This is a genomic window from Streptomyces sp. NPDC001663, from assembly GCF_042893105.1.
Lineage (GTDB): Bacteria > Actinomycetota > Actinomycetes > Streptomycetales > Streptomycetaceae > Streptomyces.
Genome location: NZ_JBIAUR010000030.1, coordinates 1 through 57,671, shown reverse-complemented (window position 1 = coordinate 57,671; position 57,671 = coordinate 1). Strand labels below are relative to the sequence as shown.

Annotated in this window: 44 protein-coding genes (1 of these 44 running past the window's edge); 27 read left to right on the top strand and 17 right to left on the bottom strand. The window is 70.2% G+C overall.

The window, feature by feature from the left end:
* Both ACFY1L_RS52985 and ACFY1L_RS52980 read right to left on the bottom strand, forming a co-directional pair.
* Positions 1 to 716: the 5' portion of a polysaccharide deacetylase family protein gene (locus ACFY1L_RS52985; RefSeq protein WP_388842757.1), read on the bottom strand. It extends 751 nt beyond the left edge of the window; only the first 716 of its 1,467 coding nucleotides appear in the window; it begins with the start codon at positions 714 to 716; its stop codon lies beyond the left edge, outside the window.
* A gap of 120 nt (positions 717 to 836) precedes the next feature.
* A complete protein-coding gene (locus ACFY1L_RS52980; RefSeq protein WP_388842756.1) occupies positions 837 to 1,835 on the bottom strand; it encodes a WD40 repeat domain-containing protein in 999 nt (332 codons plus the stop codon).
* Positions 1,836 to 1,969: 134 nt separating this feature from the next.
* On the opposite strand from ACFY1L_RS52980, the gene ACFY1L_RS52975 reads away from it, so the two are divergent.
* From ACFY1L_RS52975 to ACFY1L_RS52945, 7 genes are all read left to right on the top strand, one after another.
* A complete protein-coding gene (locus tag ACFY1L_RS52975; RefSeq protein WP_388842755.1) occupies positions 1,970 to 3,283 on the top strand; it encodes a hypothetical protein in 1,314 nt (437 codons plus the stop codon).
* A gap of 135 nt (positions 3,284 to 3,418) precedes the next feature.
* On the top strand, positions 3,419 to 4,396 hold the full coding sequence (locus ACFY1L_RS52970; protein ID WP_388842754.1) for an ABC transporter substrate-binding protein: 978 nt from the start codon (positions 3,419 to 3,421) through the stop codon (positions 4,394 to 4,396).
* Positions 4,393 to 5,214 (top strand): ABC transporter permease, encoded by an 822-nt coding sequence (locus tag ACFY1L_RS52965; RefSeq protein WP_388842753.1) that lies wholly within the window; start codon positions 4,393 to 4,395, stop codon positions 5,212 to 5,214. Before ACFY1L_RS52970 ends, ACFY1L_RS52965 begins: the two co-directional genes overlap by 4 nt.
* 4 nt (positions 5,215 to 5,218) lie before the next feature.
* Positions 5,219 to 6,010 (top strand): ABC transporter permease, encoded by a 792-nt coding sequence (locus tag ACFY1L_RS52960; RefSeq protein ID WP_388842752.1) that lies wholly within the window; start codon positions 5,219 to 5,221, stop codon positions 6,008 to 6,010.
* Positions 6,011 to 6,023: 13 nt separating this feature from the next.
* The gene (locus ACFY1L_RS52955; protein WP_388842751.1) at positions 6,024 to 6,857 is read left to right on the top strand and encodes an ABC transporter ATP-binding protein; all 834 of its coding nucleotides are present in this window, start codon (positions 6,024 to 6,026) and stop codon (positions 6,855 to 6,857) included.
* A gap of 101 nt (positions 6,858 to 6,958) precedes the next feature.
* A complete protein-coding gene (locus ACFY1L_RS52950) occupies positions 6,959 to 8,602 on the top strand; it encodes an IclR family transcriptional regulator C-terminal domain-containing protein (RefSeq protein ID WP_388842750.1) in 1,644 nt (547 codons plus the stop codon).
* A gap of 212 nt (positions 8,603 to 8,814) precedes the next feature.
* Entirely contained in the window at positions 8,815 to 9,867 is a 1,053-nt protein-coding gene (locus ACFY1L_RS52945) for an alpha/beta hydrolase fold domain-containing protein (RefSeq protein WP_388842749.1), read from the top strand.
* A gap of 148 nt (positions 9,868 to 10,015) precedes the next feature.
* Here the strand turns inward: ACFY1L_RS52945 and ACFY1L_RS52940 are convergent, their stop codons facing one another.
* From ACFY1L_RS52940 to ACFY1L_RS52915, 6 genes are all read right to left on the bottom strand, one after another.
* A complete protein-coding gene (locus ACFY1L_RS52940) occupies positions 10,016 to 12,271 on the bottom strand; it encodes an RICIN domain-containing protein (RefSeq protein ID WP_388842748.1) in 2,256 nt (751 codons plus the stop codon).
* Between the two features lie 296 nt (positions 12,272 to 12,567).
* On the bottom strand, positions 12,568 to 14,730 hold the full coding sequence (locus ACFY1L_RS52935; protein ID WP_388842747.1) for a beta-galactosidase: 2,163 nt from the start codon (positions 14,728 to 14,730) through the stop codon (positions 12,568 to 12,570).
* 29 nt (positions 14,731 to 14,759) lie between these two features.
* Entirely contained in the window at positions 14,760 to 15,698 is a 939-nt protein-coding gene (locus ACFY1L_RS52930) for a carbohydrate ABC transporter permease (RefSeq protein WP_388842746.1), read from the bottom strand.
* Positions 15,695 to 16,633 carry a carbohydrate ABC transporter permease gene (locus ACFY1L_RS52925; protein ID WP_388842745.1) on the bottom strand — a complete coding sequence of 313 codons (939 nt, stop codon included), beginning with the start codon at positions 16,631 to 16,633 and terminating at the stop codon, positions 15,695 to 15,697. Before ACFY1L_RS52925 ends, ACFY1L_RS52930 begins: the two co-directional genes overlap by 4 nt.
* 91 nt (positions 16,634 to 16,724) lie before the next feature.
* On the bottom strand, positions 16,725 to 18,110 hold the full coding sequence (locus tag ACFY1L_RS52920) for an ABC transporter substrate-binding protein (protein WP_388842744.1): 1,386 nt from the start codon (positions 18,108 to 18,110) through the stop codon (positions 16,725 to 16,727).
* Positions 18,111 to 18,466: 356 nt separating this feature from the next.
* Positions 18,467 to 19,561: a LacI family DNA-binding transcriptional regulator gene (locus ACFY1L_RS52915; RefSeq protein WP_388842743.1), complete on the bottom strand. Its 1,095-nt coding sequence runs from the start codon at positions 19,559 to 19,561 to the stop codon at positions 18,467 to 18,469.
* Positions 19,562 to 20,009: 448 nt separating this feature from the next.
* On the opposite strand from ACFY1L_RS52915, the gene ACFY1L_RS52910 reads away from it, so the two are divergent.
* The 4 genes from ACFY1L_RS52910 to araD all read left to right on the top strand — a co-directional run bounded on the left by ACFY1L_RS52910 (position 20,010) and on the right by araD (position 25,461).
* Positions 20,010 to 21,260 (top strand): FAD-binding protein, encoded by a 1,251-nt coding sequence (locus ACFY1L_RS52910; RefSeq protein ID WP_388842742.1) that lies wholly within the window; start codon positions 20,010 to 20,012, stop codon positions 21,258 to 21,260.
* Positions 21,261 to 21,488: 228 nt separating this feature from the next.
* Positions 21,489 to 23,174 (top strand): ribulokinase, encoded by a 1,686-nt coding sequence (gene araB / locus ACFY1L_RS52905; RefSeq protein WP_388842741.1) that lies wholly within the window; start codon positions 21,489 to 21,491, stop codon positions 23,172 to 23,174.
* Between the two features lie 15 nt (positions 23,175 to 23,189).
* On the top strand, positions 23,190 to 24,707 hold the full coding sequence (gene araA, locus ACFY1L_RS52900; protein WP_388842740.1) for an L-arabinose isomerase: 1,518 nt from the start codon (positions 23,190 to 23,192) through the stop codon (positions 24,705 to 24,707).
* A gap of 28 nt (positions 24,708 to 24,735) precedes the next feature.
* On the top strand, positions 24,736 to 25,461 hold the full coding sequence (gene araD, locus ACFY1L_RS52895; protein ID WP_388842739.1) for an L-ribulose-5-phosphate 4-epimerase AraD: 726 nt from the start codon (positions 24,736 to 24,738) through the stop codon (positions 25,459 to 25,461).
* A 126-nt stretch (positions 25,462 to 25,587) separates the two neighbouring features.
* On the opposite strand, the gene ACFY1L_RS52890 is transcribed toward araD, so the two are convergent.
* Positions 25,588 to 26,193, bottom strand: coding sequence for a TetR/AcrR family transcriptional regulator (locus ACFY1L_RS52890; RefSeq protein WP_388842738.1), 606 nt, complete (start codon positions 26,191 to 26,193; stop codon positions 25,588 to 25,590).
* A gap of 216 nt (positions 26,194 to 26,409) precedes the next feature.
* Entirely contained in the window at positions 26,410 to 27,147 is a 738-nt protein-coding gene (locus ACFY1L_RS52885) for a ribosome-inactivating family protein (protein WP_388842737.1), read from the bottom strand.
* A 296-nt stretch (positions 27,148 to 27,443) separates the two neighbouring features.
* On the opposite strand from ACFY1L_RS52885, the gene ACFY1L_RS52880 reads away from it, so the two are divergent.
* Entirely contained in the window at positions 27,444 to 28,232 is a 789-nt protein-coding gene (locus ACFY1L_RS52880) for an SDR family NAD(P)-dependent oxidoreductase (RefSeq protein ID WP_388842736.1), read from the top strand.
* A 400-nt stretch (positions 28,233 to 28,632) separates the two neighbouring features.
* Here the strand turns inward: ACFY1L_RS52880 and ACFY1L_RS52875 are convergent, their stop codons facing one another.
* The gene (locus tag ACFY1L_RS52875) at positions 28,633 to 30,522 is read right to left on the bottom strand and encodes a pectinesterase family protein (protein ID WP_388842735.1); all 1,890 of its coding nucleotides are present in this window, start codon (positions 30,520 to 30,522) and stop codon (positions 28,633 to 28,635) included.
* A gap of 417 nt (positions 30,523 to 30,939) precedes the next feature.
* On the opposite strand from ACFY1L_RS52875, the gene ACFY1L_RS52870 reads away from it, so the two are divergent.
* Entirely contained in the window at positions 30,940 to 33,204 is a 2,265-nt protein-coding gene (locus tag ACFY1L_RS52870) for an ATP-binding protein (RefSeq protein ID WP_388842734.1), read from the top strand.
* 154 nt (positions 33,205 to 33,358) lie between these two features.
* Here ACFY1L_RS52870 and ACFY1L_RS52865 read toward each other — a convergent pair whose 3' ends face one another.
* The gene (locus ACFY1L_RS52865; RefSeq protein WP_388842733.1) at positions 33,359 to 34,384 is read right to left on the bottom strand and encodes a carbon-nitrogen hydrolase family protein; all 1,026 of its coding nucleotides are present in this window, start codon (positions 34,382 to 34,384) and stop codon (positions 33,359 to 33,361) included.
* A gap of 434 nt (positions 34,385 to 34,818) precedes the next feature.
* On the opposite strand from ACFY1L_RS52865, the gene ACFY1L_RS52860 reads away from it, so the two are divergent.
* The 11 genes from ACFY1L_RS52860 to ACFY1L_RS52810 all read left to right on the top strand — a co-directional run bounded on the left by ACFY1L_RS52860 (position 34,819) and on the right by ACFY1L_RS52810 (position 46,718).
* On the top strand, positions 34,819 to 35,850 hold the full coding sequence (locus ACFY1L_RS52860; RefSeq protein WP_388842732.1) for a hypothetical protein: 1,032 nt from the start codon (positions 34,819 to 34,821) through the stop codon (positions 35,848 to 35,850).
* 33 nt (positions 35,851 to 35,883) lie between these two features.
* Positions 35,884 to 37,155 carry an FAD-dependent oxidoreductase gene (locus ACFY1L_RS52855; protein ID WP_388842731.1) on the top strand — a complete coding sequence of 424 codons (1,272 nt, stop codon included), beginning with the start codon at positions 35,884 to 35,886 and terminating at the stop codon, positions 37,153 to 37,155.
* A 123-nt stretch (positions 37,156 to 37,278) separates the two neighbouring features.
* Complete coding sequence (locus tag ACFY1L_RS52850) at positions 37,279 to 38,676, top strand: MFS transporter (protein ID WP_388842730.1); 1,398 nt, start codon at positions 37,279 to 37,281, stop codon at positions 38,674 to 38,676.
* Between the two features lie 59 nt (positions 38,677 to 38,735).
* Entirely contained in the window at positions 38,736 to 39,584 is an 849-nt protein-coding gene (locus ACFY1L_RS52845; RefSeq protein ID WP_388842729.1) for an FAD binding domain-containing protein, read from the top strand.
* Entirely contained in the window at positions 39,581 to 41,953 is a 2,373-nt protein-coding gene (locus ACFY1L_RS52840) for a xanthine dehydrogenase family protein molybdopterin-binding subunit (RefSeq protein ID WP_388842728.1), read from the top strand. Before ACFY1L_RS52845 ends, ACFY1L_RS52840 begins: the two co-directional genes overlap by 4 nt.
* Positions 41,950 to 42,489, top strand: a complete 540-nt coding sequence (locus ACFY1L_RS52835; RefSeq protein ID WP_388842727.1) for a (2Fe-2S)-binding protein — start codon at positions 41,950 to 41,952, stop codon at positions 42,487 to 42,489. The genes ACFY1L_RS52840 and ACFY1L_RS52835 overlap by 4 nt, the downstream gene beginning before the upstream one ends.
* Complete coding sequence (locus tag ACFY1L_RS52830; RefSeq protein ID WP_388842726.1) at positions 42,480 to 43,121, top strand: SRPBCC family protein; 642 nt, start codon at positions 42,480 to 42,482, stop codon at positions 43,119 to 43,121. Before ACFY1L_RS52835 ends, ACFY1L_RS52830 begins: the two co-directional genes overlap by 10 nt.
* Positions 43,118 to 43,798 carry an isochorismatase family protein gene (locus tag ACFY1L_RS52825; protein WP_388842725.1) on the top strand — a complete coding sequence of 227 codons (681 nt, stop codon included), beginning with the start codon at positions 43,118 to 43,120 and terminating at the stop codon, positions 43,796 to 43,798. The genes ACFY1L_RS52830 and ACFY1L_RS52825 overlap by 4 nt, the downstream gene beginning before the upstream one ends.
* An 11-nt stretch (positions 43,799 to 43,809) precedes the next feature.
* Positions 43,810 to 44,679 carry an alpha/beta fold hydrolase gene (locus ACFY1L_RS52820; RefSeq protein ID WP_388842724.1) on the top strand — a complete coding sequence of 290 codons (870 nt, stop codon included), beginning with the start codon at positions 43,810 to 43,812 and terminating at the stop codon, positions 44,677 to 44,679.
* Positions 44,680 to 44,752: 73 nt separating this feature from the next.
* Entirely contained in the window at positions 44,753 to 45,523 is a 771-nt protein-coding gene (locus ACFY1L_RS52815) for an Asp/Glu racemase (RefSeq protein ID WP_388842723.1), read from the top strand.
* A 7-nt stretch (positions 45,524 to 45,530) separates the two neighbouring features.
* Positions 45,531 to 46,718, top strand: a complete 1,188-nt coding sequence (locus ACFY1L_RS52810; protein ID WP_388842722.1) for an XdhC family protein — start codon at positions 45,531 to 45,533, stop codon at positions 46,716 to 46,718.
* Here the strand turns inward: ACFY1L_RS52810 and ACFY1L_RS52805 are convergent.
* The gene (locus tag ACFY1L_RS52805) at positions 46,677 to 47,912 is read right to left on the bottom strand and encodes a cytochrome P450 (RefSeq protein WP_388842721.1); all 1,236 of its coding nucleotides are present in this window, start codon (positions 47,910 to 47,912) and stop codon (positions 46,677 to 46,679) included. The two genes, ACFY1L_RS52810 and ACFY1L_RS52805, sit on opposite strands and share 42 nt — an antisense overlap.
* 276 nt (positions 47,913 to 48,188) lie before the next feature.
* Between ACFY1L_RS52805 and ACFY1L_RS52800 the strand changes: the two genes are divergently transcribed.
* Both ACFY1L_RS52800 and ACFY1L_RS52795 read left to right on the top strand, forming a co-directional pair.
* Positions 48,189 to 50,675: a SpoIIE family protein phosphatase gene (locus ACFY1L_RS52800; protein WP_388842720.1), complete on the top strand. Its 2,487-nt coding sequence runs from the start codon at positions 48,189 to 48,191 to the stop codon at positions 50,673 to 50,675.
* A 64-nt stretch (positions 50,676 to 50,739) separates the two neighbouring features.
* Positions 50,740 to 51,222 carry a MarR family winged helix-turn-helix transcriptional regulator gene (locus ACFY1L_RS52795; RefSeq protein ID WP_388842719.1) on the top strand — a complete coding sequence of 161 codons (483 nt, stop codon included), beginning with the start codon at positions 50,740 to 50,742 and terminating at the stop codon, positions 51,220 to 51,222.
* 10 nt (positions 51,223 to 51,232) lie between these two features.
* On the opposite strand, the gene ACFY1L_RS52790 is transcribed toward ACFY1L_RS52795, so the two are convergent.
* From ACFY1L_RS52790 to ACFY1L_RS52775, 4 genes are all read right to left on the bottom strand, one after another.
* Positions 51,233 to 51,523: a hypothetical protein gene (locus tag ACFY1L_RS52790; RefSeq protein ID WP_388842718.1), complete on the bottom strand. Its 291-nt coding sequence runs from the start codon at positions 51,521 to 51,523 to the stop codon at positions 51,233 to 51,235.
* A 401-nt stretch (positions 51,524 to 51,924) separates the two neighbouring features.
* Entirely contained in the window at positions 51,925 to 53,553 is a 1,629-nt protein-coding gene (locus ACFY1L_RS52785) for a phosphotransferase (RefSeq protein WP_388842717.1), read from the bottom strand.
* Positions 53,550 to 54,554, bottom strand: coding sequence for a C-terminal binding protein (locus ACFY1L_RS52780; protein ID WP_388842716.1), 1,005 nt, complete (start codon positions 54,552 to 54,554; stop codon positions 53,550 to 53,552). Before ACFY1L_RS52780 ends, ACFY1L_RS52785 begins: the two co-directional genes overlap by 4 nt.
* 340 nt (positions 54,555 to 54,894) lie before the next feature.
* Complete coding sequence (locus tag ACFY1L_RS52775) at positions 54,895 to 55,674, bottom strand: fumarylacetoacetate hydrolase family protein (protein ID WP_388842715.1); 780 nt, start codon at positions 55,672 to 55,674, stop codon at positions 54,895 to 54,897.
* Positions 55,675 to 55,858: 184 nt separating this feature from the next.
* Here ACFY1L_RS52775 and ACFY1L_RS52770 point away from each other — a divergent pair, with 184 nt between their 5' ends.
* Entirely contained in the window at positions 55,859 to 56,890 is a 1,032-nt protein-coding gene (locus ACFY1L_RS52770) for a LacI family DNA-binding transcriptional regulator (protein WP_388842714.1), read from the top strand.
* The last annotated feature ends 781 nt before the right edge of the window (positions 56,891 to 57,671 follow it).

Sequence of the window (57,671 nt, the reverse complement as noted above, 5' to 3'; positions counted from 1 at the left end):
ACGCCGACGGTGCCGCGGTCGAAGTCCACCCGCAGACCGCCGTCGGCGGTGAAGGCCATGTCGTCGAGGGAGGCGGTGCGGTTCTCCGTGTCGTCGAGGGAGGCCGGGTCGGCGCCCTCCTTCCCCTTGAGCTGCTTCTGCAGGGCGGCGACGAAGGCGTCCTGGGACCCGTCGGCTATCAGTGCGTACGCGGATTCGGCCGTCCCGTTCTTGCCGTCGTACCAGTAGGTCCGGGTGTCCAGGCCGTCTCCGGCCGCCGGGCGGTTGAGCGTGGTCAGCCGTACGCCCACCACGTCTCCGGACGCCACCAGGAACGAGTAGCTGATGTTCAGCTCTGCGCCGTTCGGGGACGCACCGGTGGAGTCGGCGCCGCATGTGACGGCCGAGCCGCCGTCGTCCCCGCGGAAGCCCGCGATCCGTGTCGCCACGTACTTCTTCATGGCGGCCGTCATCCCGCTCGCGCCCGGGACGTCCGGGTAGCTGGAGGCCCAGGGGCAGGATCGGTCGTCGCTGTTGTCGCTGACGATCCTGATGCCCTTGATCTTGGCCGGGTTCACGCTTCCGCCCGGGTCCGTGCCCTCGGCCGTGCCGCCGGTCGGCGTGGAGCCGGTCTTGGCAGGGGCCGAGTCGATGGATGACGTGTCGGTCGAGCACGAGGTCGTCAGGGCCAGGGAGCCCAGCAACGCAAGGACGGGGACGAGGGTGCTTTTGCGCATGGCGGACCTTATATCGAAGGGGTGGGGAGACAGGCTCGGCCTGGGGTCGGGCCCATCCTCACAAGTCAGTACGTTGTTCAGCGACGCTCTGTTGCCTCCTGAACAATCACGACCGGGCGGTCATCCTCCGCAGACGGGGCGGTACGGCGCGTCGGGGATGTAGGCGTGCCACTGGGCCTCGGTGAGACCGCCGATGGTCCGTCGGCAGACGAGGGCCACAGCCCGGTCCGGGTCGACGGGGTAGCTCTGCACCGGGGTGTGGGCGCCGGCCACGAACAGCGTCTCCCCGTCCGCGCTGAAGGCGATCGAGTCGATCCCGTCGTCCGGGGCGGGCAGCCGGGTGCCCAGTGGGCGCTGGGAGGCGGTGTCCCACAGCTGCACGGTGCCGTCCGCGCCCCCGACCGCGAGCGTGTCCCCGTCGGGAGAGAAGGAGAGCGCGCTCACCCCGCGCACGTCGTTCTGCGAGGTACCGGCGATCACACCCATCCGGTGGGCGAGGTCGCCGTCCCACAGCGTGATCCGGCCCGAGGAATCGCCCACCGCGAGCCGCTCGCCGTCGGGGCTGAAGGCCAGCGCGGTGACGTCCCGTCCCGCGGCGAGGGCACGGTCGGTCGCCCGGCCGGACTCCATGTCGAGGAACCGGTCCCGGGAGTCCACGAGCAGCCGCCGGTCCGGGCGTACGGCCATGGAGTCGCCGGTGACACCGGGCAGTGTGCGCGTGAGGCGCCCACGGCCGGTGTCCCACACCTCTGTCACGGGAGTGCCCCCCGTACGGCGCGCGGCCAGCAGGGTGCGGCCGTCCGCTCCCAGGGCGACGGGACCGGCCGGGTTGTCGGCGGAGCCGGACAGGGTGAAGGAGGAGAGCGCCTTGTGGGTCCGTACGTCCCACACGGTGAAGCGCTGGTCCGTGGAGCCGCTCGCGGGGTCGGTGTCGCCGACGACGAGGGCGCGGGCGTCCGGGCTGAAGGCCAGCAGGGGTGTCGGGTCGTATCCGCCGCTCAGCGCGCCGAGGGTCGCGTGGGCGAGGACCCCGCGCGTCTTGGTGGAGCGCAGTTCGAAGCGGTAGCCCCGGCCGGAGCGGGTCACCGTGGCCAGGGTGGCGCCGTCGGGGCTGAGCACTGCGCTACCTCGACGGCGACTCCTCCACGAGCACGACGAAGCTCCGCGTTCCCAAGGGCCCGTACCTGATCTCGGCTCATCTCACCCGTGACTCGGACCCCTCCGCGGAGGAGACCAATCTGGTCGCACCGCGCGTGACGGTGGACAGGGCCACCACGCTCACGCTGGACGCGCGCGCGGGCAAGCCGATGAAGCTCACGGCGCCCGACAGCCGAGCCCGACTGGTCGCCGGCGGGGTCCTCGTCGGAGCGCGCGGGGACGTACCCGCCCACGACTACGCCGAGTTCATGGGACTGGGCGACAACACGGACATGCGCCGCTCCTACTACGCCCAGGTCGGACCCTCCGTCCCGGCCGAGAGCTTCATCTCCCAGGCGGGCGGCCTCTGGCAGCGCGGCAACGGCGAGGTGTACAACCTCGTCACCACCCGCAAGGGCGGCTTCTTCACCGGCCTGACCCACACCTTCACCACCCGCGGTCTGGCCAAGGTCGTCACCCCGGTCGGCTCCAACGCCAAGGGCAGCACGGCGGCGCCGGGCTCCTCCTGGAGCACGCCCGGATGGCCCGGTCCCACCAGCGTCCTCATCGGCGCCCAGGCCGCCTACCGCACGGTACCCAACGGCTCCCTCACCCAATACATGTCCACCGAAGGCGGCTTGCGCTGGAACCTGAGCATGGCCGTCGGCACCGCCGACGACATGTTCCTGAGCCTGTTCTACTCGCCCGAGTCCCGCCGCTACGAGCCCGGCCGCACCTACCACGAGCCGTTCAACACCGCCGTCTTCGGTCCGGCCACCTCGAATTCCACCCGCCCCGGCGACGTGGGCGCCGTCCGCCAGGGTTCCGACTACCTGGTGTGCCTCCCGCTGCTCTCCGACGCGGCCGGTCATGGCAACAGCTCCGACGCCAAGACCCGCTTCCGCCTCACCTCGGGTGCCACCACCATCATCGACCTGGACCGCGAGTCGTGCTCGATCCCGCTGACCGGGCTGCTGCCGCGGAAGGCCGGGTACCGTCTCGCCGTCGACGCCTCCCGTCCGGCCGGGACCGTCACCGTCGGCAGCCGCGCCTCGGCGGTGTGGACCTTCACCTCGGCCCCCGCGGCCGACAACCGGGTCCAGCGCCTTCCCCTGTCCGTCGTCCGTTTCACCCCCAAGCTGAGCCTGACCGGCACGGCGAAGGCGGGCACCCGGATCACCGTACCGGTCAGGCTCCAGGGCCCGGCGGCGGCGAAGGGGGCGGTCAAATCCCTGAAGGTGCAGGTGTCGTACGACGGCGGGCGCACGTGGAAGACCGCCACGGTGCACACCGCGGCCGACGGCTCCCGACAGCTGACCCTCACTCACCCGGCGCGAGCCACCACGATCGGCTTCAAGGCCACGCTGGTGGACCGTGACGGCAACACGGTGTCGGAGACCCTGCCGACCGCGTACCGGACGGTGAACTGACCCATCGGCCAAGACCGACAAGGCGCCTGCGGCACGTCATCTATTGACGTGCCGCAGGCTCGGCCATAGCCTCCCGCTACCGTTCGCACCGCGGACGATATTTCGCAGAGCGCACACACTCTCTCAGGAGGGCCCATGCAACGACGCATGGTCGGGCTTGGCATTGCAGCGGTGATGGTCACGACAGTAGCCGGATGCGGATCCTCGTCCTCGGGGGCCGCGGGTTCGACGTCCTCGGGCGGAAACAAGACAGTGCAGGTCAAGGTGGGCGTCATTCCCATCGTGGACGTGGCACCGCTCTATCTGGGAGAGAAGAAGGGCTTCTTCAGCAGCCGTGGCATAGAACTGAAGACCGTGACCGCGCAGGGCGGGGCGGCGATCATCCCCGGTGTCGTGAGCGGCGAGTTCCAGTTCGGCTTCAGCAACGTCACCTCGCTGATGATCGCGCAGTCCAAGGGCGTGCCGATCAAGTCCGTGGTCAACGGAGTCGCCGCCACCGGCGTCGTCGGGAAGGACGTCACGGGAGTCGCGGTCAAGAAGGACAGCCCGGTCAAGTCCGCGAAGGACCTCGCCGGGAAGACGGTGGCCGTCAACACCCTCCAGAACATCGGCGACACCACGGTGCGCGAGTCGGTGCGCAAGGACGGCGGTGACCCCTCGAAGGTCAAGTTCGTCGAGCTGCCCTTCGACCAGATGCCGGCCGCGCTGGCGGGCGGCCGGGTCGACGCCGCCTGGATGGCGGAGCCGGCGCTGACCATCGCCAAGGGCCAGGGCGCCCGGGTCGTGGCGTCCCCGTTCACCGACACCGACCCGAAGCTCACCGTGGCGTCGTACTTCGCCTCCACCAAGCTGGTGAAGGAGAACCCCGCCCTGGTGAAGAAGTTCACCGAGGCGATGACCGAGTCCCTCACGTACGCGTCCGCGCACCCCGACGAGGCCCGCCGGATCCTCACCAGCTACACCAAGATCAGCGGAGACGCGCTGAAGAACCTGACGCTGCCCGCCTGGCCGGCGACGTACGACATGGCATCCCTGGAGAAGCTGGCCGGTCTCGGGGAGAAGGACGGCATCTTCGGCGACAAGAAGCCCGACCTGGACGCCCTGTTCTCATGAGCACGTCGCAAAGCGCCCCGGTGCTGACGAAGAGCGCCGGGCTCACCTGGGAGAAGGCCGCCACCCCGGTACGCGGGGCGGCCGGCCTGGTGGGGCTGGTGCTGCTGCTCCAGGTACTGCCCCACACCGGACTGGTCTCCGCCGCCTACCTCCCGCCCGCGTCGGAGATGGGCCGGGCCCTGTGGCACGTGCTCGGCGAGAACGCGTTCTGGACCGCGCTCGGCGACACCCTGACCGGCTGGGGCATCGGGCTGGCCATCGCCGTCGTCGCGGGTGTGGTGGCGGGCATCGCGATCGGCTCGGTGCCGCTGCTGCGGGCGGCCACCGCGTCGACCATCGAGTTCCTGCGACCCATCCCGTCGGTGGCGCTGATCCCGGTGGCCGTGCTGATGTACGGCACGGACCTGAGATCGAAACTGCTGCTGGTGGTCTACGCCTCCTTCTGGCAGGTACTGGTCCAGGTGCTGGCCGGCATGCAGGACGTCGACCCGGTCGCCGACGACACCGCCCGCAGCTACCGGCTCGGTACCTGGGGCCGGGTGCGCCATGTGATGTGGCCGACCGCGCTGCCGTACGTGATGACGGGGGTGCGGCTGGCCGCCACCGTGGCGCTGGTCCTGGCGATCACCGCCGAACTCGTCATCGGGGCGCCGGGTCTGGGCAACCAGATCGCCGTCGCCCAGACCTCCGGGGCGGTCTCCGACGTCTACGCCCTGGTCCTGATCACGGGGCTGCTGGGCATCGCGATCAACCTGGTGGCGCGGGCCGTCGAGCGGCGGGCGCTGCACTGGCACCAGTCCGTCCGCGGGGAGGGGTAGCGCAATGATCCGGACGACTCTCCTGGGCGTGGCCCGTCGCACTCTGCTGGTCCTGGGCCTGCCCCTGGTGCTGTTCGGGGTGTGGTGGTTCGCCAGTGCCGGCAGCACCGACTTCTACAATCCCCCGCTCGCCACCATCCTGGGCAGGTTCCCGGACGTCTGGACCGGTGAGCGGCTGGCCTCCGATGTCGTGCCCAGTCTGGTCCGGCTCGGGGCCGGCTACTTGCTGGCCGTCGCCGCCGGAGTCGGGCTGGGACTGCTGATCGGCGTGAGCCGCGTCGTGCGTGACGTCCTGGAGCCGGTGATGGAACTCTTCAGGGCCATCCCGCCACCGGTGCTGGTACCGATCATCATGCTCTTCGCGGGCATCGGCGACGGCATGAAGGTCATCGTCATCGTCAGCGGGTGCGTGTGGCCGATCCTGCTCAACACGGTCGAGGGTGTCCGCGCCGTCGACGAGGTGCTCAGCGACACCTGCCGCTCGTACGGCATAGGCGGTGTCTCCCGGCTGTGGCACCTGGTGCTGCGCTCGGCGAGCCCGCAGATCGTCACGGGCATGCGCCAGTCGCTGTCGATCGGGATCATCCTCATGGTCATCAGTGAGATGTTCGCCGCGAGCAACGGACTCGGGTTCGCCGTCGTGCAGTTCCAACGGTCCTTCGCCATCCCCGAGATGTGGAGCGGGGTCCTGCTGCTCGGCCTGCTCGGTTTCGTCCTGTCGCTGCTCTTCCGGTTCGCGGAGAACCGGTTCCTCGCCTGGTACCACGGCTTGCGCCGGGCTCAGCGCAATCCCTGACAAGGAGACGTCGATGCTCGACGTACGCAATCTTCAGAAGGTCTACACCGGACGCAACCGCAGCGTCGAGGCCCTGCGGAACCTGACCTTTCACATCGCGGCCGGAGAACTGGTGTGTCTGGTCGGCCCGTCCGGGTGCGGCAAGACGACTCTGCTGAAGTGCATGGCCGGACTGCTCGACCCCACCGGCGGCGAGGTCAGCCTGGAGGGCCGGCCCATCGACGGCCCGCCACCCGGCATGGCCGTCGTGTTCCAGGAGTACGGCCGGTCCCTGTTCGCCTGGATGAACGTACGCGACAACGTGGCCCTGCCGCTGCGCCGCAAGAAGCTGGGCAAGGCCAGGGAGAGGGAACTGGTCGACCACGCGCTGGAGGTGGTCGGCCTCGCCGACGCCCACCAGGCCTACCCCTGGCAGCTCTCGGGCGGCATGCAGCAGCGCGTCGCGATCGCCCGCGCCGTCGCCTTCGAACCGAAGGTGCTGCTGATGGACGAGCCGTTCGCGGCCGTCGACGCCCAGACCCGTGCCGAACTGGAGGACCTCATCAGGCACCTGTGGCACGAGCTGGGTGTCACCGTCCTGTTCGTCACCCATGACATCGACGAGGCGGTGTACCTCGGCCAGCGGACCATCATCCTGTCCAAGTCCCCGACGGTCGTGCAGGAGGACCTGACCATCGACCTGCCCGATGAGCGCGACCAGTTGCACACTCGCTCCAGCCCCCGCTTCGCCGAACTGCGTGCGCACGTCTACGAGCAGATCCAGCGGGCCAAGCACATGAGCGGTGACACCGACATGAGGGCGGGCGACCGCGATGAGGAGGCGGTCGCACAGAAGACGGGGGCCTGACATGTCGCCCCGCGCCGTCGCGTCCCGCCAGGAGGCGATCCCCCAGGTCACCCACAGTTCGATCGGTTACCGTGGTCCGCACTGGAGCGAGGAGTGTGAACATGGCGGCCGAGGTCGCGGCCCATGAGGCGGGAGAGGCCGCGCCGGAGTCGGTGCCCGACGAGGCGGTGGGGCCTCTCATGCGCGGGATCGCCGTCCTGAGGGCGCTCGCGGACGGTGGCGGGCAGGAGGACCTCCAGGAGCTCGCGCACCGCACGGGTCTGGCGCGAGCGACCCTCGACCGCATCATCGTGACCCTCAAGGCCCTCGGCCACCTCCACGTCGAGGGACGCACGGCCGCGCTGGCTCCCGCCCTCATGGAACTCGGCAACGCCTACCTGGCGGCGGTCAGGATTCCGGAGCTCCTGGGGCCGCGGGCCCACGCCCTGGCCGAGGAGTTGGACGAGGGGGTCACGCTGACCGTCCCGGACCGGCACGGCGCTCATTTCGTCCACTCCGCCGAGCGTGACCGGCGCGTGGGAATCGTCTGCGCCGTCGGCGACAGGCTTCCGCTCGACGCCTCGGCGCCCGGCGCGCTGCTGGCCGCCACGTGGAGTCCCGCCGAGTGGGAACACCACCGCGCGCACCATCCCTGTGTGCGCGGCCCGGAACTCGCTCAGGCCTGCACGGACGACCTCCGCGAACGAGCGGCCGCCGCGAAGGCCGACGGATGGTCCCTGGACGACCAGTGGCTGGAAGCCGGCCTGATCGCCCTCGGTCTCCCTGTGCACGGTCCGGACGGGGAGCTGGTGTGCGTGGTGAACGTGGTCAGCCACATCGGCCGTTATCCGAGCGCCGAAGCACTCGCCCGCAGCGCGCTGCCCGCGGTGCGGAGCGCTGCCGCGGACATGGAGCGGGAACTGCGCACGCGGGGGCCGGCTCCGGCGCTCAAGACCGGTGCCGGGCCTTCGCCGGACGCCGAACTCACCAGGCCCGGACGCGACTTCATCGAGTCACTCGCCCGCGGCCTCAGTGTGCTGACCGCCTTCGGTCCGGGCCGGTACACCCTGACGAACGCCGAGATCGCCCACCTCACCGGCCTGCCACGCGCGACGGTTCGGCGCGCGCTCATCACCCTGGACCACCTCGGGTACATCACCGGCAGGGACGGGCTCTACCGACCGAACGCGGCGGTGCTGACCCTGGGTTACGCCCCCTTGTCCCGTCTGTCGCCGGCGCAGTTGGCCCAGCCCCACCTCACGGCTCTGTCCCGCGCGCTCTCCGACTCGGCGTCCATGACGGTTCTGAGCGGTTCGGAGATCCTCTACGTCGCGCGCGCCGCCACCGCCCGCTGGATGACGGTCAACGCCACGGTGGGCGGACGGCTGCCCGCCTACGCCACCGCGATGGGCCGCGTCCTGCTCGCGGGACTGCGCCCGGACGAACGCGCCACGGTGCTCGCCGCCTCCTCCCTGGACGCGCTCACGCCGCACACGGTGACGGACACCGGAGAGCTCCTTCGGCTCGTGGAGCGGGCGGCCGACGAGGGGTACGCGCTGGTCGAGGGAGAACTCGAAGTCGGTCTGCGTTCCATGGCCGTGCCGGTCCGCGGCCGGGACGGTCGGGTACGGGCGGCGATCAACGTCGCCATGCACTCCAGTCGGCGGTCGGTCGCCGAATGCGTCGAACAGGTCCTGCCCGCGCTCCGGGCCGCCGCGGCCGGCATCGAACGCGACCTGGGCCCCGTCGCCTCGGCCGATTTCTGACGGTCGTCGCCCGGTCTGCCTTCACCGCCATTGACACGCGCTGAGCGCGGCTCCACACTCATGCCACTCGCCGACCGAAACATTTTTCGCCAGGCGAACATCAGAACGGATCCAACAGTTCCGCCACGACATCCGCCTCACCCACTCGACGAGGAGTGAGTATGACGTTTCGGCATCGGCAAGGAGCAAGACTGCATGTCAAGCGGGTTCTCATGGCGCTGACGGGCGCCACCGCAGCTGCGGTGGTCGCCGCGGCCTCCGCCTTCGCAACACCGTCGGCGACCTCCTCGACGGCCTCCTCCTCGGCCATGAACACCACGGTCCGCGTGAAGGCCACCAAGGACATCGCCTACGCGCCCGCCCAGCCGGCCGGCAGCCAGGGCCATCTGCTGGACCTCTACGTACCCCGGTCCGAGCGGCCGGTTCCGCTGGTGATCTTCACGAGCGGCTCGGCATGGATGGCCGACAGCGGGCGGCAGGGCGGCGACGCCGTCGCCGCACAGCTCAACCCGCACGGTTTCGCGGTCGCGGGTGTCTCGGTACGTTCCAGCTCACAGGCCCAGTTCCCGGCCCAGCTCTACGACATCAAGGGCGCCATACGCTGGTTGCGGGCCCACGCCAGGGAGTACAACCTCGACTCCCGGCGCTTCGCCATCATGGGCGACTCCTCGGGCGGCTGGGCCACGGCGATGGCCGCGGTCACCGGAGACATCCCGCGGCTGGAGGGGAACGTCGGCGTGAGCGGTCCGTCCAGCGCGGTGCAGGCGGCCCTGCCGTTCTACCCGCCGACCGACTTCTCCCAGATGGACGCGCACATGCTGGACAACTGCACGGTGTTCAACGCCGTGCTGGGGCTGACCGACTGTCACTCCGACGCGCGCTCGCCGGAGTCACTGCTGCTCGGCTGCCCCATCAAGACCTGCCCCGACAAGGTCGCGGCCGCGAACCCGCTGACCTACGTCAGCGACCGGCCGCTGCCCCCGACGCTGATCTTCCACGGCAAGCAGGACCCCCTGGTCCCCTATCACCAGGGCCGGCTGCTCCGTGACGCCCTGGCCTCCGCCGGTGCCGACGTACGGATGATCTCCCTCCCGAACGCCGGTCACGGTCCGATCTCCGGCATGCTGGGCGACACCGACACCCGTCGGGACGCCTACGAGGAATCGGCGAAGAACGGCCACACCACACCGCCCCGTCCCGTGACGCCGTCGTGGCAGACCATCGTCTCCTTCCTCGAGTCCGAACTCCGTCCCGCGCCCAGGTAGGCCGCGGCCGGCAGCGAGGAGCCAAGGAATCGCTCGGCCTCGTGTGTTCGTTCCGCGCTGATCGCGAGAACCACGGAACTCCGGGTGGCGGGACGAACGCCGGTGCCGCCCGGCTCTGTCGAGCCGGGCGGCACCGGACGGGATCGGGCTAGAAGTGCCACTGCTGGTTGGTGCCGCCGTTGCAGGCCCACAGGTCGGTGAGGACGCCGTTGGCCTTGTTGAAGTAGGGGTCGTCGAGGCACAGCCCCGAAGCCTGGTTGACGATCAGGTAGTTGCTTCCGTTGACCGGGATGAAGGACCAGTTCTGGTTGGTGCCGCCGTTGCAGGTCCACAGGTCGACCTTCGACCCGTTCGCGGTGCCGAACTGGTAGTCGTCCAGGCAGGTGCCCGAGTTGACGTTCTTGAGCGTGTACTGGCCGTTGCCGACGCTGGTGACGGTGAACTGCTGCAGCGTGCTGCCGGTGCACGACCACAGGTCCACGCTCGCGCCGTTGGCCTTGTTCCCGTTGTAGTCGTCCAGGCATGTGCCGGTGTTCACGTTGGTCAGGGTGCGCGCGCTGCCGGTGATGGTGCCGCCGTTGGCCGGCACGAGCTGCCACTCCTGGGAGCCGTCGGTCGTGGCGGTCTGCAACGTCAGGTTCGCGCCGCCCGAGGCGCCGGTCAGGTACAGGCTCGTGTTGTCCGTGGACCTGAACTGGTAGTTGCCGTCCGCGAGCTGGACCATGTTCCACAGCCCCGCGGACTTGTTGTCGACCCACTGGCCGATCTGCGCGCCCGCTACCGCATTGTTGCCCCAGATCGCCGCGGCCCGGCCGCCGGACGCGTTGAGCAGGGTGACGCCGCTCGGCTTGGTGGTGACGTGCCAGTACTCGGTCTCCGCGTTGGACGCCGAACCGGCGTTCTCCAGGCCGACGTCGGGGGTGTTGCTGTGGCCGATGTTCGCGTCGGTGGTGTTGTTGTGGGTGCCGATGACCTGGCCGGTCAGCTTATTTACGATCTGGTAGAGGGTGCCCTGGGAGTGACCGAAGTCGATGTCGGCGTTGATGATCGTCGACGTGCCCTGGTTCGCCAGGATCACCACACGGCCGGTGTTGGCGTCGTAGGTGAGGTTGCGGCTGTAGGCACCCGGGAGGGTGGTCTGGTACTGGGTCCAGGCTCCGGTGCTGCTTCCGGTCGAGTTGATCCAGACGCTGCCGCTTCCCGCGGCGTTGTAGACCAGGCGGCCGTCCGGCATGCGGATGATGACAGGGCTGCCGCCCCGCGCCACGGTGCCGGAGCCGGCGGAGACGGGAAGGCCCGAGACGCCGGTCCCGGCGGTTCCGCCGACGGAGAAGAAGTGCAGCGGGTCGCTGGCCAGCTTGTAGCGGACGTTGTCGCCGCCGCCCCAGTACTCGTAGGTCAGCATCCACATGCCGTCAGAGGTCTGGACGACGTTCGCCATACCCGGCCGACCACCGCCGATCTCCGTCTTGGTGCCGCCTATGGTGACGGTGGTCCCGGTCACGTCCACCACGGCGCTGCTCCAGCCCGAGCCGGACGACCCGTTCCAGGTCCGGTGGGCGAGGATCTGCCCGAGCGAGTCGGTGGCCGTGTCGTTGGCGGGATCCGTGGTCAGCGCACCGGTGCTGCTGTCGTAGGCCGTGAAGTCGTTCTCGTCGGAGTAGTACGCGACGAGCTGGCCGTTGTAGACCATCAGGTACGGCTCCCACACCGGGTCCACCTGGTGGTTGGTGTTGGCGTTCGCGATGTTGGCACCGAGATTGCCCGCGCTGCCTCCCTGCCAGCCGCCGCCGGTGATGATGTTGAGGAAGCTCCATGTGGTGCCCTGGTCGGTGCTGGAGTAGAGCGCGATCGCCATGTCCTTGCGGTCGCCGTCACCGGTCGGCGTCCAGCTGGAGTCGGCCGCCTTGTGCTCCAGGTAGTAGGAGTCGTCGCCGGACACCACCGCGGCCATGACCAGCGTGCCCGCCGACAGCGAGCCGACGGTCTGGGGCATGACGTACAGGTAGGGGTTGGTCCAGGCGCTGGTGTACTTCGCGTACTGCGGATCGCTCGACAGGTAGGCCGGGGCCTGGACCTGCGAGACCAGCTGCCAGCTCGTGCCGTCGTCGCTGCTGCGGTAGACCGGCAGGGTCTCACCGACCGCCGACCCGGACGAGGGGACCGTGGCCTGCTCGAAGGAGGCGACCAGTTGGCCGTTCGCCAGCTGCGCGGCCTTCGGGTAGATGGCGCAGTTGCCCCGACCCTTCAGGCACGCCTGGTTCGAGGGGAGCTGGTAGATGGTCCCGGGGGTGGGCGAGTACGCGCTGGCCGGCGGCGCCGCCACGAGCGATACGATGACGGCACAGACGCCGGCCAGCGCCGCGCCGAGCTTTGTCAGTCTGCTTCTTATGCGCATGTTCATCCTGCTCACGGTTGGGCCGAGGCCTGGCGGACCGCGCGATCGCGGTCCGCGGGTGCGCGAGTGCTCGCGTCGCCGCGTTGGCGGGTTCGGCCAGAGGTGGGGCCGCCGTCGTCCGGACGGCCCTTCGCCACCCGACGGCGGCGAAGACTTTTCGACCTGGGAAGGTCGGACCACGGGGTCAGGTAATCGTGCTGGAGCTGTCGGCTCTTGTTACCGGTACTTCCTGCCTTCCGAGGACGGGCCGACCGCGCGATGCCACAGGGTGGCGTGCCCGGCCGACCGTCGGAGAGTTCGGCTCAGGGTGAGGCGGGACTGTCGTCACCGGTGGTGACGAACACCCGGACGTCCCAGGCGCCGAGGTCGACCACCGTGCCGGCGGGGACGAGGGCGTTGTCCAGGACGTCCGTGAACTTCTGGGGGGCCGTGACCCGGACGGGCTCCCAGCCCCAGTTGTGGACCACATGGACCCGGCGGCCGTCCGTCGCCGTCCCGGTGGTGGCGGTGACGGAGTCCGGGAGGTTCTGCCATCCGCTGCGTGCGGCGGGCGCCAGCCAGTGGGCCAGGGCCCGGGCGAGGTTCCGTCCGGGGATCGTGCCGACGCAGGTGACCCGGCCCGCGCCGTGGCGGCGGGTGGTGACGGCCGGCCAGCGGCCGAAGTGCGGGTGGTCGTAGCCTGCGAGCACCTCGGCGTCGGTGACGGCGAGGTGTTCGAGCCAGCGGGTCGCCGTCGCGTCCTCGGCCAGTCGCAGCGGGCTGCCCTCGGTCGCGTGGACCGGCACCTCGTGCACCAGGTTGCCGAACTCCTCGTACGCCGCTCCCGCCGCCTCCGTCAGACGGCCGGGAGCGGGCTCGTGCCGCGCCCTGGCCTCGTGGTCGGCGTAGGCAGTACGGGGGCCGAGGACGAGGTGGCCGCCTGCGCGGGCGTAGGCGGCCAACCAGTCCGCGGTGGTGTCGTGGGCGAGGTACAGGGCGGGGACGACCAGGACCGGGTGGCGGTGTGCGGCCTCTTCCGGCGCCATGCCGTCCCGGTCACCGTTCGGATCGTGCAGCTGCCGGGCGTGGACGATGCGCACCTGGCGGCCCGTCTCGAAGGCGCCGCGGTAGAACGGGTCGAAGATCCGGTGGTAGGCGGCCGGGTCCGGCTCGCCGTCCGGCTTCGACAGGGGCGGGTACTTCTGCATCAGCCACTTGCTGGGCGTCGAGTAGACCATCGTGATGTCGGCGTCCGGTTCGAGACCGGCGACGACCGGGCCGGCCGCGTCGAACTCGGCGCCCAGGCGGGCTATTTCGGCGTAGGTGCGGCCGGGTCTGCCGCTGTGCGGGAGGACTCCGCCCCAGTAGGTCTCCGCGCCGAAGCGCAGGGTCTGCCACTGCCAGTACTCGATCATCCGGGCACCGCGTGCCACGTGCGCCCAGGCGGCCTGGCGCCACTGGCCGTCGTAGCCGGGCCGGTTGTCCCAGGCGAAGCCGATGCTCTGGGCGTTGGTCTCGGTGACGAGGAAGGGCTCCTGGCGGGAGGAGAACATCCAGTCCGCGGTCTGGTACATCGACCACACCCCGGTGGTCTTCCACTTCTGCTCATGGGTGTCCGGGGTGGGGTCGGGCAGCAGCAGGCCGTCCTGCATGTCGTAGTACGGGTTGCCGGAGGCGATGTCGAGCCGGGCAGCGAGCTCGTCGTCCGCGACTCCCTGGCGGGTGTACGAGATGCAGGTGGTGACGAACTGCCCGTCGTGCGCGTACTCGCGGACGATGTCGGCCTGCCAGCCGATGAACTCGGTGACCTGGCGGGCCTGGAACTCCCGCCAGGCGACGTCGTACTGGGGCTGTTCGTTGCCGTCCGGGGTCCACAGGTCGGACCAGTCGGACAGCCGGTGGGACCAGTACACCAGTCCCCACTCGCGGTTGAGGGTCTCGACATCGCCGTACTTCTCGCGCAGATGGTCGACGAACCGCTGGAAGACACCGCGGTTGTGGAAGAGGTGCAGGCCCGGTTCGTTGTCGACCTGCCAGCCGATGACCGCCGGGTGGTCGGCGTAGCGTGCCGCGATCCTGCGGATGACCCGCTCGGCGTGGAAGCGGAACGCGGGGTGGGTGAAGTCGATCTCCTGCCGGGTGCCCCAGCCCATCCGCTGCCCGGTGGCGCGCTCGGCGGTGATCTCCGGGTACTGGCGGGCCAGCCACTGCGGTGCCGCGTACGTCGGGGTGCCGAGGATGACGGAGATACCGCGCTCGTGGGCGCCGTCGAGCACCGGTTGGAGCCAGTCGAGGTCGAAACTGCCGTTGCTGGGCTCCCAGGTCGACCACACCGACTCGCCCACGCGGATCACGGTGAAGTGGGCGTCGGCCATGAGATCGAGGTCGGCCTTGAGTTGTTCGTCGGACCGTATGCCGCCGTATTCGGGCGTGTACTCGTGGTAGTACGCGGCACCGAACAGGACGCGGGCGGGCAGGACCGCCATGGAGGGACCTCCGGGAGAGTGGGTGGGGGTTACTGCTTGACGCCGCCGGCGGACAGGCCGCTCTGCCAGTACCGCTGGAGCATCAGGAAGGCCACGACGAGCGGGACGACCGAGATCAGCGAACCGGTCACGACCAGCGGGAGCATGTCGCTGCTGGCACCGGCTCCGCCGTTCTGCGCCTGGGCGGCCCATGAGGAGAGGCCGACGGTGACGGGGTACAGCTTCGGGTCGTTCAGCATGATCAGTGGCAGGAAGTAGTTGTTCCAGGTCGCCACCAGGGTGAAGAGGACCACGGTCACCAGGCCCGGGGCCAGGAGCCGCAGGGCGATCCGGAAGAAGATCCGGACCTCTCCGGCACCGTCGATCCGGGCGGCCTCCAGGAGGCTGTCGGGAATGGCGTCGGCGGCGTAGATGCGCATCAGGTAGAGGCCGAAGGGACTGACCAGGGAAGGCAGGACGATCGCCCACGGGGTGTTGACCAGCCCGACCTTCGCGAAGAGCAGGTAGGTCGGGATCGCCAGCGCCGTGGTCGGGATCATGATGGCGCCGAGGACGAGGTTGAAGGCGGCGCCGTTGCCGCGGAAGCGGAACTTGGCGAATCCGTAGCCGGCCGCGGTCGCCAGGACCGCCGCGCCGAGCGCGCTGCCGACGGAGTACAGGACCGTGTTGAGCAGCCAGTGCAGGAAGACGCCGTCGTCGAAGGTGAGGGTCTGCCCGATGTTCGCCAGCAGGCGCGGACTGTGCGAGAACCACAGACCGAAGCTGGTGAACAGGTCCTGGGTGCTCTTGGTCGAGGCCACCAGCAGCCACAGCAGGGGCAGGAGGAAATAGGCGAGGACGGCCAGCATGACGATCGTCAGTGGTGTGCTGTGGCGCCGGGTCGACCGGCGCCGGGGCCGTGTGCGGGCGGGGGTGGGCGCTCGCCGCAATCGGGTGGCGTCCACAGGGGTGGGAGTGGTCGTCGTCACGAGGCCCTCCTGCGGTTCGCGGTCAGCAGGACGGCGTAGGAGAAGATCACGATGACCAGCCCGAGGAGAAAGGAGACCGCGGCCGCGTAGTTGACCTGTTGGCCGGTGAAGGCGAGGGAGAAGGCGTAGAGGTTGGCGGTGTACGAGCTGTCGATGACGTCCGGAGCGATGGTCTGGAGCAGCTTCGGCTCGTTGAACAGCTGGAAGCTGCCGATCACCGAGAACAGCAGGGTCAGCAACAGAGCCGGGCGTAGCGCGGGCAGTTTGACCGACCAGGCGATGCGCCAGGCACCCGCCCCGTCCATCGCGGCCGCCTCGTACAGCTCCTGCGGGATGGTCCGCAGGGCCGCGTACAGGATGATCATGTTGTAGCCGACGAACTCCCAGGTCACCACGTTCGCCAGGCTGCCCAGCATCCAGCCGTCGCTGAGGAAGTCCGGCGCCGACAGGCCGATCTTCCTGCCGAGCTGGGCGAAGGGGCCGAAGTCGGGGCCGTAGAGGTAGCCCCACATGAGGGTGGCGACGACGCTGGGGACGGCGTACGGCACGAAGATGCCGAGGCGGATCACGCGGGCGAGACGCAGCAGGCCGCTGTCGAGCGCGAGCGCGAACAGCAGGGCCAGCAGCATCATCACCGGGACCTGGATCGCGAAGAAGGCCGCGACCCGGAGCACGCCCTCCCTCAGGAGAGGGTCCTTGAGGGCGGTCAGGTAGTTGTCCAGACCGACGAAGGTGTTCCCGCCGACGAGCCGGTTCTGGAACAGGCTGAGGTAGGCGGCGTAGCCGAGCGGGGTCAGGAACAGCAGCAGGAACAGCACCATGAAGGGTGCGATGAACAGTGGGCCTGCCGCACCGTGGCGCAGGCCACCGAGGCGGCGGCGCTTGGGCCTCGCTCGGCGAAAGTCCTCGGTGGAGGCCGCGGTCATGGCAGTCATCGACGGGCCTTTCTTGGGGGCGGGTGGTGTGTCAGGTGCGGGGCCCGGGTCGTGGCCGTGGATCGCGGTGACCCGGGCCCGTCCGTCTCGGCTAGGCCTTGACGGTGAAGCCCTGCTTCTTGGCGTAGGTGGTCAGCCGCTGCTGCCAGGCGTCCAGGGCGGCACCGGTGTCGGCCTTGTCCGCCAGGGACTTGCCGACGGTCTCGGTCCAGTCGGTCGCCGCCTGGTCGAGGAACGGCGGCCACTGGAAGGAGGTGCTCACCGTGTCGCCGATTCCGGCGAAGAGTTCGTTCACCTTCTGTCCGCCGTAGAAGGACGGCGTGGCGCCGGTGAACGAGGAGTCGGCGAGCAGGGCCTTGGTGGCGGGGAAGAAGGACTGCTCGGTGGCGAACATCCTGGCGCTGGCCTGGTCGCTGTTGAGGAACTGAGCGAACTGCGCGGCCGCGATCGCGTTCTTGGTCGACCTGATGACCGCGCTGGTCGAGCCGCCCCAGTTGCCGGAGCTGGGCTGGGACGCGTCCCACTGCGGCAGCGGCGCGGCCCGCCACTTGCCTGCGGTGGCCTTGGCCGAGCCGGACAGGAACGCGGGGCCCCAGGCGGCGGTGATCCAGGTGGCGTACCTGCCCTTGTTGAGGCCCGCGTACCAGGCGTCGGTGAAGTCGGGGTCGGTGCTGATGACGCCTTCCTTGGCGAGGCCGCCCCAGTACGTGCCGAGCTTCTTGGAGATCGTGTCGTCGACGTCGATGGCGATGTCGCTCTTGCCGGAGAGGGCGTAGGGCTTGGCGCCCGCCTGCCACAGCAGGCCGTGCCAGGCGGCGGCCTCGTTCGCCGCGAGGTTGGTCAGGTAGATGTCGGGGTCGGCCTTGTGCAGCTTGCGGGCCGCGGCGGCGAACTCGTCCCAGGTCTTCGGCGGCTGGATGCCGTGCTTGTCGAAGATGTCCTGCCGGTACAGCATGCCCATCGGGCCGGTGTCCTGCGGGATCGCCCAGATCTCCCCGCCCGAGCCGCTGACCTGCGCCCACGTCCAGTCCACGAACGTGTCCTTCAGTGCGGAGGCACCGTAGGGGCTCAGGTCGAGCAGGCTGTCCGTGATGGTGAACGTCGGGATGGCCTGGTACTCCAACTGCGCGATGTCCGGGGCACCGCTGCCGGCCTTGATCGCCGTGCGCAGCTTGGTGTAGTGGGCCACGCCCTGACCGGCGTTGACGACCTTGACCTTGATGGCGGGGTACTTCTTCTCGAAGAGGGTGACCTCCTTGTCGATGTTCGGGACCCAGGTCCAGAACGTCAGGGTGGTCGGCGTCTTCATCGCCTTGTCGATGTCGGCCTGGCTGGCCGGCTTGGCGGACGCGCCGCCGCTGTTCCCGCTGCTCCCGCTGCCGCCGCAGGCGGACAGCGCGGCGCCGAGGGACACGGCCCCCGTGGCGGTGAGGAACAACCGGCGGCTCATGGGAGAGGAGGCGAATGATCTGGACATGGTGAACTCCCACCAGTGGGCGAGGACGAGGGCATGCCCGGAGCGGCATGCGGGACAGGGGAATGCGTGGAGGTGGTGATCAGAAGACCGAGGTCGGCGTGAGGGGAGGGAGCACGTCCTCGTGAGGGGCTCGCGGCGTACGGCGCTGGTGTGGCCGCTTCACCGTGAGCGTGGCAGACGCCCGGCGTCGCGCGGCGACCGGATGGGTGGAGGGGAGGTCGCGCGGTGCCTGCGTCCTGGGGGATGGACACCCCGGAGTGCGCGGGAGGGGACGGAACCGGGCAGCGGCCGTTCGCCGGACTGCCTCGGGGCCGGGGCGGGCCGCACATCCGTCATGTGCGACCGGTCGGTGTCGGTCAGGAACGGTCGGATAAGTCCTCACTGGACGGGAGCGGAGCCTGCGGGCCACCGCGGGACCGGCTCCCGGTGCCCCTCCCCCGTTTCGGAACGGGCCGGGCCGGCGCGGGCGCCGTCGAGGCACGCAGGATCAGGTCGACGGGCGGGTCGTGCGCCAGGGGCAGGTTCACCCCGGGCTTCTCGATGGCGTGCACGAGAAGCCGGAGCCCTTCCTGTGCCACGGCGTCGAACGGCTGGCGCACCGTGGTCAGGGGCGGGGTGATGTAGGCGGCGACGGGAATGTCGTCGAACCCGACGACACTGACGTCGTCCGGCACGCGGCGGCCGGCTTCCGTCAACGCGCGGATCAGGCCGATGGCCATGTCGTCGTTGGCGGCGAACACCGCCGTCACCTCGTGGTCGGCGGCGAGTTCACGGCCCACCGCGTATCCGGAGGCCGCCGACCAGTCGCCCTGCACCAGCGGCGGCTCGTCGCAGCCCCGGGCCGCCAGCGCCGACCGCCATCCCTGGACGCGGTCCCGAGCGGCGTACCACTGCTGCGGACCCGCGAGATGGTGGACCGTCGTATGGCCTAGATCCAGCAGATGCGTGGTGGCGGCGCGGGCCAGCAGGTCGGCGCCGACCCCCGTGGTGACGGTGCGAGCGGCCGCGGAGGCGGCGGGGGCGCCGAGGACCAGGACCGGTACGTCGACGTCGCCGGTGACCGCTCCGCCCGTCGCCTCCTCGTCGATGGGCTCGGAGATGACGATGCCGTCCACGCCCTGTTCGAGAAGTGAGTCGACGGCTCCGGCGATGCCGCCGGGGTCGCCTTCCAGCGTGTTGACGACTCGGAGCGCGTAGCCGGTGTCGCGGGCGGCCCGCTCGATTCCGATGAGGAGTGACGCGGGTCCGTACAGGGCGGTCCCGAGTGCCACCACACCGATGGACCGGGTCCGCCCCGAGGCCAGTGCGCGGGCCGCGTTGTTCCGTCGGTAGCCGAGTTCCCCGGCCGCCTCCAGGACACGTCTTCGCACGTCGGCGGAGACGTACGCTTCCTTGTTGAAGACCCTCGACACCGTCTTCTGGGAGACCCCGGCCAGTCGTGCCACATCCACGCTTCGGGGCGCTCCGGGTCCTCCGGCCCGTCCTGGTGATCGTGTCATGAGGTCTCCCGATGGCCGCGCCCCCGTCGAGGGGGCCGTGACTGTGACTGCGCAGACATGTCTACGCAGTCATAAGACACCCGTCAAGAGTCCGGAACATATCCGTAACGTCACGGGAGCCGGGATCGTCCCGTGCACCGCGGGCTACGATCTACCGCGCGAGCAGCCGCACCGTCTGTCGTACGCCTACGCGTCTGCGCTCTTTCCCGCACCGATCCCACCCCCACGAACCGCGGCGAGGCGCATCCGTGGCGGCGTCCTCCGGCGCAGCCGGTCGCGACTCGGCCGCTTCCTCGCGGAGCCCGGGAAGACCGTCTTCCCCACAGCTCCCGCTCGGCGCCCGCCCTCACGCGGCGATCCCGTTCGCCGACGTCTCGTCACCCGAAGGAACAGGTAGCCCATGACCGTGTCCGTCACCAACTGGGCCAGGAACATCAGATTCAGCGCCAGTCGATTCCACGAGCCCGAGTCAGTCACTCAGCTGCGGCGGGTCGTAGCCGGGAGCAGCGCGGTCAGAGTGCTCGGTACGGGCCACTCGTTCAACGCCATAGCCGACACCAGCGGCGACTTGGTGTCCCTGGCCCGCCTGCCACGGCTGGTCGACGTGGACGAGCACTCCGCGACCGTCACCGTCGGCGCGGCGACGAGATTCGGAGAGCTCACCGAAGCGCTGCATCGGTCCGGCTTCGCGCTGCACAACCTCGGCTCACTGCCGCACATCTCCGTCGCGGGGGCCTGCGCCACCGGCACCCACGGCTCCGGAGTCGGCAACGGCTGCCTGGCTTCGGCGGTCAGGGCGATGGAGTTCGTGACCGCCGAGGGCGAACTGGTGACCGTCGACCGGAACACCCCGGACTTCGCCGGCATGGTCGTCTCCCTGGGCGCCCTGGGAGTGGTCACCCGCATCACCCTGAATCTCGTACCGACGTTCACCGTACGGCAGTGGGTCTACGAAGGACTGCCGGGGGCGGCACTGCGAGAACGGTTCGACGAGGTCATGGCCTCGGCGTACAGCGTCAGCCTCTTCACGGACTGGCGCGACGATCGCATCGACCAGGTCTGGGTCAAGCGGGCCACCCTCGCCAACGCGCCCCGGAACTTGCTCGGCGCCACGCTCGCCGACGGCCCACGCCACCCCGTACCGGGAATGCCCGCCGAGCAGTGCACTCGCCAACTCGGCATCCCTGGCCCCTGGTACGCCCGACTGCCGCACTTCCGGATGGACTTCACCCCCAGCAGCGGCGACGAGCTCCAGTCCGAGTACTTCGTGGACCGCGCGGACGCCGTGGCGGCCTTCGAGTCCCTGGACGCGATCCGGGCGCGGATCTCGCCCGCCCTTCAGATCGGTGAGATCCGCACGGTCGCGGCCGACCAGCTCTGGCTGAGCCCCGCCTACGAGCGGAACGCCGTCGCCTTCCACTTCACCTGGCACCCCGACGCGGTGCACGCGACGGACGCGGTGCGGGTCGTCGAGGAGGCACTGTCCCCCTTCGCCGCGAGGCCGCACTGGGGCAAGGTATTCACTACCGGCCCGGAGGGCGTGCGGACGTCATACCCACGCCACGACGACTTCCGCCGGCTGCTGACGCGGCTCGACCCCGGGGGCAAGTTCCGCAACGCATTCATCGAGCGCTATTTCCCCACCGTGTAGAGCTCGGTACCGCCCCTTCCCCGAGAGACAAGAAACGCAGGACTGAACCCTTGACGCCCTCCGGCCTGACTGCGTAGACATGACTGCGCAGTCAGGCCGTATCCGGCCACGCGGGAGTGCGCCGCCCCAGGTTCCACCCCGGTAGACCGGTCACGGAGACCGCCGGGGAGCCGTTTGCACGAGATATCGACCATGAGTCGACCTATCGAACAGAAGGGTGTCATCGTGATGACCGCCGAACACAGCGACCATCAGCAGCCCGAGCGCTATGTCGTGGGAGTCGACTTCGGGACGTTGTCCGGACGTGCCGTGGTCGTCCGCGTCGGCGACGGCGCCGAACTGGGGACGGCCGAGCACGCGTACCGGCACGGTGTACTCGACCGTGAGCTGCCGGACGGCGCCCCCCTGCCACCGGACTGGGCCCTTCAGGTCCCCGCGGACTACGTCGACGTGCTGCGCCACGCCGTACCCGAGGCTCTCGCCCGCGCCGGAGTGCGGCCCGAGCAGGTGATCGGCATCGGCACTGACTTCACCGCCTGCACGGTCCTGCCCGTCCTCTCGGACGGCACTCCTCTGTGCGAACTCCCTGGTCTCGACAAGCGCCCGCACGCCTATGTGAAGCTGTGGCGGCACCACGCGGCGCAGCGCCAGGCCGACCGGATCAACGCGCTCGCGACCGAGAGAGAAGAGCCGTGGCTGGAGCGGTACGGCGGGAAGATCTCCTCGGAATGGGAGTTCGCCAAGGCGTTGCAGCTGCTGGAGGAGGACCCCGAGCTCTACGACCGCATGGAGCGGTGGGTGGAGGCGGCGGACTGGATCGTGTGGCGGCTGTGCGGCACGTACGTCCGCAACGCCTGCACCGCCGGCTACAAGGGCCAGTACCAGGACGGGAGTTACCCGTCCCGCGAATACCTCGTCGCTCTCGACCCGGGCTTCGCCTCGTTCGTCACCGACAAACTGGATCAGCCGATCGCCGAACTGGGCGCCCCCGCAGGGCGGTTGACGGCCGAGGCAGCCGCCTGGACCGGGCTGCCGGAAGGCATCACCGTCTGCGTCGGCAACGTCGACGCCCATGTCACGGCACCGGCGGCGGTGGCCGTGGAGCCCGGCCAGATGGTCGCCATCATGGGCACGTCCACCTGCCATGTCATGAGCTCCGACCGGCTCGGCACGGTGTCCGGGATGTGCGGAGTCGTCGACGGTGGCATCCTGCCCGGACTGTGGGGCTACGAGGCCGGGCAGAGCGGCGTCGGCGACATCTTCGCCTGGTTCCTGCGCAGTTCCCTGCCCGCCGAGTACGCCGAACACGCCAAGGCGCTGGGGCAGAGTCCCCACGAGTACCTGACGGGACTCGCGGCGCGGCAGAGGGTGGGCGAGCACGGGTTGGTCGCGCTGGACTGGCACAGCGGCAACCGCTCCGTCCTGGTCGACCACGACCTCAGCGGTGTGGTGGTGGGCCTCACCCTGTCGACCCGGCCCGAGGAGGTGTACCGGGCGCTGCTGGAGGCCACCGCCTTCGGCACGCGCACCATCATCGAAGCGTTCGAGACCGCCGGCGTGCCGGTCGGGGAGCTCATCATCGCGGGCGGCCTGACGAAGAACGCGCTGCTCATGCAGATCTACGCCGACGTCACCCGCCGCCCGCTCAGCGTCATCGATTCCGCTCAGGGGCCCGCCCTCGGCGCGGCGATGCACGCGGCGGTCGCCGCGGGCGCCTACCCGGACATCCGGGCCGCCGCCCAGGCAATGGGCAGGGCCCGCCCGGCCGCTCACCAGCCCGACCCCGCCCGCGCCGAGGCGTACGACCGTCTCTACGCCGAGTACCGGCTGCTCCACGACCACTTCGGGCTCGGCGGCAACGACGTCATGCACCGACTGCGCGCTCTGCGCGCCGAGGCCTCCGCCTCCTCCTGAAAGGACAACACCCTCATGGAAACCGATACCACGCCCTACCCCGGCCACGAGATCTGGTTCTTCACCGGCAGTCAGGGCCTGTACGGCGACGATGTGCTGCGGCAGGTGGCCGAGCAGTCCCGGAGCATCTCCGAGACCCTCGGCCGCCCCGGCAAGGTCCCGGTGCGGATCGTGTGGAAGCCGGTGCTCACCGACGCCGACGCGATCCGGCGGATCTGTCTGGAGGCCAACGCCTCCGACACCTGCGTGGGCGTGATCGTGTGGATGCACACCTTCTCCCCGGCGAAGATGTGGATCGCCGGTCTGAGCGCGCTGGACCGGCCGGTGCTGCATCTGCATACGCAGTACAACCTGTCGCTGCCGTGGTCGAGCATCGACATGGACTTCATGAACCTCAACCAGGCCGCCCACGGCGACCGGGAGTTCGCCCACATCGAATCCCGCCTCGGCATCGACCGCAAGATCGTCGCCGGGCACGCCACCGACCCGCGCGTGACGCGACGGATCGCCACATGGGCCCGCGCCACGGCAGGACGTCACGCCTCACGCACCCTGCGTCTGGCCCGTTTCGGTGACAACATGCGCGACGTCGCCGTCACCGAGGGCGACAAGGTCGAGGCGCAGCTCAGGTTCGGGTTCTCCGTCAACACCTACGCGGTCAACGACCTGGTGACGGTGGTCGACGAGATCGAGGACAAGGCGGCCGCCGAACTCGCCTCCGAGTACTGCGAGTTGTACGACGTCGTCCCGGCCCTGCGTCCGGACGGCATCCGCCACGACGCCCTCCTCTACGCCGCCCGGCAGGAACTGGGCCTGCGCACCTTCCTCACCGAGGGCGGCTTCACCGCCTTCACCACCAACTTCGAGGACCTGGGCGGCCTGCGCCAGCTTCCCGGTCTGGCCGTGCAGCGGCTGATGGCGGACGGCTACGGCTTCGGCGGCGAGGGCGACTGGAAGACCTCCGCGCTGCTGCGCACGATGAAGGTCATGGGCCTCGGACAGCCCGGCGGCACAACGTTCATGGAGGACTACACCTACCACCTGGGCCCCGGCACGCCCCGCGTCCTCGGCGCCCACATGCTGGAGGTCTGCCCCTCGGTGGCCGCCGACCGGCCGCGTTGTGAGATCCATCCGCTGTCCATCGGCGGCCGCGAGGACCCGGTCCGCCTGGTCTTCGACGCCGCCAAGGGGCCGGCCGTGGTCGTGGGCCTCTCCGACCTGGGCGACCGCTTCCGGCTCACCGCCAACACCGTTGACGTCGTCGGCCCGAAGGAGCGGCTACCCAGGCTCCCGGTGGCCCGCGCCGTATGGCAACCGCATCCCTCCCTGGCCGAGTCGGCCGAGGGCTGGCTGCTGGCCGGCGCCCCGCACCACACCGTGCTCAGCTCCGCCGTCGACGTCGCCACCCTCGACGACTACGCCGCGATGACCGGCGTCGAACTGGTGACGATTGACGAGCACACGACGTCCGACCGGCTCGCGAAGGAGCTTCGTTGGAACGCGGCGTACCACCGGCTCGCGCAGGCTCTGTGACAAACGACCGGCACGAAGGGGAAACACGATGAGCACCACCGTCCGAGACGGTCTGCGCCGCGAGGTCCTGGAGGCGAACCTCGCCATCCCCCAGGTCGGCCTCGCCACGTTGACCTGGGGCAATGTCAGCGGAGTCGACCGGGAGGCAGGGGCCTTCGTCATCAAGCCGTCCGGAGTGCGCTACGAAGATCTGACGATCGACGACCTGGTGACCGTACGGCTGTCCGACGGCGCCGTGGTCGACGGCCGTCTGCGCCCCTCCACCGACACCGAGACCCACCGGTGCCTCTACTTGGCGTTCCCGTCGATCGGCGGGGTGACCCACACCCACTCCACCCACGCCGTGGCCTTCGCCCAGGCGGGCCGGGAGATCCCGGTGCTCGGCACCACCCACGCGGACACCTTCAACGGCCCCATACCCTGCACCCCCGACCTGACCGCCGAACAGTGTGCGCGGGACTACGAGTACAACACCGGCCGCGTCATCGTGGACCTCCTCGGTCAGGACGACCGGCGTGCCGAGGAGATCCCCGGCGCTCTGGTGGCCAACCACGGCCCCTTCACCTGGGGCCTCTCGGCCCGCGAGTCCCTGGAGCACGCCATCATCTGCGAGGCCGTGGCCGACATCGCGATCCACACCCTGTCCCTCTCCCCCGTGGGCCCGCCTCCTCCGCATCTCCTCGAGCGCCACTACACCCGCAAGCACGGCCCCGACGCCTACTACGGCAACCCCGGGAGGGCGTCGTCGATGTGACGGCGCACAGGATGGGTCCGACGGGCCGGACCACGAAAAGTCAGGGTGTCGGCCCGGACAGCAGGGTGGTGTCCCGCTGGGGCGTGCAGCCGGTCGCTCCGGGCGGCGGCGACACCTCCGCACGTTCTAGGGGCGGCGGACCAACTGGGGTGAGTAGCCGGACAGGATGGGCTGAACGGCTCGGTCGACCACATCGGACAGCGGCTCCGTGGAACCGGTCCTGACCCAGTGGACCGTCGCCGCGGTCGCGGCGGAGACGAGGGCGCAGCCCAGCACCTCGGGGACGAGCGCGTCGCCGGTGGCGCCGAGCTGCTCGGAGATGGCGTCGGCGACGATGCGCTCTCCGGCCTGCATACCCGCCGCTGACAGCGCACGCAGTTCGGGGCTCTCCCCCGCGATCGTCCAGATGTCGATCACGACGTCACGGGGGATCGTCGAATCGTCCAACGCGGCGCGGAACGCAGCCGCCACCGAGTCGGCGATCGAGCCGCCGGACGGCCGGGTGGCGAGGGCGTCGGACAAGCAGGTGATCACGGGCTCGTACGGTGCCCAGATCAGGTCGGACTTCGCCGGGAAGTAGGCGAACAGGGAGGTTCGAGCGATGCCCGCGTTGCGGGCGACCATGTCCAACGACGTCTTGGTATAGCCCTGTTCACGGAACAGCCTCCGCGCCACCCGCAGGATCTCCTCGCGTGTGGTCGCCGGCGGCCGGCCGGTCTTCTGGGCACCCATGACGGCTCCTCCCTTGTGCGTCTCGCATCCGAACCCTAGACGACCGTGACCCTGGCATGGTTCGAGCCATCAAGCGTCGGGCGGCCGGGCCGCCGGACCGTCACGATCCTCCGTCTGAACGAAACCCTGTCGGTGTACGACGCCGACGCCGACCGCGGCAACGGCCTTCTCGGTGTCCGCACCCCGACAGGGCTTCCTCACTACGGCTACGAGACCTCAGTCACCGGAGACTCCGGGCGTCAGGGCCAGCGCCAGTTGGTTGGCGGCGGCCGTGATCGTCGTCAGGACGAGCGCCTGGCCGACCTGGAAGCGGAACTGTCCTCCCGTGTTGAGGTGCTGGTAGACGTACGTGGACAGCGCCCCCCACGCGTTCTCCCAGTCGATCCCGGTGACGAGGCTGGTGGGCCCCACCTCGTTGGAGGGCCCGCCGTCCCCGCGCACCGGTATCTGGGTACCGGCGGTGAAGGTCTGCCCGTTGCGGGCGTGCTCGCCGATGTTGGCGGACATGAAGTCGAAGCGTGCGCCCTCGGCGATCATCTGAATGACCGCGGTGATGGCCTGTGACTGGGCGGCGAGCTGGGTGATCGGCACGGAGCCGAGCGCACTCCTCTGGCTGAGCGTGGTGATGGCACCGTCCAGCAAACCCATGCCGAGCTGCTGATTGCTTCGCTCGAAGTGGCCCTGGCGTTCGAGGTAGGTGTAGTCGCCCTGCCGGATGAAGTCGTCCCTGACCGAGCCGGCGCCGACGGGGTTCTCCGGACAGATGTCGGCCCACCGTCGCGGATCCGGCGTGTCGAAGTTCGCGGAGATGTTGTCGGTGATCGTCTGCGCGCCCACGGTCTGGATCTGGCCGAGGCTGGTCGTGTGTTCGCCCGTCCCGCTCGAGCCCGAATGGAGGGCCGGCAGCGCGACGGCTCCCACCAGAGCGGCTGGGAGGAGCAGAGAAGTGGTCATGCGGCGGCTGAGAGTGGAGAACACGGTAGCTCCGTTTCTTGCGCCTGTGACGACCGCAAAGAAATCAGCGGAGTGTAGCGGTGGCCCATTCGCCGGCATCACAGCCCTTCGACGGAAATGACGTCTGACTGTTACTCAGGTCCACACGCTCGGCGCTTGCTCCTGCTCACCCTTCCGGACTTTCCGAACAGAGTTCGGAAAGTGGAGTATGGTGAAGCCGGAACACCGCACGGACGGGTCCACGTCCGACGACGCCGGCTCGGGGCCGGAACACCGGAAGAGAAGAGAGAGCGACCATGAGCGTGCTGGATGGCAAGGCGGCGATCGTCACCGGAGCCGGCCAGGGCATCGGCCGAGGGATCGCCCTGGCGTTCGCGAAGGAGAACGCCCACGTGGTCATCGCCGACATCAACCAGCCCAAGGCCGCCGAAGTGGCCAAGGAGATCGCCGACCTGGGGAAGAGCGCGATCGCGATCGGCTGTGACGTCGGGGACGAGAACCAGGTCAAGAGCCTCGTCCAGCAGACCGTGGACGCGTTCGGGACGGTCGACATCCTGGTCAACAACGCCCAGAGTTGGGGCCCGGTCGGCGGCAAGCGGTTCGCCGCGCCGCAGCCCACCCCGCTGGAGGACTTCCCGGAGGACTGGTGGGACAACACCTTCCAGACCGGCCTCAAGGCCACCTTCTACGCCTGCAAGGCGGTCTTCCCGCACATGAAGGACCACGGCGGCAAGATCATCAACTTCGGCTCGGCCTACGGGATGGTCGGCAACTGGGGCACCGCGGACTACAACGCCTGCAAGGAGGGCATCCGCGCACTCAGCAGGACGGCGGCGCGCGAGTGGGGCCAGTACAAGATCAACGTCAACGTGATCAACCCCTCGTCGGAGACCGCGGCCCTGAAGGCCTGGGAGGAGGCCTTCCCCGAGGAGTCGGCGGCGGTCCGCAAGCAGGTGCCGCTGGGGCGCTGGGGGCACCCGGAGAACGACCTGGGCCGTGTCGCCGTCTTCCTGGCCGGCCCCGACTCCGACTTCATCACCGGCAAGACGTTCGAACTGGACGGCGGCCACCTCATGAAGCCGTAGTCGCGCGATCGGCTGCGCCTGCCTGCCCGCGGGGGCTCACATGTCCGGCGGGCGCGGCCATGACCGCCCGGAGACCGGCACGCCCAGGGCGGCGTGGCCTCCCTTGCCGACTCACGCCCTACAGCCTGCGCACCGACCGGGCCGACGCCGACGCCATGGTCGCGTGGATCGGCCGCCTCACCGGTCACCGCCTTGCGCAGCCCCCCGGGACCGCCACGCCTGCCCGCCGTCCCGCCGGAAGACAGCCGAACTGGTGGCGCAGGGGCTCGGTTTCGGGTCCCCGATGCGGATCGCCGCGCGGTGGACGGTGACCCAGTCCTCCGCCAGTGAGACGGCCAATGCCACGAGGGAGGGGCCCGAGCGATTCGGGCCCCTCCCTGTCATCACGGTGACCGGCGTGTCAGAAGACGGGGTTCCAGCCGTCGGTGCCGGCCAGGTACTTCTGGGCGGTGTGGTCGGCGGCCTCGGAGTCCGTCATCTGGTGACTGTTGGTGCCCCCCGGAGCGTCGGTCGAGGCACACAGCCCCTGCGAGCAGGATGTGACGGTGTTGTGGTAGCCCTTGAGCCTGGCCTGGGTCCACGAGTAGTCCGTGGTCATGTCGGTCCACGGGTGCGCGGCGATGACACCGGAGTGGATCTTGGTGTCACGGACCACGGCCTGCGGTGAGGCGGCCGACGTGTTGTGCCAGGGGCGGCCGAGGTACATCGTGTTGTCCGGCACGCCGTTGGTGAAGATCTCGCTGCCTGTGATCAGGATGCCGTACTTCTGGCTCGCGTCGGTGTTCGGCGCCAGCACCGTGCCGCCGGCCCAGTTGCGCATGGCGATGCTGTCCCGGTCGAAGACAGCGGTGGCGTTGCCGAAGATGAAGTCGATCGCGCCCTCGATGTAGCTGCCGACGAAGTACTGGCGGTACTGGCCGGTCGCCACCGGCGCCTTGGCGAGAACGGTGTCCTGGCGGGCGATGATCCGGTCCTGGGTGAAGACCTGCCGGTCTCCCTCGGCGGCCACCGCGACGGCCTGGGTCGAGAACGCGTCGACCTCAGGGTGCTTGGCCGGGTCGAACGTGTTCTGGATGGTGATGCCTCCGACGGTGACGCCGGGCGCCTTGACAGTCAGAACGGCGCTGCCCTCCGTGCCGTACGGCTGTCCCGTCGCGGGGTTGGTCATCCCGTGCGCCCGGTCCGCGGTGATGACGACGTCGGCGGCGTTGGTGCTGTCACCCTTGATGATCAGGTTGCGCTTGTTCGCGGGCACGACGACGGCCTCGTGGTAGGTGCCGGGCTCGACGAGGATCGTGTACTGGATCCCGTCGTCGGGGATGGCGTCGACCGCGGCCTGCACGGTGGTGTACTGCCCTGAGCCGTCGGCCGCCACCACCACGGTGTCGGTATCGGTGAGCTGACGTCGCTTGACGTACCCGTAGTAGCCGTTGGCGAGCAGGAGGACGCGCGCGTAGTCACGGGCGGTTTGGAGTGACTGCTCGACGATGTCGCCGAAACCCCTGCGGAACCATCCGGTCAGCGGAATGGGAGTCCGGTCGCTGCCGGCACTCTGCACCTGCTGCAGCCGGTCGCTCAGCTGACCCCAGTCGGTCTCCTGTTCGACGAGACGGCTGTCGAGCGTGGTGGAGACGGCATACGAGTCCGTGGCGCTGGCGGCGAACCCGTCCTGGGCGATCGAGTCCTGGATGCCGCGGAACCGGGCCGCCTCGGCGACGAACTGCGCGAAGTACACGACCGCGGCGGCCATCGCCTGCGTGCTGGAGGCCTTCCACAGGCTCAGGGCGTGAGCCTCTGTCTGGATCCGGCCGAAGACCATGGTCGTACGGTCCACGTTGCCCAGGCGCTCCAGGGCGCCGTAGTCCGCCCCGGTGGTCAACTGCTGGGCATGTTCCCGGTCCTCGGCGGTGATCCGCGCCTCACTGGCCGGACCGACGTAGTGGTAGTAGCCGGCGTTGTCGAACCAGCCCACCAGGTACATGTCGCTCGTCCGGAACCGCATACGGACGACATGCCCGTCCTCGGTCTGGATAGCGGCCTCGGTGTAGCCGAGGGCTTCGGGGTTGGTGTGGTCGATCAGATCGGTGGTGCCGACGACCGAGTTGCTGACGTCCTGGGCCTCGTAGTCCACGTTGGCGCGGATGGCGTTGAGGAACTGGAGGTACTGGCCCCGGGTAGCGCCGTCTTCGTCGTCGGTGAGCCGGAAGATCGGTGTGGTCTGGGCGGCTGCGGGTGAGGCGCTGACCAGAGCGCCACCCAGCACTCCTGCCAGGATCGCGGCGGAAGTCACGGCGGAAACTAGGGCCTTGGCCCATCTAGGTCGGCTGCGCGAATGGTCATGGACTGCGGTCGTCACTGGAAACCCTTGCTGGTGTCGGCGCGTAAGGGGAGTGCTGTCAGGCGACGATTCCGTTGTCCGCCGCTGCTGATCCCCGCGGGAAAGTCCTGCTGTTCCCCCGCCGCAGAGCATGACCGCCAGGGCTTCGGATGCCATGCGCACAACTACCCATGGGCACTACCCAAGATGTGCCGGGGTGGACGACCGATCCTCGGCATGATCCGGTCCACGCGACCCCACACATCCACTCAAGATCGCAAGCATCTCGCCAAATTACGACATTTTCCGTATGGTTACTCCGTCATCAGAACGTGCCAGGCGAAGGGTCGGCACGAGAGCGGCCGCGAGGCAGAAGAACGGTGAGGTCGAGTGGGGTCGAGGACACCCAGCCTGCCGACGGCGCTGACCACCTTCGTCGGCAGACAGTCGGAGATCAGCGAGGCCGCTTCCCTGCTGGAGACCGCGCGGTTGCTGACACTCACCGGTGCCGGTGGGATCGGCAAGACCAGACTGGCCCTGGAGGCGGCCGCAGTGTCGGCGAGGCGCTTCCCGGGCGGTGTATGGCTCGTCGATCTGACCGCCGTCCAGGAGCCGAGCGCGGTGCCGAGCGTCACGGCGAAAGTTCTCGGGGTACCGGATCTTGGCACCCGGAACCTCTCGGAGCAGATGGTCGAATTCCTCCGGGAGCGGCGCGCGTTGATCCTCCTCGACAACTGCGAGCACGTGTCCGAAGCCTGTGCCGAACTGGTGACGGCCATCCTCTCCACGGCTCCTGATGTGCGCGTCCTCGCGACGAGCCGCCGCACTCTGGGGCTCACCGGCGAACACGTCTTCACCGTCCCTCCCCTCCCCCCGGAGGAAGCGGTCGATCTGCTCCGCGACCGGGCGACCGCCGTGCGACCCGCCTTCCAGGCCGACGATCGCAACAGGCGGCAGATGGCGCGGCTCTGCGCCGATCTCGACGGACTTCCGCTGGCGATCGAGCTGGCGGCGTCCCGTCTGCGCGCCTTCACCGTGAAGCAGGTCGCCGAGCGCCTGGAGGACCGCTTCGCGCTGCTAGCCGGCGGGTGCTCGACCAGACAGCCCCACCAGCGGACACTTCGCGGGACGCTCGACTGGAGCCACGACCTGTGCACACCGGCCGAGCGGCTCCTGTGGAGCCGACTCTCGGTCTTCGTCGGCGGATTCGATCTGGAGGCCGCCGAAACCGTCTGCGCGAGAGAGGGGATCGAGGGGCACGAGGTACTGGACCTTCTTGACCAGCTCGTCGCGCAGTCCGTCGTACTGACCTACGAAGTCGACGACATGCCGCGCTACCGGCTGCTGGAGACCATCCGGCAGTACGGCCGGGAGCGACTCGCAGAGTCCGGCGAGGAGGAGCGACGGCTCCTGCGGCATCGTGCCTTCTTCCTCGACCTCGCGCAGCGTGTGAAGAGGCACTGGGCAGGCCCTGATCAGGTGGAGTACCTCGCCCACCTGCGTGCCGAACACGCCAACCTGCTGGCGGCACTGGACTGCGACGCCGACCCCCAGACCCGACTCCTACTGGCCACGGCGCTGACCTGGCACTGGTCCGCCGGCGGTTTCCTCAGCGAGGGTCGCCAGCAGTTCGAGCGGGCGCTGGCCGCCGCGCCGGAGCCCACGACAGCTCGTGCCCATGCACTCATCACCGCCACCAGGCTGGCGCAGACGCAGGGCGATCTGGCGGCGGCCGACCGATGGCTGGAGGAGGCCGAGGCTCTCAGCGAGCAGCTTCAGGACCCCGTACTACAGGCCCAGGTGCACGGCTTCGGCGGGATCTCGGCGCACTATCGGGGGCGCCACGCGGAAGGCATCCTCCGCTACGAACAGGCCGAGGCCCGCCTGATGGCGCTCGGGGACGCGTACCAGGCCAGCGGTTGGCTGTTGGCCCTCGCCTGCACCCAGGCCTACGCCGGTGACCCGCGAGCGGCGGAGACGGGCAGGCGGGTGATCAGCGCCTGCGAGGCCCAGGGTGAGCGCTGGAACCGTGCGCAGGTGCTGCTGGCACTGGGGCACAACTCCTGGGTGCGAGGGGACCGACAGGCGACCAGGACGCTGGCCGTGTCAGCCCTGAAGAGCATGCGCGGCTTCAACGATCACGCGATGGTGGCGAGAATGGTGGAGTTGCTCGCCTGGATCACCGCCGCGGACGGCGACCACGAACGGGCCGCCCGACTGCTGGGCACGGCCGACGCCCTGTGGCGGAGGGCGGGTACGAACATCCAGGCGTTCGGCCCTGACATCGCCGAGCAGCACGCGCGGTGCAAGGCCGCATCCCTCGGCTTCCTGGGCCCGGAGGCCTACACGCGGGCGCTGGACGAGGGCGCCCGCCACGACACCCCCGCCCTTGCCATTCGGCACGCTCTGGAGCCCTGCCCCGAGACACCGGTGGCGCCCGCCCACCCGAGCCCGCTGACCCAGCGGGAGCAGGAGGTCGCCGCCCTGATCGCGCGAGGCCTGACGAACCGCCAGATCGCGACCGAGATGGTCGTGTCGCCCCGTACGGTCGACCGCCACGTCGAGAACATCAGGGCGAAGCTCGATCTCACCCGCCGCACCCGGATCGCGACCTGGTGGCTGGCGAACCAGGAGCTTCCCGTGGCAGCCGGGTAGACCCTGGTCCGGGACAGGCCCGGAAGCACCGATTCGGGTCCTGCGGCCTGAAGCGATCCGGCGCACATACCGGTGACTGACCTGACCGGCCGGGCGCGCCGGAAGGGACCTGCCGTAGCCAGCAGGGGCGACGTCAGGCCCCCCCGACGAACCCCTACGCCGTCTCGGCCGCGGACGGAGCGGGAGTGTCACCCTCGCTCGGGGCCGCCGGCCACTCGCGGTGCCCCTCGTCGTGCCACAGCGGGCGCTGGTCGACCTTCAGGCCCAGGATCTCGGGTCGGGCGTAGTGGCCGCGGGAGTCGACCCAGACCTTGACGGCGTTGATGTCCGCGAGGTCGATCTCGGCGGTGACGAGCTTCTCCTCGGGGCCGGTGTGGGGGCTGGCGAGGTACTGGTTGAAGGGGTGGATCACGGCCGACCAGCCGCCGCCCGCGGTGATGTGCTTCTGCGGTCCGATGGTGGACTCCATCCACTGCAGGCACGTTTCGTCCACCGGGTTGCCGGCCGAGATGACGAAGGTCTGCGCGGTGAGGGCGTGGGTCTTCATCATGGCGTCGATCTGGATGTCCGCGACGGCCTCGAAGCCGGCCATGGTGGACAGGCCGGGCCACGCGGCGGCGTGAATCTGCTGCCCCTGGGCGATCAGGGACTGGCGGGCCAGGTTCATGGTGTGTTCCCAGCAGGCCAGTCCACCGATGCGGCCCAGCGCGCTGTCGAAGACGCTGAGCGTGGCGCCGCCGCCCTGGGCCCACACGATCCGCTCGACATAGGTGGGCTGAAGCTTGCGGTGCACGCCGAGCAGGCTGCCGTCGGGGTCGATGTAGACCTGGGTGTTGAAACAGGTACGGGTGCCGGCGAGCCGTTCGCTGACCCCGAGCACCGTGCCGACTCCGGCACGGGCGCAGGCGGCCTGAACTCGGGCGATCTCGGGGCCGGGTACCTCGACGGACGCCTCGGCGTAGGCCGCGTTGGCGCCCTGCTGGTCCAGCGGGGCGTAGGCCTCGATCCAGTAGGGGTAGCCGGGTACGAAGGTCTCGGGGAAGACCAGCAGGTCGATGCCGTCACGGCCGGCCTGTTCGACGAAGCCGACGACCTTGTCGATGGTGGCGTCGGTGTCCATGAACACCGGGGCGGCGTGCACCGCGGCGACGGTTCGCTTGGTGGATGCGGGAGACAACATCGGAGTCCTCCTCAAGGCGGAGTGAGCCGGCTGGAATCAGCCATCGCGAGAGATCCACGGCACGGTAGTCCGGGGGCGGATCGATACGATCCGAGCACGTACGACCTCGCCCACGCAAGCTTCCATGCCCCCTGCATTCATCCTCCGTTCCAGAAAGCCTTCGGTGCCGACGCGAGAGATGTGCCGAAACTCCCTGGTCAGACCAGCCTAACGGCGTCACGACTGACGAGATCCCGAAAGTCCCGCCCACGAAATCCGCGCCAACCCCTTGCCAGAACGAGATAGTACGTGCTCGGATTAATTCCGTCGCCGACGCCCCTCGGGCATCGCGACGAGGGCGTTCGGCTTCGCTCACGTGGCCGATTCATGCCCGTCCACGCACGCACTGACCGTGCGCCTCCCCGTCTGTCCCCTCCCCTCCCTAGGAGCGAGACATGCTCGACCTCACCTCAGTCGACCTGCTCGACGCGTTCACCCAGGAGCTGAAGCTGTGCAAGCTCCGGCCCGACGAGCACGTCGTCGTCCTGTCCGAGCCCAGCAGCCGCGGTGACTACGTCGCCGCCGCCTTCGGCGCGGCCAAGTCGTGCGGCGCGCACGTCGTCGCGGCCACCGTGCCGGGCGGCAACCCCTCCCCCACCGACAGCACCCACACCGGCGCCGGACCCGGCCTGACCGCGGTGCTCAACGACACCACCGCGCAGGACCTGCTCAAGTCGGCCGACCTGGTCGTGGACCTCACGCGGGAGGGCTTCATCCACGCGCCCCTCCAGCAGGAGATCCTGCGCACCGGCACCCGCATCCTCTTCGTCTGCGACGCCCCCGACGTCCTCATCCGCAACCTGCCCAAGCAGTCCGACAAGGCCGAGGTGATCAAGGGTGTCGACCTGCTGAAGAGCGCGTCCCTGATGCGCGTGACCTCCGAGGCCGGCACCAACCTGACCATCGAACTCCCGGGCTCCAAGCCGGAGTTCCAGGTGGGCTTCGCCGACGACCCGGGCCGCTGGGACCACTGGCCGAGCACCATGGTGCTGTGCTGGCCGCAGCTCTCCGACGGCCGGATCGTGCTCGCCGAGAACGACATCCTGCTGCCGTTCAAGGAGTACGTGCGCCAGCCGGTCACCCTGGAGATCGCGGGCGGCACCATCGAGAAGGTGTCCGGCGGTGCCGAGGCCAAGCTCCTGGAGACCTTCTTCGAGGACGCCGACGACCAGTGGGCGCGCAGCCTCTCGCACATGGGCTGGGGCCTGATGAAGAGCGCCGACTGGTTCGCCACCGCCCTGTACGGCAAGGACGACCTGATGGGCATGGACGCCCGGGCCTTCGCCGGGAACTTCCTGTGGTCCACCGGTCCGCACCCCCACCTCGGCCGCGAGTCCTACGCGCACCTCGACATCGCCATGCGCGGCTGCACCGTCTCCGTCGACGGCCGGGACGTCGTCACCGCAGGGCGACTCGTCGAGTCCTGATCCCGCCCGCCGCACCCGCAACTGGAGTTATTCATGGCATCCACTCAATCTCTCGAAGTCGTCATCGTCGGCGGCGGACTCGGCGGGATGACCGCCGCTCTCTCTCTTCGGCAGCGCGGGCTCAAGGTCACCGTGCTGGAGCAGGCCCCGCAGATCGGCGAGATCGGGGCGGGCATCCAGACAGCGCCCAACGCCAGCCGCATCCTGTTCGGACTGGGTCTGCGCAAGCAGCTGGAGGCCATCCACACCGAGCCCCAGGACCAGGTGCGGCGCCGGTGGAAGGACGGCAGCGTCATCGGGATGACCCAGCTCGGCGACCGCTGCAAGCAGGAGTACAACGCCCCGTACTGGCACTACCACCGCGCCGACCTGCACCAGGTCCTCATGGACGCCTGTGTCGACCCTGCCGGTCCGGGACCGGTCGTCGAACTGTGCACCGCGAGCCGCGTCACCGAACTGGACCGCAGCGACCCCCGCCGCCCGGTCGCGGTGACCGAGGACGGCCGACGCTTCGAAGCGGACATGCTGATCGGCGCCGACGGCATCCGCTCCCGGGTCCGGGACCTGATGGGCCTGCCGGACACCCTGGAGTTCTCCGGGGAGATGGCCTTCCGTGCCCTGATCCCGGGCGAGCTGATCGCCGCGGACCCGGCGACCCGTTTCCTGATGGACCGTTTCCAGAGCACCATCTGGTACGGCCCCGACCGGCACCTGGTCCACTACATGATCCGCGGCGGGGAGTTCCTCAACGTCGTCGGCTGCGTCCCCTGCACCGACGAGGTCGCCGAGAAGTGGACCGCCACCACCACCGCGGACGACCTCGTGAGCGCCTACTCCGAGTGGGACGACCGGGTCGCGGCGATGCTGTCCAAGGCCAAGGACGACGTCATGACCTTCGCGCTCTACCACCGGCGCCGGGACCCGGTGTGGATGGACGGCCGGGTCGCGCTGCTCGGCGACTCCTGCCACGCCATGCTCCCGTACCAGGCCCAGGGCGCCTCCCAGGCCATGGAGGACGCGGCCGTACTCGCCGAGGAACTCGGCCGGGTCGACGCCGACGGTGTGATCCTCGCGCTGCGCCGCTACGTCGACCGCCGCGCCAAGCACGCCGGCATGGTCCAGGACGCGTCGTTGCAGAACAAGTCCTTCTACCACTACCCGGACGGCCCCCAGCAGGAGGCCCGCGACGAGCTGCTCAGGCGCGGCTTCGACGGAGAGTCCGACGTGTCCTACGACTGGCTGTGGAGCGGCACCCCGCTCAACGACCCGGATCTGGGCGCCTACGACTACAGCTTCGCCCGCTGACGAGTCCCCCCTCGTCCCCTGCCCGCGCCCCCTCCCCGCTCTTCCCCCCCCCATTACCCCCCCGCTCACCCCGGTGTCCGCCCCCACGCGGGCGCGTCCCCCTCGAACACCCGTGGAGCACACATGAAAACAGGCGACCAGATCGTCCAGGACCTCCCATGGAGATGGGGGGTCCAGGGCAAGATCTTCATCATCGGCGGCCTCGGTTACCTTTTCGACGCCTACGACATCGCCCTCAACGGCTTTCTGATGCCGCTGCTGGGCGAGCACTTCCACCTCACGCTCTCGGAGCGCGGTCTCGTGGCCACCGCGAACCTCATCGGTATGGCCCTGGGCGCCGTCGCCTGGGGCGCGGTCGCGGACCGCATCGGCCGCAAGAAGGCCTTCAGCGTCACGCTGCTGATCTTCGCGGTGTTCTCGGTGCTGGGCGCCCTCTCCCCCAGCTACCCCGTCTTCCTGGCCCTGCGCTTCGTGGCCGGCGTCGGACTCGGCGGCTGTATTCCGGTCGACTACGCGCTGGTGGCGGAGTTCTCCCCGAAGAAGTACCGCGGCCGTGTCCTGACCGCGCTGGACGTGTGGTGGCCGATCGGCGTCACGCTGTGCGGTGTCGTGTCGACGGCCATGCTGACGCTCGACGACAACTGGCGGTGGATGCTCACCGTCATGAGCGTCCCGGCACTGCTGCTGTTCTGGGTGCGCCGGGGTATCCCGGAGTCACCGGTCTTCCTCAGCAAGAAGGGCCGCGAGACCGAGGCGCGCGCGGTCATCGACGACCTGGTCGCCCGCACCGGGGCGCCCGTGCAGCCGTACGTCATCCCCGAACCCGCCAAGCACGCGAAGTCGAAGGGGCCGAGGGTCGCCCTGGAACAGCTGCGGGACGTCTGGAAGTTCAGCGCGCGCATCACCTCCGCCGCCTGGCTGCTGTTCGCCAGCGTCATGCTGGTGTACTACGCCGCGCTGAGCTGGATGCCGTCCATTCTCAAGGAGCAGGGCCTCGGCGACCGGGTGGCCTTCATGAGCACCACCCTGATGAGCGGCGTCGGCATCGTCGCCGTCCTGGCCTCCACCGTGCTGGTGGACCTGGTGGGCCGCAAGTGGCTCATCGGTGTCACGGCCCCGCTCGCCTCGCTGGCTCTGGTGGTGTTCACGAAGCTGCTGCACATGCCCACGGGGGCCGTGATCGCCCTCGCCGTCTTCGGTTTCCTGATGCAGCTGACCATCCCCGCGATGTACGCCTACGTCTCGGAGCTGTACCCGACGCTGCTGCGCGCCAGCGGTTTCGGCTGGGCGTCCTCCTTCAGCCGGGTGCTGACCGGCTTCGCCCCGCTGCTGTTCGGATCGGTGATGTGGCCGGTGCTGGGGCTGCCGCTGACGTTCGGGGTGCTGGCCGTGGCCGTCGTCGGATCCGTCGTGTGGACCGCGATCGCCGCTCCCGAGACCAAGGGACGGTCACTCGACGAGGAGGCCGAGGCCGCCGCGGAGGTCGTGCTCACCCCGGCGCCCGGACAAGCGCTGCTCTGAGGGTCCACCTCGCCTGCGCAGGCATCCCACCTGGTCAGGCTCCGTACTACAGGAGAGACATGAAGCCCGCTCCCTTCCGCTATCACAGGGCGCGCGACGTCGAGGGCGCCACGGCGCTCCTCGCCGAGCTGGGCGACGACGCCAAGGTCATCGCCGGCGGCCAGAGCCTGGTCGCGATGATGAACTACCGACTGGCCCGCCCGGCCCACCTGGTCGACATCGGCGGCCTGCGCGAACTCGACCACCTCGGCGTCGGTGCCGACGGCGGACTGCGCATCGGGGCCCTCACCACCCACCACACGGTGGAGATCGCCCCGCCGCACGAGCTGGGGGCGGGCTTCGACGTCATCCGCGACGCCATGGCGTGGATCGGCCACCTGCCGATCCGCACCCGCGGGACCGTCGGCGGCAGCATGGCCCACGGCGACTCCACCGCCGAGTGGTGCCTGCTCGCGGTCCTGCTGGACGCCGAGTTCGTGGCCCGCAGCCCGCGGGGTCAACGTCGTATCCCTGCCGGGGAGTTCTTCTTCGGCTACTACACGACCGCCCTGGAACCCGACGAGATCCTCGTCGAGATCGTGTTTCCGCGGCCCGCACCGCACGCGGCGCTCACCGAGTTCGCCGAGCGTCGCGGGGACTTCGCGATCGTGTCCGCCGCCGTCGACCTGGACACGGACGGCCGCGCCGTCCGCGGCGGCGGGGTCGCCCTCGGTGGGGTGGCCGCGCTGCCGGTCCGGGTGCCCGAGGCGGAGGCCGTGCTCGCCGCCGGCGGCACGTTCCGCGAGTGCGCCGAAGCGGCGGCGGCCGCGGTGGATCCGCCCGGCGACGCCAACGGCAGCACCCCTTACCGCAAGCACCTCATCCGCACCCTGGTCGAACGCGCCTGTGAGGAGGCGATGTCCCGATGAAGTCCACCGATGACGGTCCGCTGGTCGGCAGGTCCGTGCGCCGCCGTGAGGATCCCCGGCTGCTGGCCGGACACGGCCGGTTCGTCGACGACATCGAACTGCCGGGCATGCTCCACGCGCAGTTCGTCCGCAGCACGGTCGCCCACGGGGTGATCACCTCCGTCGACCTCACGGCCGTACGCCAAGTGCCCGGTGTGGTCGCCGCGTTCACCGCGGAGGACCTCGACCTGGGCGACATCACGGCCCGGCTCGACCGTCCGCTCTCGGAGTACGTACCGACCGCGATGCCCGTCCTCGCCCGGGACCGGGTCCGGTATGTCGGTGAGCCCATCGCGGTGGTCGTCGCCCGTGACGCGTACACCGCCGAGGACGGCCTGGAGGCCGCCAAGGTGACGTACGAGACGATCCCTGCCGTCATGGGCGAGGAGCAGGCCTTCGCCGCCGACGCTCCGCTGGTGCACGAGGAGGCCGCGCTCAACACCCTCGTCGACGTCACCCTGTTCGCCACCCGGGGCATCGACCGGGTCTTCGCCAAGGCCGCCTGCGTGGTCGAGGTGGAGGCCCGGACCGGCCGGCAGAACGCGCTGCCGCTGGAGACGCGTGGCGCGGTCGCGCAGTGGGACGACCGGGAGGAACAGCTCGTCCTGCACACGTGCACGCAGGTCCCGCACCAGGTGCGCACCGTCGCCTCGCGCTGTCTCGGCCTGCACGAGCGCGCCGTACGCGTGATCGTGCCGGACATGGGCGGCGGCTTCGGCCTCAAGTGCGCGGTCGGGCGCGAGGAGATCGCCGCCGCGGCGGCGGCGCTGCGGCTGCGTCGGCCCGTCAAGTGGATCGAGGACCGCAAGGACGCCCTGACCGCGTCCTTCCTCTCCCGCGAACAGCACTACACCGCACGTGCCGCGTTCGACGCCGACGGCCGGATCCTCGCCCTCGACGCCGACGTGGTCTGCGACATGGGCGCCTACTCCTGCTACCCCTTCACCGCCGGCATCGAGCCCCTGATGGCCGCCGGCGAGATGCCCGGCGTCTACAAGGTCCCCGCCTACCGGGCACGTGGTCGGGCCATCACCACCAACAAGGCCCCCACCGCCCCCTACCGAGGCGTGAGCCGACCCCAGTACGTCATGGTCGTCGAGCGGCTCATGGAACGCGCCGCCCGCGAACTGGGCCTGGACCCGGTCGAGATCCGGCGCCGAAACGTCATCACCGAGTTCCCGTACACCGGCGTCAACAACATCACGTACGACCCGGGTTCCTACCGGGAATCCCTCGATCTGTGCGAGGCGGCGCTCAAGGAGGCGGGCTGGTACAGGCGGCAGGCCGCCGCCCGCTCCGAGGGACGGCACATCGGGATCGGCTACAGCTGTTTCAGCGAGCGCACGGGCTACGGCTCCACCGCCTTCGCCGCCCGCAAGATGGAGGTCGTCCCGGGCTTCGACCTCTCCGAGGTCCGCATGGACACCAGCGGCGCGGTCACCGTCACCACCGGCACCATGAGCCACGGCCAGAGCCACGAGACGACCATGGCGCAGATCGTCGCCGACGCGTTGGGCCTCGACATCGCCAAGGTCCGCCTCCACCAGGGCGACACCGACCGCATCGCCTACGGCTGGGGCACCTTCGCCAGCCGCTCGATCACCGTCGGCGGCAGTGCCGTACGGCGCGCGGCGGTCAAGCTCGGCGACAAGCTCCGCGCGATCGCCGCCGCCGAGTGGGGTGTCCCCGTGGAGAAGACGGAGCTGGGCCGTGGCCGGATCCGTCGCCTGGACGAGCCGGACAGGGAGCTCACGTACGAGCACCTGGCCGACATCGCCTACCTCCGGTCCCATCTGCTGCCGGACGACATCGAGCCCGGTCTCACCGCGACCGCCGCCTTCGACGTGGCCACCGACGGCACCTTCTCCAACGCCACCCACGGAGTCGTCGTCGAACTCCACGAGGGCACCGGCCAGGTGGAGATCCTCGCCTACGTCTGTGTCGAGGACTGCGGGGTGGCGATCAACCCGCAGGTCGTGGAGGGCCAGTGCCGCGGTGGCATCGCCCAGGGCATCGCGGGAGCCCTCTTCGAGCAGGTGACCTACGACGCCGGGGGCGAGCCGGCAGTCACCGGGTTCATGGACTACAAGGTGCCCACCGCGCACGAGATCCCCGAGGTGGAGATCCACCACCTGGAGACCCCGTGCGCCTTCACCGAGACCGGGGCCAAGGGCGCCGGGGAGGGCGGCACCATCGGCGCCCCCGCCGCCGTGCTCAACGCCGTCAACGACGCCCTGCGCCCCACGCGCGTCGAACTCGACAACACCCCCATCACACCGGAGACCGTCCACCGTGCCCTGACCGCACCCGTACCGGAGCGAACCCCATGAACGACACCACCGGCCTGGGCGACGACGTCCAGCTCCTCACCCTCGACGTCAACGGCACGTCGTACGAAGTGATCACGGCGCCGCGCCGCACCCTCGTGGACGTGCTCCGCCACGACCTGCGGCTGACCGGCACCCACGTCGGCTGCGAGCACGGCATCTGCGGAGCCTGCACCCTACTCGTCGACGGTCTGCCGGTGCGGGCCTGTCTGATGTTCGCCGCCCAGGCGGAGGGGGCCCGGATCGCCACCGTCGAGTCCCTCGCCGACTCCGGCACCGGCGAACTCTCCGACCTGCAGCGGTCCTTCAGCGAGCACCACGGCCTGCAGTGCGGCTTCTGCACCCCGGGCTTCCTGATGCTCGCCGAAGGTTTCCTCGCGGAGCGGCCGGAGGCGACCAAGGAGGAGATCAAGGAGACCGTGGCCGCCAACATGTGCCGGTGCACCGGCTACCAGACCATCGTCGAGGCGATCGACGCCTGCGCGACCGCCCGCCGCGCCCAGTGCGGCAAGCGCACCGAGGAGACATCATGCAACTGATCAACGCCATTCCCGTCAAGGCCGCGCCCGACGCGGTGTTCGCCCTCATCAACGACGTCGAGCGGGTGGCGTCCTGCATGCCGGGCGCCGCTCTCGACGGCCGTGACGGCGATGCCTGGCGAGGCGCCGTCAAGATCAAGGTGGGTCCGATCGCGGCCGCCTACGCCGGCACCGTGCGCTTCCTGGAGGTCGACACCGACAAGCGACAGCTGCGGGTCCACGCCAGCGGAGCCGACACGCACGGCAGCGGAGACGCCGAGGCCGAGGTCTTCCTGGAAGTCGTGCCGACCTCGGACGGCGCGCAGCTGAACCTCACCACGGACCTGGTGATCCGCGGCAAGATCGCCCAGTTCGGCAAGGGCGCCATCGCCACGGTGTCGGACCGGATCCTCCAGCAGTTCGCCCAGAACCTCGGGAACCTGCTCCTGGCCCAGGGCGGCCAGGCCGGGGGCACGGCGGCCCCTTCCGCGTACACCCCCCTGTCCGCGGCTCCCGCCGCCTCCGCCTCCGCCTCCGCCGAGCTCAACGGGCTGTCGCTGGTCGCCGTACCGCTGCTCAAGAAGTACGGCCCGGTGGTCGTGGCGTTCCTGCTCGGGCTCCTCCAGGGCCGGCTCCTGGGACGGCGACGATGAAGGGCGGGCTCTACGGTGTCGGCACCGACCGCACCTACAAGGAGGCCGGCTTCGGTGCTCCGGTCCGGCGCGGCAGCCGACCGGCGATCGTGGTGGTCGACCTGACCCGGGGTTTCACCGAGGACGCGTACCCCTCCGGCTCGGACCTGACCGAAACGGTGGCCGCGACCACCTGTCTGATCGAGGCCGGACGTCCGCCCGACGTCCCGGTGATCTTCACCGCGATCGCCTACACCGAGGCCGAGGCGTCGGGTGACTCGGTCACCTGGCTGCGCAAGGCCCCGGGCCTGCGCGCCCTGGTCGAGGGCAGCGACGCGGTCGCCATCGACCCGCGGCTGCCGATGCGCGCCGGACATGACCTGCTGGTCGTGAAGAAGGGCGCCTCGGCGTTCTTCGGCACCAGCCTGGCCGCCGCCCTGACCGGACTCGGCTGCGACACCGTCGTGGTGTGCGGGGCGACCACCAGCGGCTGTGTCCGGGCCACCGCCGTCGACGCCGTCCAGTCCGGCTTCTCGGTGCTGGTGCCCCGCGCCTGCGTGGGCGACCGGGCGGAGGGCCCGGCGGGCGCCGCCCTGTTCGACATCCAGGCCAAGTACGGCGATGTCATCAGCCTCGACGACGCCGTCCGCTACGTCAGTTCCGTGCCCGCCGCCGCCGTCCGGCGCGCCCGCTCATGAGAGGGAACCCGATGTCCGAGCGTTCGATCCCGCAGCCCGCGCTCGCGGATCTCGCCGACGTGCCGGCCACCAGCCGGTGGGTCCGCTCCGGCGGTCTGCGGCTGCACGCCCTCGACTACGGGGGTGAGTTGCCGCCGCTGGTGGTCCTGCCCGGTATCACCAGCCCCGCGATCACCATGGACTTCGTCGCCCGCGAGCTGACGGCTCTGGTCAGGCCGGTCGTGCTGGACGTCCGCGGGCGGGGGCTGTCCGACACCGGTGACGGCTACGGCCTGGAGGAGTACGCCGAGGACACCGAAGCCCTCATCACCGGCCTGGGGCTCGAACGCCCGTTGCTGCTGGGTCACTCCATGGGCGCCCGGATCGCGGCGGTCGTCTCGGCGCGGGGAAAGGTGCCGCTGCGGGGGGCCGTTCTGGCCGACCCGCCCATGAGCGGTCCGGGCCGGGGTGTGTACCCCACGAGCCTGGAGACGTTCCGGCGGCAGCTGGCCGAGGCCCGGCGCGGCACCAGCGCCAACGAGGTCGCGGTCTCCTGGCCGACCTGGCCGCGCCGCGAGCAAGAACTCCGGGCGCGCTGGCTCTCCAGCTGTGCCGAGGAGGCCGTCGCGGCCACGCATCACGGTTTCGAGCACGAGGACTTCTTCGACTGGTGGCCGCAGGTACCGGAGCCGGTCTGCATGCTCTACGGCGCCGACAGCCTCGTCGTCACGGCGGACGGGGCACGAGAGGCCACCGAACGGCACCCGTCGGCGCCGGTGCAGCCGGTTCCCGGCGCCGGGCACATGATCTTCTGGGACGTCCCCGGAGCCGCTCTCACGGCTCTGACCAGCGCTTTGAAGGCCATGCTCGCCGTGCCGCACGTAGACCGGCGGCGGGTCTGAGACCTGCGCACCGCCTGCGGCTCACCGGCCGCCGAACCCATTCGACCCTTTCTTCACCTGGAGGAGCCCTCCCATGACTGACCATCACATCGGCCTGATCGTGCCCAGCTCGAACCTGACCATGGAGACCGAGCTGCCGCGCATGCTCAACGCCCGCGAGGCCGTGGAGCCGGGCGACCGTTTCGTGTTCCACAGCAGCAGGATGCGGATGAAGCACGTGACACCCGAGGAACTGCGCGGGATGAACGCGCAGACCGAGCGGGCCGCCCTCGAACTCGCCGACGCCCGGCCCGATGTCGTCGCCACCGCCTGCCTGGTCGCCATCATGGCCCAGGGGCCCGGTCACCACTGTGTGGCGGAGGCGGAGATCACCTCCGTCCTGCGCGCCGAGGGCGCCGGGGCTCCGGTCGTCTCCAGTGCCGGCGCGCTGCTCAGCGGCATCGAGGCCCTCGGAGCGAGGCGGGTCGCGATCATCACGCCGTACATGAAGGACCTCACCGCGCGGGTGGTGGAGTACGTCGAGGACGCCGGTGTCGAGGTCGTGGACGCGCTCAGTCTCGAAGTGCCCGACAACCTGGCGGTGGCCCGTCTCGACCCCGCCGACCTGCGCGAGCACTGGAAGCGCCTCGACCTGCGCCGCGCCGATGCCCTGGTGCTGTCGGCGTGCGTGCAGATGCCGTCGCTCGCGTCGATCCAGCCGGTGGAGGACGAGGCGGGGCTGCCCGTGCTGTCGGCGGCCACCTCGACGGCGTTCCGCATCCTGACCGAACTCGGGGTGTCGCCGTCCGTGCCCGGGGCCGGCAGCCTCCTGAGCGGGCGTGTGACCAGCCCCGCGGTGAGCTGAGTCGCTCATGAGGGACGTTCTGGAGCAGCTGCTGCCCTGGTGGGTCGCGGGCGAGGCGTCGGCACTGGCCACCGTGGTGGCCTGCCACCACTCGGCGCCCCGCCCGCCCGGCGCCTCGATGCTGGTGGGCCCCGCGGGCGAGGCGGTCGGCAGCGTGTCGGGCGGCTGCGTCGAAAGCGCGGTCTACGAGCTGGGCCAGGAGGCCCTCTCGGGAGCCGGTCCGGTCCTCCAGCGGTACGGGGGGTCGGCGGTGGACCCCTTCGCGGTCGGTCTGACCTGCGGCGGCACTCTGGACGTGTTCGTGGAGCGGGTCGATCCGACGACCTTCCCCCAGCTGGGCGAGGTGGCCGAGGCCGTGCACGCCGGACAGCCGATCGCGGTGGCCACCGTGCTTGCCGGTCCGCCGAAGACCGTCGGCCGCCGCCTGGTCGTCCGGCCGGACCGGACCGCGGGCGGCACGGGCCTACGGCGGCTGGACGACCAGCTGGCGGCGGACGCCCTCGGGTACCTGACCGTCGGCCGTACCGGCATCCTGCGCTACGGCCCGCAGGAACCGTGCCTCGGCCCCGCCTCGGACGCCCTCGGGGAAGAGGTGGCGGTGTTCGTCGAGTCCTTCCTGCCGCCACCCCGGATGATCGTGTTCGGCGCGATCGACTTCGCCACCGCCCTCGCGCGGACCGGGGCCTTCCTCGGCTACCGGGTCACGGTGTGCGACGCGCGCCCGGTGTTCGCCACCGCCGCGCGTCTGCCGGGGGCGGACGAGGTGGTGGTCGAGTGGCCGCACCGTTATCTGCGGGCGGAGGCGGAAGCCGGCCGGATCGACGGCCGCACCGTGATCTGTGTGCTCACCCACGACCACAAGTTCGACGTCCCGCTCCTCCAGGTCGCGCTGCGCCTGCCCGACATCGGGTACATCGGCGCGATGGGCTCCCGGCGCACCCATGAGGAACGGCGGGACCGCCTGACGGAGGCCGGCCTGACCGAGACCGAGCTGACCCGGCTCGCCAGCCCCATCGGGCTGGACCTGGGCGCCCGGACCCCGGAGGAGACAGCGCTGTCCATCGCGGCGGAGATCATCGCCGTACGGCAGGGAGGCAGCGGCCTCCGACTGGCCGACCGGAGCGGCCCGATCCACGGTGACGCCGCCACACGCTCATTGCGGGGCTCCCACCTGGGGAGCCGTTCCTTCGCGTGACCGCGTGATCGGAACGGAGACGGGAGTGCTGATTCCGCGGATGCGTGCGTGCGAGGGCAAGGCCCCTGGCGAGAACGGGCGGCAGGTGTGGAGGAAGGCGGGAAGCAGGGTGGACAGGAAGGTGCGGGCGAGCATGGACCCGGTGGCCACATGAGGTCCGTGTCCGAAGGCGAAGTTCGCCTGTCGGGGCTCGCGGGCGAGATCGAGTTCGTCGCCTCGGTCCCACACCGACTCGTCCCGGTCCGCGGAGGCGAGAACCACGAAGACCGTGTCCCCGGACCTGATCAGCCGACCGTTCAGTTCGACGTCCCGTGTGGCGGTGCGAGTGACCTGGTGGATATGGCTCGCCCACCTCAGCAGTTCCTCGGTGGACCGCATGGCGGCAGCGGTCGTGTCCCAGTAGTCAGGACTCTGCCACCGGGGGTTCCGCGCGATCACGTTGATCGACTCGGCTGCCAGGGCCAGCGTGGACGCGCCCCCGGCCAGAATCGCGTCGAAGAAGTTCCAGGCCATCTGTGCGTCGCTCAGGGCACCCTTCCGGTCGTTCGCCTGGACGGCGAGGGACACCGGATCGTGGCCATGGTCCTGACGGCGGGTCCTCACCAGCCGTTCCATGTACCGGTGGAGTCCCGTGGTGGCCGCGCCCGTGCCCGGGGAGTAGTAGCCGAGCAACGCGTCCTGCCAGGGGGGCTCGTCCGCCTGGGGCTCGAGCAGATCGAAGAACTCCTTCATGAGCCACATCACCGCCGGCCGGGCGACGTCGTCCACCGCGTCGACGTCACCCTCCGGCAGCGCCGCCACGAGCTCTTCGCTCATGCGGGCCATCCTGGCCCGCATCGCCTCGGCCGCACCGCTGCTGTAGGAGGCACCACCGGTGAACATCCTGCGGTGGGTCCGGTGCGCGGGTGGTTCGGTGAGGACCAGCATCCCCGAGCCGGGGTCGTCGTACGGGTTGGGGCCGTCCAGATCGAGGTAGGCGTTCGCGCCCTGTGGAGCGGAGGTGAACGACTCGGGGTCCAGAAGCACGGTCCGCGCGTCCGCGTATCGCGTGACGGTCCATGCCGACGCCGACTCACACCACCAGACCGGCGCCTCGCGGCGAAGACGTGCGTAAGCGCCGTACGGATCCTCCAGGAAGGACGGATCATCGAAACGCGCGATCTGCTGGAGGTCGGCGGGTTCGGCCAGAGGCACCTCGGCCCCTCCCTCGTAGTTCGGGTACGTCTTGCGGCAGTCATGCGGGCAGCATAGGCCTATCGTGAGCAAAAATCGCCCCAGAAGCCCGAAAGACAAATAATAGTCGCGCCATTCCTGCATCGTCGCGAATTCTCCGAGTCCAGCCCCTGGAGAGGCGACCAGCTCGGTCGTGGGCGTCACGGCCGGGCAAAGGCCGTGAACCGGACGGACGTCACTCCTGGTGCAAGAATCGGACACGAGGGTGGTCGACTCACAGGGACGGAGAGTGCCGCTGTGGGAGCGCACGAGCAACCTGACATCGCCGGGCAGCGGTTCGACATGGCCGACGCCGCACCGCTGCTCCTGGACGCACACGCCGTGATCACGAGTTGGACCCCCGACGCGGAACGCCTGCTCGGTTATCCCGCGGCCGAGACGGTGGGCCGCGCCGCGGTCGACCTGCTGCTCGCCGAGGACGCGCAGCGACTCCCCCACCTGTCCGAGCGCTGCCGCCGGAACGGTGGCTGGGCCGGTCTGCTCACCGCCCGGCACCGGGACGGCCACCCGGTCCGGCTGATGGTGCGCGCCGTCCTGGCCGCCGAGACGGACGGCCCGGAACGCTGGCTGGTGCTGCTCGAAGGCCTGGGCCAGGCACCCGGCTGGGACATGAGCCGTGGAGTCCTGGAACGGATGCTGTTCAAGTCCCCGGTCGGCATAGCCATCCTCGACACGGATCTGCGCTACGTCTGGTCGAACACGGCACTCTCGCGGTTCGGCGGCGGCCCGCCGCAGGACCGGCTCGGGAAGCGGCTCGCCGACGTCCAGCCCGGACTCGACGCGGAGAAGTACGAGGAGAGGATGCGGCAGGTCCTGAGCAGCGGCCGGCCCGTCATCGCGTACGAGACGATGGGCCGGGTGCGGTCGGCGCCGCACCGGGAGACGGCGTACTCGATGTCCTTCACCCGGCTCGAGGACGACGAGGGCCACCCCGTGGGCGTGTTCTACACCGTGGAGGACATCACCGAACGCCACCGCGCCCGCCAGCGGCTGGCCCTGCTCGACCAGGCGGGTCAGCGCATCGGACGCTCGCTGGACGTCGCGCGGACCGCCCAGGAACTGGCGGACGTGTCCGTGCCCGGACTCGCCGACTTCGTCACCGTGGATCTGCTGGAGGCCGTCCTGCGCGGTCTGGACCCCCCGTCCAGGCCGCTCACCGAGCAGGACATCGCGTCTCTGCGCCGCGCCGGACACCAGTCCACGAAGGGCGGTGTCCCGGAGGCGCTCGTGGAGGTCGGTGCCACGACCCTGTACACCCACGACTCCCCCGCGGTGCGCTGCCTCACCAGCGGCGAGTCCTGGCGCGCGGAACGCCTCCCCTCGCTGGACACGTTGTGGGTCGCCACTCCTGCCGAGGAGCGCGACGGTACGTTCCGGGATCTCGGGCTGCACAGCGCGATGACGGTACCGATCCGGGCGCGCGGGATCACCCTCGGCATCGCCACGTTCTTCCGGCGCGAGCACCAGGAGGCGTTCTACGAGGAGGACCTCGGTCTGGCCGAGGACCTGGTGGGCCGGGCGGCGGTCTGTATCGACAACGCCCGCCGCTACACCCGGGAGCGCGACGCCGCGCTCGTGCTTCAGCGCAACCTGCTCCCGCACCGGCTCCCGGACCAGGACGCGGTCGACGTGGCGGCCTGCTACCGGCCGGCCGACGAACTCACCGGGCTGGGCGGTGACTGGTACGACGTCATCCCGCTGTCCGGGACACGCGTCGCCCTCGTGGTGGGAGAGGTCCCCGGTCACGGCATCGGCGCCGCCGCCGCGATGGGACAGCTGCGCACCGCCGTGCGCACCCTGGCCGACCTCGATCTGTCTCCCGACGAGGTACTGGCCCACCTCGACGACCTGGTCGCCCAGGCGGCGCGGGACGAGGACGCCGAGTCCGGCACTCCGACCGCCGGTGGCCGGCGCAGTACGGGAACGGTCTGCCTCTACGCGATCTACGATCCGGTCACCGGCCGGATCACCCTGGCGAGCGCCGGCCACCCGGTGCCCGCTCTGGTCGCCCGCGACGGCACCGTCACGTTCCCCGCGATGCCCGTCGGACCGCCCCTCGGCGTGGGCGGCCCGCCCTTCGAAGCGGTGGAGCTGGAGCTGGCGGAGGCCACAACGGTGGCATTGCACACCGACGGCCTTCTCGCGGCCCGGGGTTCCGATGGGACGGGGGACGGATCGTCCGCTCGCGGTCTCGAAGCGGCGAGGGACCGGCTGGGCCGCCATCTGGCCCGGGACGACCAGTCGCTGGAGCTCCGCTGCCGGGCCGTGGTCCACGAGCTGGTCCCCGCCCGCCCGGACGACGACGCCGTGCTGCTCATGGCCCGCACCAGACGCCTGGGCTCCGACCAGGTCGCCGACTGGGAGCTGCCCGCCGACCCCGCCGTCGTGGCCGAGGCCCGCAGGATCAGCAGCCGGCAGCTCGCCGTCTGGGGGCTGGACGATCTGGCGTTCACCACCGAACTGGTCGTCAGCGAGCTCGTCACCAACGCGATGCGGCACGCCGTCGGTCCGATCCGGCTGCGCCTGCTCCTGGAGCGGTCGCTCATCTGCGAGGTCTTCGACGGCGGGGCGACCGCTCCGCACCTGCGGCATCCGAAGACCACCGACGAGGGCGGTCGCGGCCTCCTGCTCATCTCCCAGTTCACCCGGCGCTGGGGCACCCGTTATCTGGCGGAAGGCAAGGTCATCTGGGCGGAACAGTCCCTGACGGAGCCCGCCGCGTGAGGAACCACCACCGCGTCACCCCCACCCTCGCTCGGCCACGGCCGCGCATGCTTAAGTAGGCGCCATGGCCGACCAGACCCAGTCCCTTGACACCACCCCGGAGATTCCCGCCGCCCTGAGCGCCGCGCCCGGCTATCAGGTCCGCCGCCTCTACCAGGCGTATCTCGCGGTGTGGGCACGCGAGGTGGACCCGGTGCTGACCGGCCCGCAGTTCGCGGTGTTGCAGGCGGTCGAGGCCAACCCGGGCCGCGACCAGCGTTCGATGGCCGCGGCCGTCACGCTCGACACCTCCACCATGGCCGACGTGGCGCGCAGGCTGGAGAACCGCGGCCTGCTCGCCCGCCGCCCCGACACCGCCGACGGCCGCCGCAAACTCCTCTACGTCACCGACCAGGGTCAGCAGGCGCTGCGCGAGGCCAACGACCGGGCCCGCGGCCTCGACAAGCTGCTTCTGGAGAACTTCGAGGAGAGTCTGCGTGCCCCCTTCGTGGCCGCGTTGCAGGAACTCGCCGACCACTGGGAAGGCCTGGCGGAGGGCGCCCCGTAGTCGTCGTGAGTCAGAGGTCCTCCGCCAGGGCGTCTACGACGACTGCGAGTCGCCGCAGACGTTCGAGCAGGAGGTCTGCCTGCTGCGCCGTGACGACGACGGTCGCCCTGAGCTCGCTGTGGAGTTCCTCCCGGACGTCGACCGAGAGGTCTCGGACGACGTAACCGCGAGCGCGCAGCACGGTGACGACGCGCATGACACCGTCCAGAGCGCCGGTGACATGAGTGACCACCCTGCGCGGGGCCGAGGAGTCGGAGTGATCGCGGGAAACGGGGCGGGCTTGGCGTACGGCGTGAGTCATCACGGATCCTCTCGTCAGGTTTCGAAGATCCGGACCAGGTTCCGGGCGCGACCAGTAGCGCGCCGGAGTCCTGGCTCAGCCGGCGCGCTGGGTAATCACGTCCCTCCGAGGGACGGCCACAACGCGGTTCATGGTGGGGAAGCCTAAGGCATCTTCGACCGGACGTCCCTACCGGGTGCCGCGGGCCGCCTCGGGCGCTCGGCGGGGTTGGGGGACGCGGCCCCGGCGGGGGAACCGTGATGTCCGACATGGCCGGGGACCTCGGCTTAAGGACCCACGGAATGGGCCGGTTCCCCCCCGGGGGGCGCTGCTGACTCGTCGGGCACCACCCCGGCACGGGCACAGCCCCAACCGTCACCAGGCGGCTCGGACTCCGACGTGCCGCGCCCTCTCCGGCTCGGTCAGCCCTCGCGTTCGGTACCGATGAGGACGAACGCCAGCGTGACCGGTCCGTCACCGCGGTTGCGCCAGCCGTGCCTGGTGCCGTTCTGGATCACGATGTCCCCGGCCGACAGAGGCGTGCAGTGGCCGTCGTCGAGTTCGAGGACGGCCACGCCCGCCAGCACGATGCCGTAGTCCACCGTCGGCGTCGTGTGCATGCCGTCGGGCTCCATGAGGTCCGCGAGGCCGGGCGAGTCGGCGTGCTGCTCGCGGCCGAAGGCGGCCGGGTCGAAGGCGGGGTCGGCCATCGCGCTGTCCGGCGGGAGGGTGAGGACGATGAACCGGGTGCCGCCGGGGGCAGGGAGAAGGCTGGTCACCTCCGGGGTCGGGTCGTCCCCGGTCGGGCTCACCGGGGCACCGGGTTCGGTCGCCCAGGGCAGCCGGGACACGAAGCCCGGCAGACTGGTGAACTCACGGCTGCGGGGAACGGGACCGTCGCTGACGACGACCGATCGGCCACTCTCGTCGTGACCGGTGACCACTCTGCGCATCTGTCGCTCCTTGGTCGGCTCCGCGGAGCGCGTCCTGTCGGTGGGTGGGTCCTGCCGTGCGCCGACGGGCGCGGTTCGGGACCCGAGTGCGGTCGTCCATGTGCCCAGGACGTCGGACACCGTCGGGGCGGGCGCCCGGAGCAGCTCCGTGGCCACGGTACGGACGAGGTCCCGGTGCCGGTCGTCGGTGAGGTACTCCACGGGGGACTTGCCGTCGACGCGTGCGAGCAGCAGGGCCGGGAGGAGTGACGCGGCGCGCGACTCGAGTGCGCCGAGGGGCTCCCAGTCGACGCGGCGGGTGTATTCCTCGGTCAACACACGGGCGGAGCGCAGCAGTTCGGTGCGTCGACCGTGGACCACGAGGCTCTTGAGCAGTAGGTGGTTGACGCAGAACGCGAGGTCGAAGGCCGGGTCTCCGTACCAGGCGCACTCCGCGTCCAACAGGACCGGTCCGGAGGGGCCGACGAGGATGTTCTTGGGGCTGACGTCACCGTGGATCAGTGCCAGGTGTGTGCTCGCCGTGCGATCCGCGAGCGACTTCAGGATGTCACTCAGCGCGGGATGCGCCGCGGCCGTCGCGAGGAGGTACGGCTCGATGCGCAGCGCGTGGAAGTTGTCGTCGGTGGCGAACTCGGCGGCGAGGCCGACGTCGCCTGCGCTCTTCGCGTGCAGGGTGCCGAGCAGTTCTCCGACGGCCGCCGCGGTCTCCGGCCGCACGTCGCCGGCCATCAGCAGGGCCTTCCACATGGGGTGCCGCTCGGGCGGCAGGTAGGCCATCGCGAACAGGCCGGCGTCGGGGTCGTGGGCCAGCAGTTCGGGCACGCTGTCCGGTCGGTGCCGGGCGGCGAACCGCATCCACGCCCATTCGTAGGCGTTGCGGGAGACCGGTGCCTGCCAGTCGGCGGCGACCTTCAGCTTGGCCAGGGCGCGCTTGACGCACAGGGAGCGCCCCGGAAGGTCCACGCGCCACAGGTCGGAGGAGACGCCGCCGGCCAGCGGGGTCCAGCGGGCGGTCTCGCCGGGACGGGCGAGTGCATGGGCGATCAGGAAGGCGGACAGGGCGGGATCGGGGCCCGTCCGCGCGGAGGCGGCGCTCATCGTCGCTGCCCCTGGTCGGGCATCTGGGCGTGGGGGCTGTTGCAGGCGTGAGCGGGTGCCTCGCCCGCCAGGACCCGTACGACTTCTTCGGCGGCGCGGCGGCGCAGTTCCGTGACCGAGGCGTCGGAGGAGAAGGCGACATGCGGGGTCAGCAGCGCTCCGGGCTGCTGGAGGAGAGCCGCGGGTACGTGGGGTTCGCTCTCCAGTACGTCGAGTGCCGCCCCGTCCAGGTGCCCGCTGTCGAGCGCCTTGACGACCGCGTCGGTGTCCACCAGACCGCCGCGGCTGACGTTGACCAGCAGGCCGCCCGTCTTCATCTGGGCCAACTGCTCGGCGCCGATGATGTGGTGGGTGCCGGGTGTGAGCGGCACGTGGAGGATCACCACGTCGCAGCGGCGCAGCAGCTCATCCAGAGCCGTCATCTCCACGCCCGGGGTGTCCTTGGGTGGGTGCGGGTCGTGCGCGAGGACCCGGCAGCCGAACGCGCCGAGCTTGCGCGCGGTGGCGCGTCCCATGCGTCCGTACCCGACGACGCCGCAGGTGAGGGTCGACAGGCGGCGCAGCCGGGCGCTCGCGGGGTTCCAGCGGCCGGACCGCACCTCCCGGTCGAACAGGGCCAGGCCGCGGGTCCAGGCCAGCACCATGCCGACGGCGTGGTCGGAGACCTCCTCGACGCAGTAGTCCGGGACGTTGGTGACCCACACGCCTCGTTCGGTGGCCGTGTCGACGGCGATGTTGTCGAGCCCCACGCCGAGTCTGGCGACGATCCTCAGCTCCGGGGAGGTCTCGACCGCGGTGGCCGACACGGGCGCCCAGCAGGTGAGGATGCCGGCGGGCCGGTGTTCGGCGACCAGCCCTTCGATCGCCTCGGCCGCGGCGGGTTCGGCCGGGCCGGTCACGAGAGTGTGGCCCGCCTGCTCGATGACGGAGCGCTCGACGGAGTCGTCGGGCCAGGCGTAGTCGGTGAGCAGCACGGTGCCGGGGCGGCTCGGTGGTTTCATGGCAGTCGTCCTCGCGGAAATCGTGCGGCCGATGCGGGCGGCCGGGCGGCCGGCCTGATCGCATGCGGTCCACAGGGGTCGTTCGTCGCCCGGGGCGACCGACGGCGTGACTGGCGGGGCCGACGGTCGTCGCGAGCGGAGGCAGGTGGGGCGCTGAGTTCGGGCGGAGTGGCGACGCTCGCCGGCTTGTGGCCGTGACGGCGTCCCCGTCCCAGCGGCGAGGCACGGATATGCCGGGGCGTTTTGTACCACTGTGCCACAGACTCACGATGCTAACGATAGCACTTCCATGGCCCATCACACTAGACGGCCCGTACAAGCGCTCGAAGGACCGTGGATGTCAGCGGCTCTCGGCCACCACAGGGTTGCGCAGCACGCCGATACCCTCGATCTCGACCTCGACCTCGTCGCCGGGGCGGATGGGCCCCACTCCGGACGGCGTGCCGGTGAAGATCACGTCTCCCGGCAGCAGGGTCAGATGGCGGCTGAGGTAGCTGACGAGATCCGGGACGCCGATCAGCAGGTCGGCCGTGCTCGCCGACTGGGCGACCGCACCGTTCACCCGGGTGGCGAGGGCCAGCCCCGAGGGGTCGAGCCCGGTGGCGATGACCGGACCGAGAGGTGCGAAAGTGTCCCGGCCCTTCCCGATCAGCAGCGTTCCGAATCTACTCTCCTTGCGCTGGACGACGCGGTCACTGACGTCGTTGCCGCAGGTGTAGCCAAGGATGCAGTCATAGGCCTCGGAAGGCTTCACATGCCGGGCCTCCTTGCCGATGACGACGACCAACTCGCCCTCGAAATGGATCAGTTCGCCGTCCGTCGGATAGACGATGGCATCCCCCGGCCCGACGACCGCCGTGCTCGGCTTCATGAAGCAGACGGGAACGTCCGGAAGCCCCCGGTCGGTCTCGCCGACGTGCGCCGCGTAGTTGTAGGCGAACCCGAAGACTCGGGGCCGGTCGAGCGGGGCGAGAACGGCCACGTCGCCGATGTCGTCGACATGCCCGGTGGGCGACAACCCCGTGTAGGGGTCACCGTCGAACCTAGCGATCCTCGCGTCGCCCGCCTCGAGTTCTCCGTAGTAGCGCACGCCGTCCAGGGCGTATCTGACGATCCGCACGAGCAACCTCCGCGCCGGGGCAGCCTGGGGCAACTGCCGAGCCCATCATTGATGCTAACGTTAGCACGCAGTCGCGAAGACCTTCCCGCAGCCGCCCTTCCGACGACGTGCCGCGCCGATGAGCGCTATCGTTGGCACACTGAAGGTGGTCAGCGGGCCAGTGAGTCGAGGGGGAACCGTTTACGTGGTCACGACCAAGGACATCGCCGAACGCCTCGGAGTCTCCGTGTCGACAGTCGGCCGGGCACTCGCCGACGACGCACGGATCAGCGAGGAGACCAAGTTCCGGGTCCGCCAGGTCGCCTCGGAGATGGGGTACGTCGGCAACCGCGCGGCGCGCATGATGCGGGGCGCTTCCAGCAACGTGGTCGCCCTGGTCATCCCCGACATCCGCAACAGTTTCTACTCCACCATCGCCCACGAGCTGTCCAAGAACCTGGAGGCCGAGGGCTACCAACTGATGCTCTCGGAGACCGACGACGACCGGATGGTGGAGCTGCGCCACCTCCGCGAGCTGTCCGCGACCCTGGTGGCCGGTGTCATCATCGTCCCCACGGCCCGCCCGCACCAGGAGTCCGTCAAGCTCCTGCGCACCCTCCCCCATCTCCAGTTGCTGCGCCGCCACCCCTCACTCGGCTCCCAGTGGTTCGGCGTGGACGACCACGAGGCACTGCGCCAGGCCACGGCGCACCTGGTGGCCCTGGGCCACACCCGCGTCGCCTACCTCGGCGGCCCCGAGGAACTGCCCACCGGCGCGGAGCGTCTGCGTGGCTTCCGCACGGCCCTGCGGGACGCCGGGTTGCCGGCCGACGCCGGGCATACCGAGCTGAGCCCTCCGTCGTCCGTCGACCACGGGCGTCAGACCGTACGCCGACTGCTGGGCGAGCCCTCTCCGCCCACCGCACTCGTCCTGGGATCGGTCCGGCTCACCCTGGGAGTCCTGGACGAGCTCGCCCAGCAGGACGTGAAGGTGCCCGGCGACCTGTCCGTGGTCGGGTTCGGGGACGAGCCCGGCTTCTCCTGGTGGGGCCCGGGGCTCACCACGATCGGCATGCCGATCCAGGAGATGGCGACCGGCTGCGCACTGTGGCTGATGCGCCGGCTCAAGAACGGGGCGGGCAACGACGGCCCGTACACCTCGGTCTCCCCCGGAACCCTGATCGTGCGCGGCAGCACGGCGTGCCCTGCGGGAAAGCCCTCGTCCCGAACCGCTTGAGTCACGGCCCGTGCTCCCGCACCCCGAGTAGCGCGCTTCCCGTGCCCCGGTTCGTCGAGCGACGGTTGTGCAGGGACGGGGAGACATGCCCGGGTGATCGTCAGTACGAGATCGTCCGGCGTGGGCGTTCTCGCGGGTTCTGGCGTGAGGTTCGGGGCTGCCGCGTAGGTTCCGCGTCGGGAGGGATGTCCATGACGGACGTGCCCTGCGCCCCTGGCGTCGGTATCTGCGGTCGCGCCGGGCCGCGCCGGAGCTCACCGCACGATGGGGCGGGGCGCCTCCGTCCTTTGTGGACCGAGAGTGGTGCCCGGCGTACCGTTGGTGGCAGAGGAACGGCGAGCGGATCGACTTATTCGGCCTGACCGTCACCGAGGAGGGCAGCGCGTGTGGCTTGAGAAGCCTCGGACACGTGATCGGGCCTGCCGCCCACGGGTGGACACCGGGCGCCGCATCTCCCGATGGTGGAATTCGCCCGCTCCGGGTCCGTAGCGCGATGCGCGCCCGCCGTCCGCACCACATAAGGCCCTCGAGATGTGGTTCGGACACGTGAGCTAGGAGGCGGAATGACCGCCAGTCCTGTCGGTGGCCGGCCGGAGGGTACGAGCGACGCGGAAGCCGAGGTGGACGCCCTTCGGCTGGAGCTGGCCGCGGCGGCCGAGGGAGTGTCCGACGCGGACGTGCTCCGCCTAGTGTCCTGCGCCAGAGATCCGTCGGCAGAAGCGGGCGAGGGAGTCGAGGATCTCTTCGGCTGTCTTGGTCCAGATGAACGGCTTGGGGTCTT

Coding starts and splice junctions, on each gene's coding strand:
- ACFY1L_RS52970 (WP_388842754.1), top strand. CDS start 3,419: ATGCAACGACGCATGGTCGGGCTTGGCATTGCAGCGGTGATGGTCACG.
- ACFY1L_RS52965 (WP_388842753.1), top strand. CDS start 4,393: ATGAGCACGTCGCAAAGCGCCCCGGTGCTGACGAAGAGCGCCGGGCTC.
- ACFY1L_RS52960 (WP_388842752.1), top strand. CDS start 5,219: ATGATCCGGACGACTCTCCTGGGCGTGGCCCGTCGCACTCTGCTGGTC.
- ACFY1L_RS52955 (WP_388842751.1), top strand. CDS start 6,024: ATGCTCGACGTACGCAATCTTCAGAAGGTCTACACCGGACGCAACCGC.
- ACFY1L_RS52950 (WP_388842750.1), top strand. CDS start 6,959: ATGGCGGCCGAGGTCGCGGCCCATGAGGCGGGAGAGGCCGCGCCGGAG.
- ACFY1L_RS52945 (WP_388842749.1), top strand. CDS start 8,815: ATGGCGCTGACGGGCGCCACCGCAGCTGCGGTGGTCGCCGCGGCCTCC.
- ACFY1L_RS52940 (WP_388842748.1), bottom strand. CDS start 12,271: ATGAACATGCGCATAAGAAGCAGACTGACAAAGCTCGGCGCGGCGCTG.
- ACFY1L_RS52935 (WP_388842747.1), bottom strand. CDS start 14,730: ATGGCGGTCCTGCCCGCCCGCGTCCTGTTCGGTGCCGCGTACTACCAC.
- ACFY1L_RS52925 (WP_388842745.1), bottom strand. CDS start 16,633: ATGACTGCCATGACCGCGGCCTCCACCGAGGACTTTCGCCGAGCGAGG.
- ACFY1L_RS52920 (WP_388842744.1), bottom strand. CDS start 18,110: ATGTCCAGATCATTCGCCTCCTCTCCCATGAGCCGCCGGTTGTTCCTC.
- ACFY1L_RS52910 (WP_388842742.1), top strand. CDS start 20,010: ATGACCGTGTCCGTCACCAACTGGGCCAGGAACATCAGATTCAGCGCC.
- araB (WP_388842741.1), top strand. CDS start 21,489: ATGACCGCCGAACACAGCGACCATCAGCAGCCCGAGCGCTATGTCGTG.
- araA (WP_388842740.1), top strand. CDS start 23,190: ATGGAAACCGATACCACGCCCTACCCCGGCCACGAGATCTGGTTCTTC.
- araD (WP_388842739.1), top strand. CDS start 24,736: ATGAGCACCACCGTCCGAGACGGTCTGCGCCGCGAGGTCCTGGAGGCG.
- ACFY1L_RS52890 (WP_388842738.1), bottom strand. CDS start 26,193: ATGGGTGCCCAGAAGACCGGCCGGCCGCCGGCGACCACACGCGAGGAG.
- ACFY1L_RS52885 (WP_388842737.1), bottom strand. CDS start 27,147: ATGACCACTTCTCTGCTCCTCCCAGCCGCTCTGGTGGGAGCCGTCGCG.
- ACFY1L_RS52880 (WP_388842736.1), top strand. CDS start 27,444: ATGAGCGTGCTGGATGGCAAGGCGGCGATCGTCACCGGAGCCGGCCAG.
- ACFY1L_RS52865 (WP_388842733.1), bottom strand. CDS start 34,384: ATGTTGTCTCCCGCATCCACCAAGCGAACCGTCGCCGCGGTGCACGCC.
- ACFY1L_RS52860 (WP_388842732.1), top strand. CDS start 34,819: ATGCTCGACCTCACCTCAGTCGACCTGCTCGACGCGTTCACCCAGGAG.
- ACFY1L_RS52855 (WP_388842731.1), top strand. CDS start 35,884: ATGGCATCCACTCAATCTCTCGAAGTCGTCATCGTCGGCGGCGGACTC.
- ACFY1L_RS52850 (WP_388842730.1), top strand. CDS start 37,279: ATGAAAACAGGCGACCAGATCGTCCAGGACCTCCCATGGAGATGGGGG.
- ACFY1L_RS52845 (WP_388842729.1), top strand. CDS start 38,736: ATGAAGCCCGCTCCCTTCCGCTATCACAGGGCGCGCGACGTCGAGGGC.
- ACFY1L_RS52840 (WP_388842728.1), top strand. CDS start 39,581: ATGAAGTCCACCGATGACGGTCCGCTGGTCGGCAGGTCCGTGCGCCGC.
- ACFY1L_RS52835 (WP_388842727.1), top strand. CDS start 41,950: ATGAACGACACCACCGGCCTGGGCGACGACGTCCAGCTCCTCACCCTC.
- ACFY1L_RS52830 (WP_388842726.1), top strand. CDS start 42,480: ATGCAACTGATCAACGCCATTCCCGTCAAGGCCGCGCCCGACGCGGTG.
- ACFY1L_RS52825 (WP_388842725.1), top strand. CDS start 43,118: ATGAAGGGCGGGCTCTACGGTGTCGGCACCGACCGCACCTACAAGGAG.
- ACFY1L_RS52820 (WP_388842724.1), top strand. CDS start 43,810: ATGTCCGAGCGTTCGATCCCGCAGCCCGCGCTCGCGGATCTCGCCGAC.
- ACFY1L_RS52815 (WP_388842723.1), top strand. CDS start 44,753: ATGACTGACCATCACATCGGCCTGATCGTGCCCAGCTCGAACCTGACC.
- ACFY1L_RS52810 (WP_388842722.1), top strand. CDS start 45,531: ATGAGGGACGTTCTGGAGCAGCTGCTGCCCTGGTGGGTCGCGGGCGAG.
- ACFY1L_RS52795 (WP_388842719.1), top strand. CDS start 50,740: ATGGCCGACCAGACCCAGTCCCTTGACACCACCCCGGAGATTCCCGCC.
- ACFY1L_RS52790 (WP_388842718.1), bottom strand. CDS start 51,523: ATGACTCACGCCGTACGCCAAGCCCGCCCCGTTTCCCGCGATCACTCC.
- ACFY1L_RS52785 (WP_388842717.1), bottom strand. CDS start 53,553: ATGAGCGCCGCCTCCGCGCGGACGGGCCCCGATCCCGCCCTGTCCGCC.
- ACFY1L_RS52780 (WP_388842716.1), bottom strand. CDS start 54,554: ATGAAACCACCGAGCCGCCCCGGCACCGTGCTGCTCACCGACTACGCC.